Raw genomic sequence first — 56154 nt, 5'->3', positions numbered from 1 at the left:
CGCGGCCCGGCGTGTGGCCGTGCAGGTCGACGAACAGCTGCCCGTCCGGGAAGTCCCCGGCTGCCTGGTGCGCGACGCGGACCGCGAACGCCGTCTTGCCGACCCCGGCCATCCCGTCGGCCACGACCGGCCGCCCGGCACGCAACGCCTCGAGCGCGCCGGACACCTCGGCCGCGCGCCCGGTGAAGTCCGGGACGTCGTACGGCAGGAAGCAGCGGCCGGGGGTGGGCTCGTCGTGGAGGAGTTCCTCGTAGATCGCCCGCAGTGGCGCACCGGGCTCGATGCCGAGCTCGCCGGCGAGCCGCCGTTTCGCGCGCTGGTAGGCGTTGAGCGCGTCGGCCTGCCGCCCCGCCCGGTGCAGCGCGCGCATGAGCAGCCCGACGAGTCCTTCGCGCAGCGGGTGCTCGGCGACCAGCGCGGTCAGCTCCGCGACGGCGTCACCGTCCCCGCCGTCGACCTCGGCGGCCAGGCACTGCTCCAGCACGGCCAGCCGCCGCTCCTCCAGGCGCTCGGCGTCCGGGCGCAACGCGGCGCTGTCCACCCCGGCGAGCGCGGGCCCGCGCCAGCAGTCCAGGGCCTTCCGGTACTCGCCGCGCGCGGCGTGCTCCTCGAAGGCGTGGAGGTCGAACTCGCCCGGCCGCAGCGTGAACCCGGGCCCTTCGGCGGTGAGGACGTCCGTCCCGGCGCCGGCCGCGACGAGCGCGCGCCGCAGGGCGGTGGTGAGGTTGCGGACCTGCCGCACCGCGGTGGCCGGGGGTTCGCCGTCCCACACGACGTCGACCAGCCAGGACACCGGCACGACGCGACCGGCGCCGAGCAGCAGCGCCGCCAGGATGCGTTCCTGGCGCGGCCCGGACGGCCCGATCGGCCGTCCGTGGCCGAGCACTCGCACCGGACCCAGGACGCGGAACTCCATGACTCACCCCGCGGGCGAGGTTAACGGGCTTCCCCGCGGCGCCGGTGCGGAAGTGATGCAGCTGTGATGCGCCGCCCCGGCAGCCTGCGAACCGGTCCACGAGGAAGGGAAACCAGATGCGCAAGTGGGGTTACGCGGCCTTGGGCACCGCGCTGGCGGCGGCGGTGCTCGGCACCCCGGTCGCCTCGGCGGCCGGCGAGCAGGCGGCGGGCGGGCAGCAGGAGTGCCGGCGGGCGTTCGACCACGCCGTGTGGGAGGACATGGACAGCTACAACAAGCGCGACGCCGCCCGCTACCGCGCGATCATCCACCGCGACATGGTCACGGTGGGCCGCCGGGGCCAGGTCATCATCGGCTACGACGCGAACGTGAACCCGGTGCTGGAGCAGTTCAAGGTGCCCTACGAGTTCTCGATGCCGTGGACGGTGACGCACACCGTCGTCGAGGACTGCAAGATGGGCTACGCGATCCTCGACGCGCACTACCTCGAGCCGTCGCACGACATCGACCGCCACTTCACGATCAGCCTCACGCTGGTGCGCGACCACGGCCGGTGGCAGGTCGTGAAGGACACGGTCACCGACGTCGTCGCCTGAAGCGTGCCAGGCGCCGGGCTGGGGGTCCGGCGCCTGGCTCACCTCAGCCCACCCGCAGGCCGCGGCGCAGGGCGTCGACCTCGTCGGCGAACATGCGGCGGGAGATCTCCGCCGTCTCGACCAGCCCGGACCCGTGGAAGGTGCCCGGGTAGTGCCGCAGCTCGGCCTGCACGCCCGCGTGCGCCAGCCGCCGCGCGTACTCGATGCCTTCGTCCCGCAGCGGATCGAACTGGCACGTCGTCACGAACGCCGGGGGCAGCCCGGACAGGTCGGCGGCCCGGGCCGGGGCCGCGTAGGGCGAGACGTCGCCGCCGCCCGGTTCCGCGCCGAGGTAGGCGGTCCAGCTGTACACCGCGTTCGGCCGGTTCCAGATCGGCGTGTCGGTGTAGTCCCGCATGGACGGGGTGTCCAGCCGGTCGTCCAGCTCCGGGATGCCGAGGTACTGGAAGCACAGCGCCGGGCCGCCGCGGTCGCGGGCCAGCAGGGCCACCGCCGCCGAGAGGCCGCCGCCGGCGCTTTCGCCCGCGACGCCGAGGCGGGCCGGGTCGATGCCCAGCTCGTCCGCCTTGGCCGCGACCCAGGTCAGCGCGGCGTAGCAGTCCTCGACCGGCGCCGGGAACGGGTGCTCGGGGGCCAGCCGGTAGTCCACCGACGCGATGACGATCCCCAGCTCGTCGACCAGGCGCAGCAACGTCGTGTGGAACATGTCCAGGTCACCCATGACGAACCCGCCGCCGTGGATGTAGAGCAGGCCGGGCACCGCGCCGGTGCGGTTCGCCGGCGCGTAGACGCGGACCGGCACGTCCGGGGCGTCGGACGGGCCCGGCGCGGCCAGGTCGCGGACGTCGACGGGGTTCGCCGGTTCGTAGCCCGGCAGGACTTCGGCCAGCTGGGCCATCGAACCGCGCGCGGCCAGCAGGGATTCGTGGTCGGACAGGGTGACCGCCGGCAGCATGTCCAGCCAGGGCACCAGCTCGGGATCGATCGCGTAGGTCATCCTCCGATGATGGGCCGCCGGTTGTGACCGCGGCCACCGCCACGCGGCGGGCGTTGCCGGGCCGGACCTCGCCATCCGGCGGCGGCCGCGCCTATCGTGGCGGCATGAAAGGCCTGCTGCTGAGGCTGTCCGGACTCGACGCCGACGCCGAGAACGCCGTGCGTGTCATCGGGTTCTTCGACCGCCTGATCACCGCGCGCGCCGGCCTGGACGCCTTGGTGCGCAGCACGGCCGAGCTCGCCGGCTGCCCGGTCGGCGTGCACGCGCCGGGGCAGGGGCTGTCGCTGCGTGCGGAACCGGGCGCGGACGTCGTGACTCCCGGCCCGGCGCCCACGGGAGCGGCCACGCGCGTGCTCGAAGGCGGCGTGCTCGTGTGGGTGGCGAGGCCGGGCGAGCCCGTCCCGCTCGACGACATGCTGCTGGAGCGGTTCGCCATCGCCACCGCGATCCTGCTGGAGCACTCCGGCGTGCCCCGGCCCGAGCTCGGGGATCCCGCGCTGGTCGAGCTGGTGCTGTCGGAGGACGTCGGCACGGCCGAGCGGGCGCGGGCGCTGCACCTGCTCGGCATCGCCCCGGCGGCCCGGCTGCGCGTGCTGGCCGGCACCGGCGCCGGCGTGCCCGCCGGGCGGTCGGCGCAGCTGGGCCGCGTGCGGGCGGTCCTGACGGACGACGTGCCCGGCCTGTTGCCCGACGGCACCCGCGCCGGGATCGGCCCGGAGCTGCCCGCCCTCGAGGCGGCCCGGTCGTGGGCGGCGGCCCGGACCGCGCTGCGGTTCACCTCGGCCGCCGAGCCGGTGGTGTGGTGGGAACGGCTGGGCGGCCTCGCCGCGTTCGACGGCAAGCTCGGCCCGGCGGACCTCGCCGAGCTCGCGGACATAAGGGCGCTCGACCGCCTCGCGGCCGAGTCCCACGGCGAGGACATCCTCGCGGCACTCGGCGCGCTCTGCGCGACCGGCTCGGCCCGCAAGGCGGCGGCGGTGCTGCACCGCCACCACAGCACGATGCCGGCCCGGCTGGCGCGGGCCGAAGCCGTCCTCGGCTTCGACGTCGACTCCCCCGCCGGCCGCTTCCGGCTGCACCTGGCCCTCATGCTGCGGCGGTTGCGGGACAACGCCGAGCTCAGCTGACCGGCTTCAGCCCATGGCGCGTCCGCCGCGCGAGGTCCGCCGCGGCGGCGAGCCACTCCGGATGGTCGAAGACGAACCCGGCGGAGCGGCGGCCGCGAGGCAACGCCGAACTCAGCTGACCGCCGCAGCCCGCTACCGCAGCCGCCCGGGATGATCGAACCCAGCCTCGCAGCGCCCCTGCGAAGCAACGCCGAACTCAGCTCACCGGCCGCAACCCGCGCCGCGTCCGCCGCACCAGGTCCGCCGCGGCGGCGGGCCACTCGGGGTGGTCGAAGACGAACCCGGCTTCGAGCAACCGTCCCGGCACCACGCGACGGCTCTTCAGCAGCAGCTCCGTGTCGCTGCGGAGCACGAACGCCCCGATCTCCGCCATCCACTTCGTGGCCGGCAGTCCGAACGGGACACCCGCGGCCGCGCGCAAGGCACGCTGGAAGTCGCGGTACGGCAACGGTTCCGGCGCCGCCAGGTTCACCGGGCCGCTCAGCTCCTCCCGCTCGACGAGGAAGCCGATCGCGCGGACCAGGTCGTCCTCGTGGATCCACGACACGTACTGCCGCCCGCCCGCGACCGGGCCGCCCAGGCCCAGCCGCGCCAGCCGCAGCAGCGCTTCGAAGGCGCCGCCGGGTTCCGGGCTCATCACCATCGATGTCCGCAGCGCGACCTTGCGCGTGTGCGGCGTGTCGGCCAGCCGCTGCTCGCGCTCCCAGGCCTTGGCGATGTCGACGCTGTAGGCCCAGTAGGCGGGCACGTCCGGCTCGTCGCCGCCGAGGACGCCGGTGGTTTCGTCGTTCGGCGCGTCGTGGCGGTGCGCGTAGATCGTCGCCGTGCTCATCTGCAGCCACACCCGCGGCGGCCGCGCGGCGCGGGCGATCGCGCCGCCGACGACCCGCGCCGAGTCGACGCGTGAGCTCATCATCTCCCGCAGGTTCGCCCGCGTGTACCGGCAGTTCACCGACCGGCCGGCCAGGTTGAGCACGACGTCGCTGCCGTCGACCTCCGCCGTCCACGGCCCCGCACCGCGCCCGTCCCAGCGGACGTGCCGCACCCCCGGCTCCGGCCGGGCCTCCCCTCGCGTCAGCACGACGACTTCGTGGCCTTGCCCGGCCAGCGCGCGGCTCAGCACGCGCCCGAGGTGACCGGTGCCGCCCGGTATCACAACCTTCATGGGTCTCACGCTACCGCAAGAGTTGAACGCGTTCAAATATCACGGAAAGTCATAGCCGGGAGAGGGCCGTCGACCGGCGCCGAGAGCCGCTCCGGGGAGCACTCGAGATCAGCTGCGACCGCCGGGCAAGATCACGGGACGGTCTCCGCCATTCGGCCGAACGGGTGGCGAAACCCGCAGGTCACGGTTCGGGCATCGGAACTTTTTTCGCAGTGAAACGATGACGGTCCGGCCCGATCCCGCGCGCGTAACACGGCTCGCCTCCGGACACAAGGGACCTCCGGCCTTCGCAGTCGGGCCGGTCGCCCGAGGTGAAGATCGCCGCGGAATTCGCACACTCTTCGTGACGGTCCACACGGACCACTCCGGTGTGCCCCGAGCCCCTCCGCACCGGCCTTCCCGACGTAACAGCCTTCAGGAGAAACTCATGCGCAAGATCAGCAAGCGGTCCGCGGTCGTCCTCGGTGCCGCCGGGGTCGTGGTCGTCGCAGGTGTCGCCTACGCGGCCTGGACGAGCACCGGCGCCGGTTCGGGCTCGGTCACCTCGACGACGTCGCAGGACTCGGTGATCTCCTCCACCGACACCGGCACCGCGCTCTACCCCGGCGCTTCCACCACATTCACGGTCAAGATCACCAACCCGAACGACTACTCCGTCGCGGTGAACAGCATCAGCGCCGGTTCGTCGAACCTGGTCAACGGCTGCGCCGCCGGAACCGTGACCAGTGCGGCCGTCACGAATCCCGGCACCATCGCCGGAAAGGGCGAGGCCACCTTCACCCTGACCGCGACCATGGCGCCCACCGCCACCGACGCCTGCAAGGGCCAGATCTTCACGCTGCCGCTGACCGCCACCCTGTCGTCGAACGCCTGATCCCGCCCCGGCGGGGCGGCGTTCCAGGCGCCGCCCCGCCCTTCTCCGGAAGGACCCCGATGTCCAGGTGGCGGATCGGCCTCCCGGCGGGCGCGCTCGCGGTCGTCGTGCTCACGTGGTTTTCAGCGGGCCCGGTGCCCGTGGCGAACACCGCGAGCGGCAACGGCATCAAGCAGTTCGGCATCGCCGACGTCCCCGGCCGGGCGACCGCGCTGTTCCCCGGCGCGACCGGGAACCGGTGGATCCGGCTGGCCAACGCGGAAAACTTCCCCATCCTCGTCCAGACCGTGACGGCGGCGGTCGGCAAACCGGTCGACAGCCGGGGCCGGACCGTCGCGGCCTGCCCGGCGTCGTCGGTGCGGGTCGACGCGCTCGCGGCGCCGATCACGGTCCCCGGCAGCGGGACCGCCGACGTCGCGCTCACCACCCACATGCTGCCCGGCACCCCCGACGCGTGCCGGTCGCTCACCTTTCCCCTGACCTACACAGGAACGGCGGTCAAGCCATGAAGAACCCGACCCTGCGCCGCGTGCTCGTGGTCACCACGGTGGTCGGCGCGACGCTGGGCGGCGGGATCGCCGTCGCGGCGTGGACGAGCTCCGGCACGGGCACGGCCGGCGCGAAGGCCGGCACGGCCGCGGCCCCGACGACCGGCACGGTGGACGCCTCGGCGCTCACCACCGGCCTGCTCTACCCGGGCGTCGACGGCAACGCCCTAATCCGGATCACCAACCCCAACCCGTACCCGGTCAAGGTCACCGGCGTCACCGGCAACGGGACGGCGACCGCCACCGGGACCTGCCCGGGCAACACCGTGACGTGGAACGCGAAGCAGCCCAACACCGTGATCGCCGCCGGCGACACCGCGACGATCACGCTGACCGGCGCGGTTTCGATGGCACCGACGGCCGCCGACGCGTGCCAAGGTGCGGTTTTCACCATCCCGGTCACGGTGACGGTGAGCTCGTGAGCGCGGCTCGGGTGACGTTCGCGGCGGTGCTGGTGGCCACGGCCTGGACCACGGCGATCACCGGCATCACCCTGGTCGGCGCGGCCAAGGCGGAGGCGGCGTGGCTGAAGTCCGGGCCCGGCACCGCCGCCGCACGAGCCCTCACGCTGACCGCACCGAGTTCTTTCACCGTTACGACGATCAGGTGCACCGGCAACGGAAACCGGCAGGTCTCCATGGCCTGGAGTGCGGTCACCGGTGCTGCGAACTACGAGATCTACGCGACCACGACGACCGGCACCAACGGCCAGGTGCTCACGACCACCGCCGCGACCACGATCGCCAGCCTTGACCTTCCGTACCGGCCCGCGGTGATCACCGTACGCGGCCTCAACACCAACTGGCGCGGGGTGGCCTCCGACCCGGCGACCGGTTGCCCCTAGCGAGGTCGAACCCGACCCAAACCCGACAACCAAAGGAAATCCCATGCTGGAAAAACTGCGTGCCGCCCGTGGGCACGAGGACGGCTTCACCCTCATCGAACTGCTCATCGTCGTGGTGATCCTCGGCGTGCTCGCCGCGGTCGCCGTGTTCGGTGTGCAGGCGTTCAACGGCGAAGGCAAGGCCGCCGCCTGCGAGACCGACTGGAAGAGCGTCGAGACCGCCAACGAGGCCCTCTACGCCAAGACCGGCGCCTACGCCGCCGACACCGCCGAACTCAAGACCAAGAACTTCCTCAAGGACGAGCCCTCGACCACCAACGGCTACACCATCTCCATCGACAAGGCGACTGGTGCTGTCAAGGCGACCGGCGCCTGCACCCACTGACCCGTCCACCGCGGGGTGGGGCGACCCACCCCGCGGCACCACCGTCCGAAGAGGACCCCTCGCCCCGGAGGAGACCCATGCCCACCCTGACCGGCAGCCGCGTCGACGGCCTGCTCGAAGCGCTCTGGCAGGCGCGTGGCACCGACCTGCTGCTCACCGCCGGCCTGCCGCCCCAGCTGCGCGTGCACGGCGACCTCTCCGCGGTCCCCGGCCACCCGGCCCTCACCGGCGAGGACACCGGCGCTCTGCTCGCCGAACTGCTGAACGACGACCAGGCACGCGCCTGGCGGGCCGCTCACGAATTCGACTTCTCCTTCAGCTGGCGCGACCAGGCCCGCGTCCGCGGCAACGCCTTCACCCAGCGCGGCGAGACCGTCGTCGCGCTGCGGATGTTCCCGCGGCGGATCCCCGGCATGGACGAACTCGGCCTGCCGCCGGTCCTCACCGACTTCGCCCGGCGGCACCAGGGTCTCGTGCTCGTCACCGGGCCGACCGGCTCCGGCAAGTCCACCACGCTCGCCGCCGTCATCGACCGGATCAACACCGAGCGCGCCTGCCACATCCTCACCGTCGAGGACCCGATCGAGTACGTCCACGACCACCGGCGGTCCGCCGTCAACCAGCGCGAGGTCGGCACCGACACCGAGTCCTTCCCCGCCGCCCTGCGCAGCGCGTTGCGGGAGGACCCCGACGTCCTGATGGTCGGCGAGATGCGCGACCTCGATTCGATCCGGTTCGCCCTCACCATCGCCGAGACCGGGCACCTGGTCTTCGCCACCCTGCACACCAACGACACCGCGCAGTCCCTCGCCCGGATGATCGACGTCTTCCCGGCCGGGCAGCAGGAACAGGTGCGGGTGCAGCTCGCCGCGGCCCTGACCGGGATCGTCTACCAGCGGCTCCTGCCGCGCACCGGCGGCGGGCTCATCGCCGCCTTCGAGGTCCTGGTGGCGAACACCGCGGTCCGCAACCTCATCAAGGAAGGCAAGCCGCACCAGCTGCGCAACGCGCTGGTGACCGGCAGCCGCGACGGCATGGTGACCCTGGAACAGTCCCTGTCCGCGCTCGTCGCCGCCGGGCTGGTCTCCCCCGCCGACGCGGCCGCCCGCAGCCTCCACCCGCAGGACATCGACCCGCGTCCCCGGCCGCGGAGCGTGCCGGCATGAGACTCCGCACCCAGCCCCGCACCGTCGACCTCCGCACGGTGACCCCGGACCGCGCGGCGGCCGAACTGCTCGGCGAGGCCCAGGCCCGCGAGCTCTGCGCGATCCCCCTGGCCGTCCGCGAGGACACCGTGCTGGTCGCGGTCGCCGACCCGGCCACCGCCCCCGCGCTGCAGGCGGCGCTCGGCCGTCCGGTGACCGTCGCCGTCGCCGCCCCCGCCAACATCCTGGCCACCATCGGCCGCACCTACCGGGCGCTCACCGGCGTCGACCAGCAGGTCAAGGCGTTCGAAGCGCGCGACGCCGTCCGGCGGGAGACCGCCCGCGCCGGGGCGCCGGCCACCGCGAACGACGACGCGCCGGTCGTGCACGTCGTCGCCCTGATGATCACCCAGGCCCTGCGCGACCGGGCCTCCGACATCCACGTCGAGCCGCAGGCCGAGCGGGTCCGCGTCCGCTACCGCATCGACGGCGTGCTCCACGACGTCCTGGACCTGCCCGGCTCGATGGGGCCCGCGGTGACCAGCCGGATCAAGATCCTCGCCGGGATGAACATCGTCGAGCGCCGCCGTCCGCAGGACGGCCAGATCAGCATGGACGTCGAAGACCGGCCGGTGGACATCCGGGTGGCGACGACGCCGGTCGTCGGCGGCGAGAAGGTCGTGCTGCGGCTGCTGGACAAGAGCCGCCCGCTGTTCCGGCTGCCGCAGCTGGGCATGCCGGAGGAGATGGCCGCGCGCTACACCGGCGTGCTGCAGTCGCCCTACGGCATGGTGATCTGCGCCGGGCCGACCGGCAGCGGCAAGACCACGACGCTCTACGGCTCGCTGGGCGAGCTCGACAGCAGCGAACGCAACATCATGACCATCGAGGACCCGGTCGAGTACACCATGTCCTCGATCAACCAGATCCAGATCAACGAGCAGGCCGGCGTCACCTTCGCCGACGGCCTGAAGTCGATCCTGCGCCAGGACCCCGACGTCATCCTCGTCGGCGAGGTCCGCGACGTCGACACCGCGCGCATCGCCGTCCAGTCCGCGCTCACCGGGCACTTCGTGCTCTCGTCGCTGCACGCCACCGACGCGGCGTCGGCGCTGCACCGGCTGCTGGACATGGGGATCGAGAACTTCCTCGTGGCATCCTCGGTGACCGCGGTGCTCGCCCAGCGGCTCGTCCGGCGGATCTGCCTGCGCTGCCGCGAGTACTACGAGCCGTCCGCGGAGGAAGTGTCCTTCCTGGACTCTCTCGGCGCGGACGAGCCCGCCGGCGGGTTCGTCCGCGGCGCCGGGTGCAACTTCTGCGCCCAGACCGGGTTCCTCGACCGCACCGGCGTCTACGAGCTGATGCCGGCCAGCGACGGGATCCGCACGCTGGTGCTGGAGAGCGCGCCACATCGAGAGGTCCACGAGCTGGCCCGCAAGGAGGGCATGCGGACGCTGCAGGACGAGGCCCTGCGGCTGGTCGCCGAGGGCGTCACCACCCCGGCCGAAGTGCTGCGGTCGATCTACCTCACCGGAGGGGCCCGATGAACCGGTACGCCTACGTCGCCACCGGCCCGGACGGCCGCCGCACCAGCGGGGTCCAGAAGGCCGCCGACGCCGACTCCGCCGTCCTCGCGCTCTACGAGCGCGAACTGCGGGACATCGAGATCAGCGAGAAGAAGAGCATCCTGCGCATGGAGCTCACCGCGCCCCGGGTCAAGCGCGAGGTCGTCATGCACCTGTCCCGCCAGCTCGGCGCGTTCGTCCGGGCCGGGGTGCCGCTCATCGACGCGGTCCGGATCCTCGGCGACGAGACGACGAACTCCTCGGTGACGCGGATGCTGCGCTCGGTCGAGCAGGGACTGCGCGCCGGCGACCGGCTGTCCGACTGCGTCGACCGGCACCCGAAGATCTTCCCCGAGTTCTACCGCGAGATCCTGCGCTCGGCCGAGCTGACCGGGCAGCTCGACGTCGTCCTCGACCGGCTCGCCGGGTACCTGGAGCGCGACCTCGAAGCCCGGCGCCGGGTCAAGGCCGCGCTGATCTACCCGGCGATGATCGCGCTGATGTCGGTCGTCACCGTCGTCGTGCTCGCCACCTTCGTGCTGCCGCGGTTCAGGACGTTCTTCGCCAGCCTGAACGCGAAGCTGCCGCTGCCGACGCGGATCCTGCTGGGCGTCACCGACTTCCTCGGCGCGTGGTGGTGGGCGCTGCTGGCGGGGCTCTTCGCGGGCATCGCGCTGTACGCCCTCGCCGTCCGGACGCCCGGCGGCCGGTACGCCCGCGACAGCGTGCTGCTCGCCGTCCCGGCGATCGGCCCGGCCGTGCGGCACGCGCTCGTCGAGCGGTTCTGCCGGATCCTGTCGTCGATGGTGGGGGCCGGGGTCCCGCTGCCCGAGGCGCTGCGGGTCGCGACGGACTCCCTGCGCAACCGCGTGTTCATGCGCGCGCTGGCCCGGGTCGGGCACGCCGTGCTCGAAGGCGAGGGCCTGGCCCGCCCGCTCACCGGCTCCGGGCTGTTCCCGGTGACGGCCGCGCAGATGATCCGCGTCGGCGAGGACACCGGCACCCTCGACACCCAGCTCGAGGTCACCGCCCAGTACTACGAAGGCGAGCTGGACTACCGGCTGAAGAAGCTCACCGCGCTGTTCGAGCCGGTCGTCATCGTGGTGATGGGGCTGGTCGTCGGGTTCGTCGCGGTCGCGCTGGTGTCGGCGATGTACGGCATCTTCGACCAGGTGCACGTCTGATGCGCGGCGACCGGGGCGAGAGCCTCCTCGAGCTGCTCGTCGCGGTCGCGATCCTGGGGGTCGCGGTCGCCGCGATCGTCGGCGGGGTCGGGGTTTCGGTGCTGATGTCCGACGTCCACCGCAAGCAGGCGACGGCGGGCGCGGGGGTGCGCGACTTCGGCGAGGCGATCGAGAACCAGGTGATGGCGGGCGGCTACTTCGCGTGCGCCACTCCGGCGAAGTACGCCAGCCCGGCCGGGTTCACCGCGCCGGCGGGGTTCACGCCCTCGGTGACCGCGGTGAAGTACTGGACCGGCTCCGCGTGGTCCGGGACCTGCGGCACCGACAGCGGGCTGCAGCAGCTGACCCTGCAGGTCGCCAGCGGTGACGGGCGGGCGAACGAGAAGCTGGTCGTCGTGGTGCGCAAGCGCTGCGGGCTCGGGGAGGCGCCGTGCTGAGCCGCCGGTCCGATGCCGGGTTCACCGTCGTCGAGCTCCTGGTCGTCATCGTCATCCTGGGCGTGATCGCCGCGCCGATCGCCAATGTGGTGATCGGCGCGATCCGGAACACCGACACGACGTCGGCGCGGCTCGCCGTGTCGCACGACGCCCAGCAGAGCGCGGCCTTCTTCGCCCAGGACGTCGCCGCCGTCGGGTTGCGGGACTACTCGGGGCAGATCGCGAACGGCGCCGTACCGTATTCGCCGTCGATCCAGCTCGGGGCGGCCTACGACGCCGGCGGCCAGGTCTGCGGCACGGCCGCGACGCCGATTTCGCTGGTGCGGCTGCTGTCCGACGACTGGGACACCACCACGCCGGCCACGACGCGGCGCACCGCGATCGTCGCCTACTACCTGGCCGGCACCGAACTGCACCGCCTGCGCTGCCTGGGCTCCGCGACACCGGTGTCCGACGCCGTCGTCGCGCACAACGTCCAGGCCGGCACTCCGGCGGTGACCTGCTCCAGCACGTGCACGGCCGCGGCGGTCCCGCTGTGGGTGAAGCTCACCTTCACCGCCGTCGCACGCAACGCCGACCCCTACCCCATCACCCTGTTCGGGCAACGGAGGCAGACATGAAGCGCGACGACTCCGGGGCCGCGCTGCCGCTGGTGCTCATCCTGGTCACGGTGATCGCGGTGGTGACCGGCGCGCTGCTGTCCTTCGCCGACACCAGCGTCCGGACCACCGTGAACCTCCGCGACCAGGCCGCGTCGGCCTACACCGCCGACGGCGCGTTGCAGGCGGCGATCAACCAGATCCGCACCAGCACCTTCACCGGGGCCGCCGGGCAGCACTGCTTCGGCGCGTCCGACACGCTGAACCTGCCGGACTCCGGGGCCGGCGCGGCGGCCGTGTCGTGCACCGCCGACCCGGCGAAGGTGCTGATCCAGTGCCCTTCGCTGAGCGTGTGCAACCGGCCGGGCAGTGCCATCCTCACCCTGGGCACCGGCGGCGAGGACGGGCTCAACATCCAGCAGCCGACCGGCTCGTCGTTCAAGGTGCACGGCGTCGTCTATTCGAACTCCAACATCAACGTCGTCAACGGCTCGCTCGACACCAACACCGCGGTGTACGCGCGCGGCGCCTGCTCGGGCACGATCCGGAGCACGCCCGCGGCGTCGTGCGGCTACGGCGGGTCGAGCCTCGGCGCCGACCCGGGCTACGCGCCGGCGCTGACGTCGGTGCCGCCGCGCCAGAACCTGCCCGCCTGCACCAAGCCCGGTTCGCTGGTCACCTTCCAGCCCGGGTACTACGACGACGCGGCCGGGCTCTCGGCGATGATGTCGAGCAGCAGCAAGTGCAAGGACAGCACGTTCTGGTTCACGCCCGGCGCGTACTACTTCGACTTCCACAACAGCGACGCGGCCCGGCCGCCGTCGCTGCCCGGCGGCGACGACGTGTGGACGGTCGACAACGGGTTCCTCGTCGCGGGCACGCCGGTGGACGGCAGCGGGCGGATCATCGCCAAGCCGGCGGTCCCGGCGAACATCCCCGGGGCCTGCGACAACCCGATCGACGACGCGAAGGCGGTCGGCGTCCAGTTCGTCTTCGGCGGCGACAGCCGGCTGGCGGTCAAGGCCGGGCAGGTGGAGATCTGCGGTACCTACAGCGCCGACCACCCGCCGGTGGCGGTGTACGGCCTGACCTCGGGCGCGGAGACGCCGGTGACGGCCACGCTCACCCCGGGCGGCACGCCATCCGGCACGTTCACCAGCGCCCCGGCAGGCAGCCTTTCCACTGTGGACGGAAACCTCGCCACCTGGACCAACAACGGCAACGGCAACCAGAGCGCCACCCTGACCGCCGCCGGCTACGCGCCGCCGGCGGCGATTCCGGCGGGCTCGCTGCTCAAGTCGGCGAAGATCCGCGTGGTGCACGGCAACGACAACGGGACGAACCAGGACAACCTGTCCGTGCAGCTGACGCCGTCGGGCGGGACGGCGGGCAGCCCGCTGCCGGTCCCGGCGTACTCGGACAAGGTGCTGCACACCGACCTGGTCGACGTCACCGACGCCCTGGCCCAGCGCGTCTACGACGGCACGTTCACCGGTGCGCAGCTGAGCTACACGGCCGCGGTGAAGCACAAGGGCACCGAGCAGGTCGACGCGCTGCAGCTGGAACTCGTCTACACCCCGCCCGCGCTGCGCGCCGAAAGCGGCTGCACGCAGCTGCCGTACACGACCAGCGCGGCGTGCGCGCTCGTGACGTCGGTGAACAACTCCGGCAACCGGTTCTACGTGCAGGGGACGACGTACGCGCCCAAGGCCGTCCTGGACATCACCCTGAACAACGCCACCGAGCCGATCTTCCGCTTCGGCGTGATCGCCCGGTCGTTGTGGGTGAAGGAAACCGGGAGCGTGACGTTCGCCGGCGCGGTGATCGAGGTCCCGGACGACTCCCCCGGGTTCGTCTTCGGGGTCTACCTGTCCGCCTACGTCTGCCCCGGCGCGGGGACGTGCGCGCCGGGCGGCACCCCGGCGGCCCGGGCGCGGGTGGCCTATGTGGACGGTGATCCGGCGAACCCGGTGGCGGGCGCTCGCCAGGTGTCCGTGCTGAGCTGGTCCGGGAGCCGGTGACCGCTCAGGCCAGGCCTGCCAGCCGCTGGTAGGCCTGGCTCAGCGGACCGGCCGCGAAAAGCGCCACCAGGGCCCCGGCGATCATGAACGGCCCGAACGGCAACGCCGTCTTGCGGCCGCCCTTGCCCGTCGCGAGCACCACGGCACCCGCCAGCGCGCCGAGCAGGAACCCGCCGAACGCGCCGATAAGCAACGCCGACCAGGAGACGTACGCGAGAACCCCGCCCAGGATGCCCGCGAGCTTGACGTCGCCGAAGCCCATGCCGGCCGGGTACGCGAGCGCGAGGACGAGGTAGAAGCCGAACAGCGCGGCGCCGCCGATCCCGGCTCGGGCCAGCGACCACCAGTCGTCGCGCCACCAGGCCGACGCCGTCAGCAGGACCGCGAGCACCGGGTAGGACGGCAGCACGATGGCGTCCGGCAGGCGGCGGCAGTCGAGGTCGATCAGGGCGAGCGCGATCCCGATCGCGCCGAAGTACAGGAACGCGGGCAGGTCCGGCGGACCGAACCGCAGCGCCAGCAGCGCGAACAGCACCCCGGTGCCCAGCTCGACCAGCGGGTAGCGGACGCTGATCCGCTTGCCGCAGCCCGCGCACCGGCCGCGCAGGACCAGCCAGCCCAGGACGGGGACGTTGTGCCGCGCCCGGATCTGCTGCCCGCAGTCCGGGCACCGCGACGGCGGCCGGACGACCGACTCCCCCCGCGGCACCCGGTGGACGACGACGTTGAGGAACGACCCGACGAGCAGGCCGAGCACGGCCGCCACCACGACCAGCACCGCCATCGGGCTCCTCCGGAATCGGGTCGGGAACGCCGCAGATCTTGCCCGACGACGCCCCGCCCCGCGACCGGGCCGTGTGGGGAGGGGCATCAACCGTGATCGAGCGGGCACCACGTGTGATTGAGCGGGCATCGCGGTGATGCCCCTCCAGTCACGGGTGATGCCTCTCCAGTCACGCTTGATGCCCCTCTGGACACGCGTGATGCCCCTCGCGGCACGGGAAACAGGCCCGGACGTCGCCGGACGGGCCTAGAGTGCTGGGGATGACCGAGGGAACTCCGCCGCCGATCGTCACCGGGGTGGACGGGTCGGCCGAGTCGCTCGACGCCGTCCGGTGGGCCGCGCGGACCGCGCGCCTGCGGGAGGCGCCGCTGGAGATCGTCCACGCCCTCGACGTCTCCGCGCTGCTCGCGGGCGGGGTCGTGCCGCCGCCGGACGAGATGGTGGACGCCCTGCGCGCGCGGGGGCGCCGGGCGCTGAGGACCGCGCGGGAGCTCGCCGCCGCGCAAGGCGTTGCCGGCGCCGTCACCCGGCTGGATCCGGACCGGGCGACCCAGGCGCTGGTCGAAGCGTCGCGGACCGCGTCGCTGCTCGTCGTCGGGGCGGCGGGGCACGGCAGGCTGACCAGCCTGCTCGCCGGCTCGGTCGCCGCCGCCGTCGGCACCCACGCCCACTGCGACACCGTCGTCGTCCGCGGGGACAGCTGGGACGAACCGGCCGCGGCCGGCCGCCCGGTCGTCACCGGTATCGACGGCAGCGAGGCCGGCGCCCGGGTCCTGGCCGCGGCCCTCACCGAAGCCCGCGCGCGCCGGGCGCCGCTGGTCGTCCTGCACGCCTGGGCGGACACCCCGCCGCCGCACCCGGACCCGCGGTGCGTCACCGAGGCCGGGCAGCGGCTGCTCGGCGAGCGGGTCCTGGCCCACGACACCGGTGACGTCGAAGTCGAGCGGGTCGTGGTCCACGCCCACCCGCGGCGGGAGCTCGTCGAGCGCAGCGGCAGCGCCCAGCTCGTCGTCCTCGGCGACCGCGGCCGCGGCGGCTTCCCCGGCCTGCTGCTCGGCTCCACCGGCCAGGCCCTGCTGCACCACGCCGCCTGCCCGGTCCTGCTGGTGCGCACGACCGCCTGAAGGGAAGCGGAACGGAAGCGGCACCGGGCAGGATGACGGGCGGAAAGCGAGAGGGAGGACATCCATGAAGACTGCGGTACGAGCCGGGCTGGCCGCGCTGCTGGCCGGCGCGACGGTCCTGGTGGCTCCGGCACAGGCGGCCACGGTCGTCCAGCGGACGGCCGTCTGCCAGGACGGCGACTTCCGGGGCAGTTTCACCCTCCGGTACGAGGCTTCCGGCACCTCCTACCACCTGATCGGCGGGATCACGACGTCCGGGCCGTACATCGGCGACTCGGCGGGCACCATCGCGCTGCGGATCTCCTACCGCAGCGGGACGACGGTGCACACGGTCTACACCCGTTCGGTGTCGACGACGACCGGGAGCACCACCTTCGCGATGCCCTCGGGCACCGACGTGCCGATCCGGTCCTTCGGCACCGCGGCGACGACCTTCGACAACGGCGTGAATTCCTGCGTCGCGACGGTGCAGCTCCCGTAACGCGGCCCGCGATGTCTTGAACGACTCGTTCCTGTCGTCGGACGACAGGAACGAGTCGTTCAAGACGTCCGCGCGACGGCTCAGCCCGGCGGGTCGAGGGCCGCGCGCAGGATGGCCCGCGCCGAGCCGGCCAGTACCTCGGCCGCCCGGTCGCGGTCGAGGCCGCCGATGTCGGTGAGCCACACCAGGGACTCGATGCCGGTCGCCGACCGGATCGCGACGGCGAGACCGTGGACGTCGAGCTCCGGACGCGTGTCCGCGAGCGGGGCCAGCGCCTCCTCGATCCAGCGGATCGCCCGGCCGCGCCGCAGCACCGGCCGCGCCGCGCCGGGCTCCAGCGACAGCCGCAGCTGGGCGCGCAGCTGCGGCTCCCAGCGCAGCGTGAACGCGATGAACGCCCGCATGACCAGGTCCAGGCGGGCGGCGGGATCGGCGGGCGCGTCCGGGGGCAGCAGGCCCGCGTCGTCCTGGATCTCCGGGTACGCGGCGAGCAGCAGCGCGCGCTGGTTGGGGAAGTAGCGGTAGGCGGTGGTGCGGGAGATCCCGGCCGCCTCGGCGGCGTCTTCGACCGTCGGCGACCCGCCTCGCGCGAGCAGTTCGTGGGCGGCCGCCACCAGTGCGGCCCGCGTCCGCCCCTTCTGGCGACGCCGGCCCGTGGACTCATACGGGACTTCCATGCCATCATGGTACTCAAGTCCCACGAAGGAGGCGGCCATGACCGGTGACCCGGCCGACACGAACCCGGAGCTGTACCGGGTCGTCTTCGAAAACGAGCGGGTGCGGGTCCTGGAGTACCGGGACACGCCCGGCGACCGCACCGCGCCGCACCGGCACCCCGACACGGTGATGGTCACGCTCAGCGCGTTCAGCCGCCGCATCCGGTCCGGGGGCCGCGAGGTCGGCGTCGAAATGCCCGCCGGCGCCGTGCGCTGGGTCGCGGCCCAGGAGCATTCGGGCGAGAACGTCGGCGGCACGCCGACGCACGCGATGTTCGTCGAGCTGAAGGAGCCCCGGCCCGGCGGGGCCGCCGGCGGGACCGCCCTGGGTCCCGCCGGGCCGTGACCCTCAGCAGCTCGAGTGCTGGATGGTCTTGAAAATGTTGACAGCACTGAAGAGCGCCGCGTCGTAGGTGAAGTGCTTGCTCCACGGGTAACGCGGCGGCGGGTTGCCGTCGTCCATCCGCGGGCTGTCGAACGTGCCCGCGTGGAACAGCTGCGTCCCGGCCGTGGTCTTGAAGTCGAAGCTGGAGTGCCAGACGTCGCCCGAGTGCGTCTGGTAGGTCAGCGTCGTCGCGCTCCAGTCGCCCGTGCCGTCCGACCGGATCACGATGGTTCCGTTGTCCTGCTGGCAGTCGCCGACGTGCAACTGGCCCCAGGTCGCGCTCTTCACCTCGAGCGTGGTGGCCTGGGCCGCCGGGGCACCCGCCAGCAGCGCCGTGCCCGCCGCCGCGGCGGCGAGAACCGGTGCGAGACCCCGAATCATGCGTTTCATGGACTTCCTCCCGAAGAACCGGTGGCCGCGGACCCCTCGGTCCGCGCCAGCCGACCTTCGCAGCGGCCGTCGACAGTCCGTCGACAGTTCATCGACGGAGAATTACCCTGCTGTGGGACGTATCCCGCGCGGCGCGGGCCGCTCTTGTACGCCGGAGCGCGCGGGATACCCGCGCGCGGAGGGGCGGGCATGGGCGGGGTGGACCTCGGGGTGCTGGGACCGTTCGAAGTGCGGCTCGACGGCGAGCCGCGGGACGTCGGGGGGCCGCGCCTGCGGACCCTGCTGGCGGTGCTGGTGGCGGAGGCGGGTCACGTCGTCAGCGTGCCCGCGCTCGGCCGGGCGCTCTGGGGCGAGCGGCCGCCGGCGCACGCCGACCGGACCGTGCGGACATACCTCTCGCGGCTGCGCGGCACGGTGGACCACGGGCTGATCCTGACCCGGTCGCCGGGGTACGTCCTGCACGTGACGCCGCAGGCGCTCGACGCCACGCGGTTCGAGCAGCTCGCCGCCGAGGGGCGCCGGGCCCTCGCCGCCGGGGAGCCCGCGGCGGCGCGCGAGCACCTCGCCACGGCGTTGGGCCTGTGGCGCGGGCGCGCCTACGAGGAGTTCGGCGACGTCGAAATCCTGCGGGCCGAGGGGATGCGGCTCGACCGGCTGCGTCACAGCGCCGTCCAGGACCGGATCGACGCCGACCTCGCGACCGGCGAAGATGCCGGGCTGGTCGCGGAGCTGGAGGCGCTGACGGCGGCGTTCCCCGGGCACGAGCGGCTGTGGGCGCAGCTGATGACGGCGTTGTACCGGGCCGGGCGCCAGGGCGACGCGCTCGAAGCCTTCCGCCGGGCCCGGCACGGGCTGATCACCGCGTCCGGGGTCGAACCGTCACCGCTGCTGACCCAGGTGCACCGGCAGGTCCTCGCCCACGACGCGGGGCTGCTCGCGACCCACGCCAGGACGGTCGTCACCATCCCCGACGACGCGCTCGCCGCCGGCGAGCACGCGCTGCTGGAAGACGGCGACCTCCGGACGAGCCGGGAGCACTTCGAAACCGCCTACCTCCGGGCCGAACGGGCCGGGGACACCGACGCGCTCGCCCGCGCGGTCCTCGGCCTGGGCGGGGTGTGGGTGCACGAGCACCGGACAGCCGCCGCGTCGGCGTCGCTTCTGACGCGCCTGCGGTGCGCGCAGCAGGCGGTGGATCCCGCGTCCGTGCTCGGTCTCCGGCTCCAGTCCCGGCTCGCGGCCGAACTGGACTACGAAGAGGGCACGCACGACCGGATCCTGGCGATGACCGGGCGGACGCGGGCGGCGGGCGACCCGGTCGCGCACGCCGAAGCGCTGAGCCTGGCCCACCACTGCCTGCTCGGCCCGGACCACACGCAGGCGCGGCGCGCGCTCGCGACGGAGCTGGTCGGGGTGAGCGGCCGTTCGGGACGGCGGACCGACCTCGTCATGGGCGTGCTGTGGGACACCGTCGATCTCTTCCTGGCCGGGGATCCGCACGCCGAACGGCGGCTCGGCGAGCTCCAGGACCTGCTGTCCGAGCGGAAGCACCTGGCGGCCGGGTTCGTGGCCGACGCGCTCGGGGTCATGCTGGCCATCCGCGCGGGCCGGTTCGCCGAAGCCGAAACCGGGGCGCAGGCGTGCGCCGAACTCGGGCAGGCGGCCGGCGACTTCGACGCGCTCGGCTGGTACGGCGCGCAGCTCGTGGCGATCCGGTGGTTCCAGGGACGGCTGGGAGAACTGGTTCCGGTGCTGGACGGGCTGATGCACTCCCCCACGCTGAGCCCGATCGACAACTCGTACTACGCGGCACTGGCCGTGGCGGCCGCGTCGTCCGGGGACCGCCGCACGGCCGCGGGCGCGCTGGCGAGACTGTGCGGCGACGACCTGGGGACGCTGCCCCGGTCGAGCACGTGGCTGATTTCGCTGTGCGGCGCCGCGGAAACGGCGTACCTGCTGGACGACCGGGCCACGGCGGCGCGGATCCACGAGCTGCTGGGCCCGTTCGCGCAGCTGCCCGCGATGGCGAGCCTGGGCATCGCCTGCTTCGGTTCGGTCCACTACCCGCTGGGCACGACGGCCCTGACGGCCGGCGACCCGGACCGGGCCGTGGCGCACCTGCGGGCCGCCGTCCGGCACAACCTCGCCCTCGGCCACTGGCCGGCGGTGGTGTTCTCCCGCCGCCGCCACGCCGAGGCGCTGCACCGCCGTGGCGGCCCCGGCGACAGCGCGGCCGCGGACCGCGAACTGGCCGCGGCCGACGAGGAGGCCCGTAGCTACACCGCGCCATCGATCACCGGGCGATGAGGTGCGGCTCCCCGCCGCCGCGGCGCCCCGGTGACAACGCGGCCACCGACGAAACCCGCAGCGACACCGCGCCGTCGGTCACCGGGCGATGAGGTGCTCCTGCCCGGTTTCGCGGTCTTCCAGCCGGAACAGCGGGCCCACCGCGGCGAGGTCCAGCGCGCGCCGCACGACGCGGGACGGCTTCAGCACCAGCTCGATGCCGGCGTCCGCGCACCGGGCGCGCAGCCGGCCCAGGGACGCCACGCCCGTCACCCCGCAGAAGCCGACGCCCAGCAGGTCGACGACGAGCCGCTCCGGCGCGGCCGCCACCGCCCGGTCGAGCTCCTCGTCGAGGCGGGGGCGCGTGGCCATGTCGATCTCGCCCGCGACGGTGACCCGAAGCGTTCCCGGCCGGGCCTGGACGGTCGACGCCGTGAGCAGCAGGGCGGACAGGTCGAGGGCGCTCATCGAAGTGCTCCTTCCACGCGGGGACAGCTGCAGGTGATCAACTCCTACCCCGCCGTGCCGGGCTCGAAACGCCGCGCTCTTCCCTTCCGCCGTCCCGGGCTGAAAAGCTCGAGGGTCGAGGAGAGGAGCGACGATGCCCGGACTTCTGCTGTGCGACGGCCGGCCCTGGACCGTCGGCGGCCCGGCCGACCTGCTCATCCGCGACGGCGTCATCGCGAAGCTCGGCCCCGGTCTCGATCCCGGCGACGCCGAGGTGATCGATCTCGGCGGCCGGCTCGTCCTGCCGGGCCTGGTCGAAGCCCATTGCCACCTCGACAAGACGCTCTACGGCCTGCCGTGGCGGCCGCACTCGGCCGGGCCCGCGCTGGCCGACCGGATCGCCGACGAACGCCGGCACCGCGCCGAGCTGGGCCTGCCCGACCCGGCCGCCGTGACGGCGTTGCTCGAAATCATGGCCGCCGCGGGGACCACTCACGTCCGGACCCACACCGACGTCTACGCGGGGATCGGGCTCACCGGTGTCGAGGTGGTGCGTGACGTCGCCGCGCGGCTGGCCGGGCGGATCACCGTCGAGCAGGTCGCCTTCCCGCAGAGCGGCATCCTCGCCAACCCCGGCACGGCCGCCCTGCTGGAAGAGGCCATCGGGCTCGGGGTGAGCGCGGTCGGCGGGATCGACCCGGCCGGGATGGACCGTGATCCGGTCCGCCACCTCGACGTCGTCTTCGGCCTCGCCGAGCGCCACGGCGTCCGGATCGACCTGCACCTGCACGACCCGGGCTCGCTCGGCGTGTTCGAGCTGGAGCTGATCATCGAGCGGACCCGGGCGGCCGGCCTGGCCGGGCGGGTGACGGTCAGCCACGCCTACGCACTCGCCCAGGCGGACGCCGCGACGCAGGATCGGCTCGCGGCGGGCCTGGCGGACGCGGGCATCACGATCACGACCGCCGCGATCTTCGACTTCCCCGTCCCGCCGGTGAAGAAGCTGCGCGCCGCCGGGGCGAACGTCGCCTGTGGCCACGACGACATCCGCGACCTGTGGAGCCCCTACGGCAGCGGCGACCTCCTGGAGCGGGCCATGCACCTGGCCTACCGCAGCACCTTCCGCCGCGACGAGGACATCGAGGTCGCGCTGGAAGCGGTCACCTTCGGCGGGGCACGGGCCCTCGGCCTCGACGGCTACGGCCTGACCGAGGGCGCGCCCGCCGATCTCGTGGTGGTCGACGCGGAAACCGCGGCCCACGCGGTCGTGACGCGGCCTCCGCGCGACCTCGTCCTCAAGGCCGGTCACGTCGTGGCCCGGAGTGGCTCGCTCCGGACCCGCAGCGTATAGGCCGTTATACAACGCTAGTAGACGTACGGCCAGCCGGCGCTGTCGTAGCCGATGAGGTTGATGCCGAGCTTGCCCGTCAGCGGCGTCGCGTCCGAGTAGTAGTAGTGGTAGATCAGCACGTCGGCGTCGGTGTCGTGCAGCACGGCCACGTGGCCGGGGCCGTGGACCGCGCCGTGGCTCGCCAGGATCTGCGTGCCGCCGCCGGCGGTCATCCGGACGCCGTTGCGATCGGTGTACGGGCCGGTGATCGACGTCGAGCGGCCGACCATCACGCGGTAGGTGCTCTTCGTGCCTTGGCAGCACAGGTCCCACGAGACGAACAGGTAGTAGTAGCCGCCGTGCTGGATGATGTACGGCGCTTCTTCCGCCGTGGTGCTGCCGGTGCGCTGCGCGATGCTCCGCAGCGCGGTGTCGGTCGTGCTGCGCTTGCCGGTCGCCGGGTCGAGCCGGATCATCTTGATGCCGGTCCACCACGAGCCGAAGCTGAGCCACCAGCGGCCCGAGGAGTCGACGAACAGGTTCGGGTCGATCGCGTTGTAGTCGTTGCTCGTGCTGGTCCGCACGACGATGCCCTGGTTCGTCCAGCTGCCCGGCAGGCCGGTCGTGCTCGTGGCGAGGAAGATCGCCGAGTTGCGGGAACCGAGCGACGAAGCCGCGTAGTACAGGTAGTACTTGCCGTTGTGGAACGAGATGTCCGGCGCCCACAGGTACTCCGGCTTGGCCGGGTCGGTGAAGGGCGCGGTCCACGGCGCGCCGTTCGGCCAGACCGAGCCGATCTTCGTGAAGTGGATCCGGTCGGTCGAGCGGCGGATCTGCAGGTACTGGTCGGTGGAGTAGAGCAGGTAGCTGCCGTCCGCCGCGCGGATCATCGACGGGTCGTGCACCGCCTCGATGTCCCCGGTGACGTAACCGGGATCGGGGTAGGTCGCCGCCTGCGCGGCGGGGGCGCTCAGCAGAGCGGCGGCGACGGCGACGAGGGCCGGGAGGCGGCGCAGGCGCATGCGGTGTCCTAGAGGTCGACGTTGACTGTTAACGCTAACAATTGACGTTGAATGGTGGGCGTTCAGCGGGCCGCCGTCAAGGGCCGGACGGAGGGTTCCCGGCCGGCCCCGACGTCCGTCAGTGCACGGGGTTCCACCCGTCGCCGCCGGCGAGATAGCGCTGCGCGGTGTAGTTCGCGGCCTGCGCGGCGGGCAGTTGCGGCCGGTCGGTGCCGGTCCCCGCACCCGGGCCCGTGTTGCGGTACTCGAAGAACCGGGCGTCCTTCCACGAGAAGCCCGACATGTCGGTCCACGGCGCTTGCTTGATCGCCGCGGGCAGCGAGGTCTCGCGGATCACGACCTGCGCGATGGCGTCGACGTCTCCGCCGGGGTGCCACGGCCGGCCCAGGTAGAAGCTCGCGCCGGCCGCCGAGCTGAGCACCCGGCTGCCGACGATCAGGAAGCCGTACGGGTTCGACCGCCGCGTGCTGGCCGCGGTCAGGAAACCGTTGTTGCTGCTGGAACCGCGGTCGAGCGCGGTGATCGCCGCCCGGTCGAACACCGCGGTGGCGCGGCCGAAGATGAAGTCGACGTCCCCGCTGATCGAGCAGTTGCGGTAGTACTGGCGCCCGACCGTGCCCACCGCCGCGGTGTCGGCGTAGAGCGTGTCCTGGTGCCCGAGGAAGGTGACGTTGTCGAAGACCATCCTGTCGCCGGTGGTCTTGACCGCGACCGCCTGGGTGTCCTTGATCTCCGGGTGGGCGTTGCGGTCGAAGGAGTTGCGGAAGGTCAGCGCCGACGCGGTGAACCCGCTGGCCGCGATCGTCGCGGTCGCGCTGCCCGACGTGCCGTACGTCGAGCCGTCGGGTTTCTTGGTCCCGCTGGCGTTGTCGTAGTCGATGACGACGTCGGCGGCCTTCCCGGTGGTGCCGCGCATGGTGATCCCGGTCTTGCCCGACGGCACCGAGACGACCTCGTGGTACGTCCCGGGTTTGATCGAGATCGTGCCGCCCGCCGAAACCGCGTTGATCCCGGCCTGCACGGTCGTGTAGTTGCCGGAGCCGTCCTTCGCCACGACGACGTTCGCCGCCGCCGCGCCTGCCGGCGGAGCGGCCAGCGACGCGCCCGCGAGCACCGACGCGACGAGCAGGGTCTTGAACATGACGCCTCCACGGGGGAACGCGCCGGGGGTACCGGACGGCGGCCGCCACCCCCGGCGCGGGTCGGTTACTTGTAGGTGATGTTGGCCGCGGTGTAGAGGCAGTTCGTCGAATCCGGGCCGCTGCCGGTCTTCGTCGGCTCGCCGCTGGTCACGCCCTTGTACTTCTGGCAGGGCTCGATCTTGCGGCTGGAGTCGCCGACGATGGTGATCCTCGTCAGCTTCGCGGTGTCGCCGTAGTTGGTGTTGATGCCGACCAGCGCCTTGCCGGGCACGGTGGCGGTGACGTTGTCGACGACGACGTTGCGCTTGTACTGCGTCTTGCAGTTGCCGCAGGAGCGGTACAGCTTGCCGAAGTCGTTGACCTGGAAGTTGCGGATGTACATGGTGCCCGGCCCGTTGTGCTGGAACACCTTGTCCGACGCCTTGCGCGCGCCGCCGCCGTCGATGGTCATCGTCTGCGAGTCGGAGGTGCCCTTGAAGGTCGCGGCGTCCTCGCCGACGTCCTCCCACCAGACGTTCAGCAGCGTGCAGGTGCCGAGGCAGTGCACGCCGTCGGCGGCCGGGTTGCCCAGGACGACGTTCTTGAGCGTGGTGCCTCCTGCCAGCTCGAAGATCGGGCTCTGGTTCTCGTCCTGGCCGCCGGTGCCGAGGTCGCCGGTGCCGTAGAACCGCTTGAGGCCGCCGTCGTAGGTGCCGCTGGTGACCTTGATCGTCTTCGGCACCGGCACGCTGGTACCCGGGTTCGGCCAGGAGGCGGCCGACGCGGTCGCGCCGGTGCCGACCGCCGCCGAAACCACGAGCGCGGCGACGGCGGCCATCCGGAGGACACGGGATATCGCTGGGGAAATCATTCGTCACTCCCTGGTCTTGAGCTTCAATCGGCGCTGAGGGAAACGTCCGACCGGGTTGTGAAAGCGCTTTCTCGTCACCGAGTTTCGGGTTGGGGCCTCCGGTGTGTCAATGTCGTTCGCCGCAGCGGAACGCATGTCGCCCGGATGGTCGCCGACGGCGGCGGTTTTCAGAAAACGCCGAAACTGTCGAAGGTTTCAGCGACCGGGGCCGGCGGCGGCGAGCACCAGCGCCGGGACCGCCCACGCGGGATCGAGGCGTTCGACGAACCCGGGTGTCCAGCCGACGTCCGCGCCGAGATCCGGGTCGTTGGCCGCGTTGTATTCGGCCAGCAGGTCGACCGGACGCGGCCACTGGCCGCCCTGGGCCACCAGCGTCCCGGTCGCGTGCAGCACCGTGCCCTTCCAGTAGTGGACCAGCTGCCCCAGCGGCAGCCCGGCCGGGAGCCGGAAGAAGTTGTTCTCCGCGTAGATCTTCGACTGCACGCCCACGCCCAGCGAATACGTGTAGTCGGCGGGATCCGTTACGACGTACAGGTTGTCGTAGACGTGCACCTGGCCGTACCGCACCCGCGGCGCGCGCTGCCCGATGTCGGAGAACAGGTTGTGGTGCAAGGTGACGCGCAGCTTGCCGACGTCGTAGGTGGGCTTGTCGGTGTTGCCGATCAGCATGGTCTTGTCGTGCTCGCGCAGCCGGTTGTAGGACACCGTGACCAGGTCCGAGCCGTTGACGATGTCGAGCAGCCCGTCGTGGACCTCGTACTTGCGGCCGTAGTACGTCGGCTGCTGGTCGTTCCCGCCGTCGCTGAACTCGTCGTGGTCCACCCAGACGTGGGTGGCGCCGACGAGGTCGAGGTTGTCGTACTCGGAGTTCCAGTTGCCGTCGGCGGTATCCAGGGGGTCCCACTGGGGGAAGCAGTCGTGGGCGTCGGAAAAGCGGAGGTTCCGCAGGATCACGTTGTCGCCGGTGACACGCAGGGTCAGCCCGTGCAGCGTGGCGGGGCCGAGCCCGACGATCGTCGTGTTCGGGCCGACGTCGAGCACGACCTGCCGGGCCTGGTTCGCCTGTGACCGCGCGCGGGCTTCCTCCAGCGGGCCCGAGGGCGGCACTCTCCCCCAGGTCGCGGGATCGTACGCGGCCAGGTACGCCGGAAGGCTGTAGGCCGGGTCGGCGAAACTTTCACAGCCGACCGGCCGGTCCGCGGCGTCGACGTTGCCTTCGACCGTGCCGCGGACGTAGACGATCTTCGGCGCGCCGGGGTTCGCCGCCAGGGCGGCGGCCAGTTCCGACCGTTTGGTCACCGTGCGCACGTCGCCGGGGGCGGCGGCCGAGCCGCCGGTGGTCCCGGTGGTCGCCGCGGCCCAGCCGTCGTGCGCGCCGAGCACGACCCGCCCGGGGTCGTGGCCGTGGGCCTCGGCGGGTGCTGCGGTGAGCGTCAGTCCGAGCAGGGTGAGGCACCCCGCCAAAGCCTTCCAGCGCATGTCGGCTCCTCTAGTCGGTTTCCTGTCTCTCGAGCACTCGCGCCGCGTACCGGCCGAGCCGGGCGGCGTCCGGGGCGCCGTCGATGACGACGACGTGGTGGGTGAGCGTCAGCTCCTCGTCCGGTTCGAGCAGCCACGGCCGGTGGTAGGTCGCGGCGAAGCTGACGACCGGGAACGGCTCGGCCCGGACGTACCAGGCCGTCGGGAAGGCCGCGTTCGCCGGGCTGTCGGCGAACAGCAGCGTCGAGGTCCGCAGGCTTTCGTCGTGCCGTCCGGTGAAGGCGAGCCACGGCGCGCGGTGCCCCATCGCGTCGGCCGCGGTCCGGTCGTCCGGGGTGCGGACCGTGCCGCCGACGAACGAGCGCGGCCCGCGCCAGAACAGCCCGCCGTAGCCCGCGGTGTCACGGCCTTCGGTGACAGGGCTCCCCCAGCGCAGCCGGCGGCCGCTGGTGTTGCGCAGGCGGCTGGACCAGGTCAGCGTCCAGCGGCCGTCGGCGGCCGAGACGTCGCCGAAGCGCAGCGTGCGGTGCTCGGTGAGCCAGCGCTGCCCGGCCGCGGTGCGCCAGGCCAGCTCGTGCCGCAGCTCGCAGTGGCCCGCCGTGCGGACGACGCCCTCCCAGCGGACGTGGCCGATCGTGCCGTTGTTGTCGAGCGGGGTGTAGCCGCGGCCGCGCACGTAGGTGCGGCCGCCCCAGAAGTTCTCGGGTGCGGCGGAGTTCTCGCCGGACAGGTGGGCCATGGTGAACTGCAGGCCGTTGTGCCAGGTGTGGTCGTAGGGCCGGACCGCCGTCACGGTCTCCCCCGCGGTGGTGCGCAGCGGGTGCAGGTACGGCTTCGGCGAATCCCCGGCCGGCGTGGGCGGCTCGACGACGTACTCGGCCAGGACGACGTCGCCGAAGCGGACCCGCACGCGGCCGTCGTCGGCCTCGGCCAGCTCCAGCGTGCCGTCCCCGACCGCGGCCCGGCTCACGCCGGTTCCCCGATCTCCCCCAGCAGTTCTCCGACGGACACCGACCGGCCGGTTTCCAGGGACCGGTTGGCGGCCAGCCCGGTGAGCAGGGCCTGCAGGCCGGCCTCGTGGTCGGCCGCGCAGCCGACGGGGTCCGGTTCGGCGTCGCCGAGCAGCTCCGCGAGCATCCGTTCGTCGCCGCCGCCGTGCCCTTCCCCGAGGGTCTGGTCGAGCACGACTTCGGCGGGCTCCCAGAGCCGCTGCAGGGTCAGCCGGGCCCGGCCAGGCTCGGGCACCGGCTCGGCGCCGGACGCGTACTCGTTCTCCCGGACGTCCAGCTCCAGCCGTCCTTCGCTGCCGGAGAACGCGACGCGGTAGCCCTCCCGCGGCGAATACGCGTGCAGGTGGTAGTTCAGCACCGCCCCGCCGCGGTGGCGCACGAGCACCGACAGGTCGTCTTCGATGGTGACGCCGGGCGCGAACACGTCCTGGTTCCGGACGTAACCGTCTTCCCGTTCGGCGTCGCGGTAGAGCGCGCGCAGCCTGGGTGAGGCTTCGAGGTCCAGCGCGAACCGGTCGCCGGCCGTGCGGTGGCCGTTCTTGTCGCCGTAGAAGAACAGCCGGCCCAGCGCGAAGACAGTCTCGGGTCCGCTGCCGAGCCACCAGTTGACCAGGTCGAAGTGGTGCCCGGACTTGTGCACGAGCAGGCCGCCGGAGTTCGCCTTGTCCCGGTGCCAGCGGCGGAAGTAGTCGGCGCCGTGCGCGGTGTCGAGCAGCCAGCTGAACTCGACCGAGCCGATCTCCCCGATCGCGCCGGCGGCGAGGAGCTCGCGCACCCGGCGGTGCACCGGGTTGTACCGGTAGTTGAAGGCGACCCGCACCGATCCCCCGGTCGCGCGCCGGGCGGCGAGGATGCGCCGCGCGCCGTCGACGTCGGTCGTCATCGGCTTTTCGGTGACGACGTCGCAGCCCGCCTCCAGCGCGGCGACGACGTAGTCGGCGTGCGTGTGGTCCGGCGTGCACACCACGACGACGTCGATGCGCTCCTTCGCCAGCATGGCGGCGAAGTCCTCCGGCCGGTAGCCGGGGATCCGCGTGCCGAGCCAGTCGTTGTGGACCCGCATGCGGGTCTCGTTGTGGTCGCAGAAGGCCGCGAGCTCGGCCCGCGGCGACGCGGCCAGGGCCCGGGCGAACAGCTGGGCGCGGGAGCCCAGGCCGACGATCGCGTGGCGACGCACCGCCATCACCTCTCTCTTTTCAGGCGCGCGTACCGGCGCCGGTCCAGGGCAGGGCGAGTTCGGAGAAGAGCGCGAGCCGGTCGGCCGCGGTGCCGACGTCGCGGTCGACGCCCGGCACGACGAAGTGCCGGTCGGGCCCGGTGTCCACGGCCCGGACCCATTCGGCGGGCAGGGGCAGTGGTTCGGGCGCGTCGCGGACCGCTTCCACCAGCGCGGTGAAGGCCCGGGTCGCGGCCAGCGGGGCCAGCAGCGGCTCGCCGTCGCGCACGTGCGCGACGAGGTTGGCCAGCAAATCCCGCGGTGGTTCGATCGTGAGTTGCCTGTCTTGGATGGTGACCACGTCGGTCTTGTAGTGCCAGCGGATCCGGCCTTCGGTGCCGTGGACCAGCACGTATGGCTCGTGGTCGGCCTCGGCGGCCAGTGTCGCGGCGACGACGACGTCCGGGGCACCGGCGAAGCTCAGCCGCGCGCAGGCGGTGTCGTCCGACTCGATGTCCCGGGCCCGGTAGAGCTCGACGGCGGTCCGCTCGGGCAGGACTTCGGCGGTGCCGTTGACCAGCAGGGCGGTCGCCACGGCGTGGGCGAACGGGTTGGTCAGCGCCCCGTCGACGACCGGCTGCCCGCCGACGCGGCGACGGCCCGCCCAGCCGGTCCGCGCGAAGTACCGGTCCCGCCGGATCCACGCACCGGCGGCGGCGACGCCGGTGACCGTGCCGATCTCGCCGTTGCCGATCGCCGCCCGCACCACGGGGACGGCGGCCGAGCCGAAGCTCTGGAAGCCGGTCTGGCAGGCGCGGCCGCGGGCCAGGCCGGTGAGTTCGGCGAAGGCCGCGAGGTCGAGGACCGGCGGTTTCTCGACGAGCAGGTGACAGCCGGCGGTCAGGGCGAGTTTCGCCAGGGGCAGGTGGGTGTGCGGCGGGGTCGCCACCACGGCGATGTCCGGGGTCGTGCGGGCCAGCAGTTCGGCCGCGTCCCGGGTGATCACGGCTCTTTCCGGCAGCAGGGCGCGGGCTTCTTCGGAGGGTTCGCGGATGTCGCACGCCCCGGCGAGGAGGATCTCGCCGCGGTCGTGCAGCGCGCGGGCGCGGCGCAGGTGCTGGGCGGCGTAGCCGGCCATGCCGAAGACGACCACCTCCGGCGTCATCGGCGGCCGCCGGTCGCGACCGCGGCCAGGGCGAGGGGGCCGGCCACCACGAGTGCCAGGATCGGCAGCATCCAGACGAGCAGGACGGCGATTCCGGCGGCGACGGCCAGGAGCAGGGCGTTTTTGGGGTCGGCGGCGGTCTCCCGTGCCGCGGTCACGAACGCCTGGCGCCAGACCGGGTTGCCGGTGGCGACAAGCTCGCAAGTCCGCACCGCCACCACCACACCCGCCACGGCCAGCACCCACAACGCCGGCCGCAGCACGCTGGAACCCGGCATCGAAGCCACCACCTCCAGGTCCACCGCGAAGAGCACCACCGCCGCGAGGCACCCCAGCCCGAAGAGCACCCCACCCCGCGCGACCTCGCGGAAGTCCGCCCAGAACGTCGTCCACAGTGGACCGCCGACGTCCCGCCGGGTGCGGTCGAGGACCCGGCAGCCCGCCACGAACGCCGGCGCCGCCGTCACCACCGGCACCGACGCCAGCGCGACCAGCAATCCCGCCAGCAGGCAGTCCGAGAAGTCACCGAGCCCGGTTCGCCACTGGGTCCGCATCGCTTCACCCCTTCAGGCCGCTGGTGCTGACGCCTTCGACCAGCAGGCGCTGGAAGGCGAGGAAGAACAGCACGATCGGGACCAGCGCGAGCGCCGACATCGCGAACATCGCGCCGAAGTTCGACTCGCTGCTGGTGTCCACGAACAGCCGCAGGCCGAGCGGCACCGTGAACTTCTCCGTGTCGTTCAGGTACACCATCTGCGTGAAGAAGTCGTTCCACGTCCAGATGAACGTGAAGATCGACGTCGTCACCAGCGCCGGTTTCGACAGCGGCAGCACCACGTGCCAGAACGTGCGGTACACCGAACAGCCGTCGATGATCGCCGCTTCGTCGAGCTCGCGCGGGATTCCTCGCATGAACTGGACGATGAGGAACACGAAGAACGCCTCCGTCGCGAGCAGCTTCGGCAGGATCAGGGGGACGAACGTGTTGACCAGCCCGGCCTGCTGGAAGATCACGTACTGCGGGATGAGCGTGACGTGGTAGGGCAGCATCAACGTCGTGATCATGAACGCGAACAGCGCGCCGCGGAACCGGAACTTCAGCCGGGCGAAGGCGAACGCGGCCAGCGAGCACGACAGCACGTTCGCCGCCACCGACAGGCCGGCCACCAGGAACGAGTTGAGGAAGAACCGACCGAACCCGACGTCCGCCGCTCCCTCCCAGCCCTTCGTGTAGCCGTCGAAAACGAACCGCGTCGGCAGCAGCGACAGCCGCGAGAGGATCTCGTCCGGCGGCTTGACCGACGCGAACGCCAGCCACACCAATGGATACAGCACCACGGCGACGATGACGAGACACAGCACGTGCCAGCCGAACGAGCGGGCCGTGCGGGGCAATACGGTCATTTGGTATCCCCTGTGCTTTCTACGTCGTCGTAGAACACCCACAGCTTCGCCGTCCGGAACACGATCGCCGTGACGATCGCGATCACCGCCAGCAGCACCCACGCCATCGCGGACGCGTAGCCCATCTTGAAGTCCTGGAAGCCGACCTCGAACAGGTAGAGCGTGTAGAACAGGTCCGCGTCGGCCGGGCCGCCGCGGCCGCCACCGATGACGAACGCCGGGGTGAACGCCTGGAACGCGTGGATCGCCTCCATCACCAGGTTGAAGAAGATCACCGGAGACAGCATCGGCAGCGTGATGTGGCGGAACCGGCGGAACGCGCCCGCGCCGTCGATCGCGGCCGCCTCGTGCAGCTCCGCCGGGATCTGCTTGAGCCCGGCCAGGAAGATCACCATCGGCGCGCCGAACTGCCACACCCCGAGCAGCACGATCGAGGCGAGGCTGAACTGCGGGTCGTCGACCCAGCTCGGCGTGTGCCAGCCGAAGAACGCCAGCACCTCGTTCACCGGGCCGCCGCCCATGAACAGCGCCCGCCACACCAGCGCCGCCGCGACGCTCGCGCCGAGCAGCGACGGCGCGTAGAACGCCGCCCGGTAGAAGCCGTTGGCGCCACGGCGGGTGTTGAGCAGCATCGCCACCAGCAGCGACACCGCGAGCTTCAGCGGCACCGAGACCAGGACGTAGATCAGCGTGACCTTCACCGACTGCAGGTAGCGGTCGTCCGCGGTGAACATGTGCGCGAAGTTGCCGAAGCCGACCCACTTCGGCGAGGTGAACATGTCGTAGTCGGTGAACGACAGGTACAGCGAGACGACCATCGGCCCGACGGTCAGCGCCACCGCGCCGAGCAGCCACGGGGTGAGGAACGCGAAGGCCTCCGGCTGGCTCTTGCGGCGGCGCCCGGCGGGCCGGTCGGGCCGCCGGACGCGCGCGGCGACCGGCGGGTCCGGGGTGCGCAGGGTCGTCATCGGCTACGAAAGTCCCTTCTGGGCTTCGGACATGAACCGGTTCACCGCGTCGTCGATGCTCATCCGGCCGAACGCGACCTCTTCGTACGTGCGCTGGAGGAGCTTCTGGATCGCGCCGGCGCCCTTCGGCGGCACCGGCGGCGCGGCCCCGAGCTTCGGCTCGAGAGCGGCTTCGTAGTCGTAAAGGATCTTGTCGTTGCCCTTCGCGCTTGCCGCCAGCTGCGCGCGGACCTTGAGGTTGGGCGCGAGCCCGCGGTCGGTGCCGACGATCTTGCCGACCTCCGGGTCGTTGATCAGGAAGTCGACGAGCTTCGCGGCCGCCTCCTGCTGCTGGCTGCGCGCCGAGACCGAGAGGAACATCGCCGGCCGCCGGTACTGCCCGGTCTCGCCGTTGGCCCCCGAGGGGTACGGCGCCACGTTCAGCGGCTTGCCGTTCGCCTTCTGGTACGCTGGCAGCAGGTTGTCGTAGGCGAACTCCGAGCTGGTCAGCTTCTTGCCGAGCGGGGACTGCTCGGGCGAGGTGTTGTAGGACGCCGTGACGTCCGCGGGCGAGGCACCCTTGTCGTCGCGGAACTTGCTCGCCAGCTGCCAGTAGCCGCGCAGGTCGTCGGCGGTGAACCCGAGCTTGCCCTCGGCGGTGTAGAACTGCTTGCCCTGCTGGCGCAGCCAGATCTCCAGGGTCGTGTCGAGGATGCCGAAGTCGGTCGCCCCGCGCGTGGAGAACCCGTTGGCGGCGCTGACCTTCCGGGTCGCCTCGGCGAACTGGTCCCAGGTCAGGCCCTTCGCCGGGTCCGCCCCGGCCGCGGTGAACGCGGCGGGGTCGTAGATCATCGCCGGCGTGTTCTGCGCCCACGGCACGGCGTACCGCTTGCCCTGGTACACGCCGGTGGCCGCGAGCTCGGGGTTGACGTCGGCCAGCGAGATCGTCTTGCCCGCGCCGGAGTTCAGGTCGGCCAGGACGTTGCGGCCGCCGTACTCGGCCAGGTAGCGGCTGTCGACGTTGAGCACGTCCGGCGGCTTCCCGCCGGCCGTCTGCGTCGCCAGCTTCTCCCAGTAGGCCGCATACGCCGAGAACGACGTCTGCACCTTGATCTTCGGGTTCTTCTGCTGGAAGAGCTCGACGGCCTTCTTCGTCAGGCTCGCCCGCCCTTCACTGCCCCACCAGACGAAATTGATGGTCACGTCGCCGCCGCCGGCGGAGTCCGAGCCGCAGGCGGCCACCCCCGTCAGCAGCAACGGGACCACCACGGCCAGCGCGGCGACACCCCGCCTGGTCCTACGCACAGTTGTCCGCCCCATCGAACTCTCCGTCCTCAGCCGGTCAGCACTTTTCTGAAAACGCTGTCAGCGCGCTCACGGTAGGCAGTGCGTCACACCGGTGTCAACGGGCAAACGGGCGCAATAACCCTTGTGCAGCAACGGTTCCGACATTCGGCGGGCACGTTGAGAAAGCGCTTACAGCAACCGGGACGAGATCCGGGCCGTCAGCGCGGGGAGCACCGGTGCGAGCTATCCGGTGCGTTCGGCGGTGCCGTGCCGCGGCGACGCGCTCGCCCACGGGACGCCGAGTTCGGAGAACAACGCCAGCCGATCGGCGGCGACGGCGACCTCTTCGCCGATCCCCCGCACCACCGGGTGCCGGCTCGCCCCTTCGCCGACCGAGCGGATCCAGCCCGCCGGGATCCGCGACGGCGACGGCGCGTCGCGCACCGCCTCGACCACCGACGCGAACGCCCGGGTGTCGTCCAGGGGGGCGAGCAGCGGCACCCCGGCCGGGTCGAGGTGGTGGGCGATCAGGTTGCGCAGCAGGTCGGCCGGTTCGCCGAGGTGGACCCGCTCGTCGTCGATCTCGAGGCGGTGGCTCTTGTACCAGAACTTCGCCCGTCCCTCGGCGCCGTGCACCACGACGTAGGGCTCGTGGTCCTGCTCGGCGCACAAGGACGCGGCGACGACGATCTCCGGCCCGTCGCCGAACCGGATGCGCAGGCACGCCGTGTCGTCGGCCTCGATGTCGCGCGTGCCGTAGAGCTCGAGCGCGATCTCGGCCGGGTCGCGTCCGGCGACCCCGCCGACGAGCAGGGCGGTGGCCACGGCGTGGGAGAACGGGTTGGTCAGGGCGCCGTCGACGACCGCCTCGCCGTCGAGCCACCGGCGGCCCGCCCAGGGGTTGCGGCGGTAGTAGGCGTCGGTGCGGATCCAGGCGCCGGCGGCACCGACGCCGGCGATCTCGCCGAGTCTTCCCTCGGCGATGGCCGCGCGCAGGACGGGCAGTGCCGGGGAGCCGAAGCTCTGGAACCCGGTCTGGCAGGCCGATCCGGTCTCCGCGGCGAGCCGGGACAGCGTGGTGAAGCCGTCGAGGTCGAGGACCGGCGGAGTCTCCAGCAGCAGGTCGCTGCCGGCGCGCAGCACCGCGCCGCCGACCTGGACGTGGGCGTGCGGCGGCGTCGCGACCACCGTGATGTCGGGGCGGCACCGGCGAAGCAGGTCGTCGACGCCGACGTGCGCCGTGCCGCCTTCCGGCAGCAGGGCGATCGCGGCGGCGGAGGGCGGCCGGATGTCGGCCATGCCCACGAAGGAAACCAGGCCCTCGTCGTGCAGGATGCGGGCGCGGTGCAGGTAGCTGAAGGCGTACCCGGACGTGCCGACGACGGCCAGCCTCGGCGGCTCCGCGACGGTGCGGCTCCTGCTCCCCGACATGGATCTCCGATCGGCGGCCGCCGGGGCCGCGCGCAACTGACGAATGGGTCAGGAGTTCGGGAGAAACTTCCGGCCGTCACGGTAGGGCGTGCGCGACAAAGGTGTCAATATCCGGGACAGCGCAATCGAATTCGTCGAAGATGCTTTGCTCCGAATGGCGGACGTCGATTCGAGAGAGCGCTTACTGGAAACGACTTTTCAGAGGGTTTTCAGGATTTTCCGTTGTTGACAACGCTGCCGGGCGTTCTCATGATGTTGCAGGACCCTGCGGAGGAGTAGCCGTGAGCGTGACCATTCACGACGTCGCCCGCCGGGCCAACGTGTCGATCTCGACGGTGTCGCGGGCGTTCACGTCCCCGGATCTGGTCCGGCAGCAGACCCGCACCCGGGTGCTGGCCGCGGCGACCGAGCTGGGTTACCACGCCGCCGGCGCGGCCCAGCCGGTGCCTTCGGTCCGCACCGGGCACATCGGCATCGTGGTTTCGGACCTGGGCAACCCGTTCTTCACCGGGGTGCTCAACGGCGTCCAGGCCCGCGCGCGCCAGGACGACATCGCGGTGCTGTTCGCCAACAGCGACGAAGACCCGGCCACCGAGCAGAACCTCGTCCGCCGGATGGCCAAGCAGGTCGACGGCGTCGTGCTGTGCAGCCCGAGCATGACCGACGAGCAGCTGCGCGCGCTCGCCGGGCAGACCACCCTGGTGCTGCTCAACCGCGAGGTGCCCGGGATCCCGTCGATCGTGATGGACGCCGCGGACGGGATGCGGCAGGCGGTCCAGCACCTGGCCGCGCTCGGCCACCGCCGCTGCGCCTACCTCGGCGGGCCGCGGACGTCGTGGGCGAACCTGGCCCGCCGGCAGGGCCTGACGGAGGCCGCCGAACGGCACGGCACGGACGTCGTCGAGTTCGGCCCGTTCCCGCCGGTGTTCGAGGGCGGGCTGCAGGGCGCGGACCTCGCGCTGGCGGCGGACGTGACGGCGATCGTCGCCTACAACGACCTGGTCGCCTTCGGCGCGCTGGCGCGGCTGAACGCCCGTGGCGTGCCGGTGCCGGACGAGATCAGCCTGGTGGGTTTCGACGACCTCGTCTTCGCCGCGATCTCCGCGCCGCCGCTGACGACGATCGCGATGCCGACGGAGGCGGCGGGCCGGGCGGCGGTCACCATCCTGCTCGGCCTGCTCGACGGCGAAGCCGACGCGCACACGACGCAGGTGCTGGACACCTACCTGATCGTCCGCGCGACGACGGCCCCGCCGGCGGGCTAGCCGCTGAAGATGTGACGGTTCAGGAACGGGTTGCGGAACTTGCCTCCGCCGTCGAGTTCCGCTGCCAGCGCGCGGAAGTCGGCCATCCGCGGGTACCGGGCGGCCAGCCCGCCGCCGTGGAAGAGCTTGCCCCAGTGCGGGCGCGCGCCGAACGGGGCCAGGCGCTCCTCGATCACCGGCAGCACCGCTTCGACGTCGGCCTGCCGCGGTTGCCAGGTGAAGTGCAGCGCCACCCGGTCGCCGCCGTGGCACGGGCTCAGCCAGGCCTCGTCGCCCGCGATCGCGCGGATCTCGGACACCAGCAGCAGCGGCGCGACGAGGTCGCCGATCTGGCGGACCGCCTGGATCGCGGCCACCGCGTGCCGGTACGGCACGAAGTACTCCGACTGCAGCTCGTCCCCGACGCTCGGGGTGAACGCCAGCGCGAAGTGCGGGAGCCGCTCGTGCCACGGGCCTGGCACGCCTTGCTGCGGGGTGCAGTTGTCCGCCGGGATGCCGGCCGCGTGCGCGGGGTGGCGGGGCCCGTCGGCGGGCACCGCCCCGAAGAGCCCGGGCCGGTCGGTGCAGGCGTCGGTACGGCTCTTGACCCACACCTGGTCGATCGCGTCGTTCGCCCAGTTCGTGAACAGGCTGACGCTGTAGCCGGCGTCTTCGATTTCGTCGAAGTGGCGGTACGCGGCGTCCCACGGCAGGTCGTCGAACACGTCCTGGCGCACGTCGAACGCGGGCACCAGGTCCAGCGTCAGCCGGGTGACGACGCCGAACGCGCCGAGGCCGACGGCCAGCCCGGGGAATTCGCGGTCCTCACGGGTGAACGTCCGCAGCCCGCCGTCGGCGGTGACCAGCTCGATCGCCGAGACGGCCGAGGCGAGCCCCGGTTGCCGCCGCCCGGAGCCGTGGGTGCCGGTGGCGATGCTGCCGGCCACGGTGATGTGCGGCAGTGAGGCGAGGTTCGGCAGGGCGTACCCGGCGGCGTGCAGCCGGCCGGCGAAGTCGCCATACCGGGCGGACCCGCCGACGGTCACCGTCCCGTCGTGGATCTCGACCGGGGTGTCGAGCCGGCTCAGGTCCAGCAGGACACCACCGGGCGAATCCGCGATGTCGTTGAAGCAGTGCCTGCTGCCGAGCGCCTTGACGCCGGTCGCCGCGGCGACGGCCTCCCGCACCTCGTCGACGGTGCGCGGGGTCAGGACCGTCTCCGCGCCGTAGGCGTGGTTCCCCGCCCAGTTCGACTCGCCCACCCGCATCGTCCTTCCCCGTGCCGGATCTTCCCCCGCCGACCCTACGCGGCCGAAGTCCCGGCCCGGCGGCAAGGTCGGCGGGCAGTTCGTCCACAAAGGACAACGCACCGAAGGCCACCACGGCGGACGTGGTGGCCTTCGGGTCGTGGGCGATCAGTCCGTGCCGAACTCCATCGCGGCGTTGTCGAGCAGCTCGACGTCGTCGGTCTTGCCGCGCGAGGCGATCACCTCGGCGCCGCCTTCGGGCATCGCGCCGATCAGGCCGGTCGACGCGGCCTGGGCGGCGCCGATCAGCTTCGGGTTCGAGCCGCCGACCATGCCGAGGCTCGCGTACTGCTCCAGCTTCGCGCGCGAGTCGGCGATGTCGAGGTTGCGCATGGTCAGCTGGCCGATCCGGTCGACCGGGCCGAACGCCGAGTCCTCGGTCCGCTCCATCGACAGCTTGTCCGGGTGGTAGCTGAACGCCGGGCCGGTAGTGTCGAGGATCGAGTAGTCCTCGCCGCGCCGCAGCCGCAGCGTCACCTCGCCGGTGATCGCGGTGCCGACCCAGCGCTGCAGCGACTCGCGCAGCATCATGGCTTGGGGGTCCAGCCAGCGGCCCTCGTACATCAGGCGGCCGAGGCGGCGGCCTTCGTTGTGGTAGCTGGCGAGGGTGTCCTCGTTGTGGATGGCGTTGACGAGCCGCTCGTAGGCGGCGTGCAGCAGCGCCATGCCCGGGGCCTCGTAGATGCCGCGGCTCTTGGCCTCGATGATCCGGTTCTCGATCTGGTCGGACATGCCCAGGCCGTGCCGGCCGCCGATGGCGTTGGCCTCCAGCACCAGGTCGACGGCGGTGGCGAACTCCTTGCCGTTGATCGTCATCGGCCGGCCGTGCTCGAAGCCGATCGTGACGTCCTCGGCCGGGATCTCGACCTCGGGGTCCCAGAACGCCACGCCCATGATCGGCTTGACGATCTCGATGCCGGTGTCCAGGTGCTCCAGCGACTTGGCCTCGTGCGTGGCGCCCCAGATGTTGGCGTCGGTCGAGTAGGCCTTCTCGGTGCTGTCGCGGTAGGGCAGCTCGTGCGCGAGCAGCCACTCGGACATCTCCTTGCGGCCGCCGAGCTCGGTGACGAAGTCCGCGTCGAGCCACGGCTTGTAGACGCGCAGGGAGGGGTTGGCCAGCAGGCCGTAGCGGTAGAACCGCTCGATGTCGTTGCCCTTGTAGGTGGAGCCGTCGCCCCAGATCTGGACGTCGTCCTCGAGCATGGCGCGCACCAGCAGCGTGCCGGTGACGGCGCGGCCGAGCGGGGTGGTGTTGAAGTAGCTGCGGCCGCCGGTGCGGATGTGGAACGCGCCGCACGTCAGCGCCGCGAGCCCCTCCTCGACCAGGGCTTCCTTGCAGTCGACGAGCCGGGCGATCTCGGCACCGTACTGGCCGGCCCGGCCGGGCACCGACTCGATGTCGGGCTCGTCGTACTGGCCGATGTCGGCGGTGTAGGTGCAGGGGACCGCGCCTTTGTCGCGCATCCACGCGACCGCTACGGAAGTGTCGAGGCCACCGGAGAAGGCGATACCGACACGCTCGCCGACGGGCAGGGAAGTGAGCACCTTGGACATGCGAATGATTATGCACGGCCATGCATCGTCGTGCAATCCGGGGTGCCGGGGGTCACGAAAACCCGGTTGACCTGGGTGGTTCGGTGGGATCATGCGGATGCACGCGGATCAGCACGCCATCGACGCCGGCCTGGTCCGGCGGCTCGTCGACGGGCAGTTCCCGCGCTGGGCCGGGTCGCCCCTCACTCCCCTGGCCTCCGGGGGCACGGTCAACGCCGTGTACCGCCTCGGGGACGACCTGACCGTCCGGCTCCCCCTGACCGCGGGCGGCGCCGGAGACATCGCGAAGGAACGAGAGGCCCTGGCCACGCTCGCCGGGCTGCCGGCGGCGGTCCCGGCCGTCGTCGCGGTCGGCGAGCCGGCTGAGGGCTACCCGTGGCCGTGGGCGGTGCACGGCTGGCTCGACGGCGCACCGGCGCGCGAAGGCCGCGACGCGCCGGCCCGCGACCTGGCGGACTTCGTGCGTGCGCTGCAGGCGCACCCGGCGGAAGGTCCCCCGACCCGCCGTGGGAAGCCGCTGCCGGACGTGGACCCGGCCACCCGCCGGGCGATCGAGGAGCTGAGCGGCACCGACGAGCCGTTCGACGCGGAGGCGGCCCTCGCCGTCTGGACCAGGGCGCTCGACGCTCCACAGTGGACCGGACCGCCGCGCCGGCTGCACGGCGACCTGATGCCGAGCAATCTGCTGCTGCGCGACGGTCGCCTGAGCGGTGTCCTCGACTGGGCCACGGCCGGGATCGGCGACCCGGCGATCGACCTGATCCCCGCGTGGAACCTGCTGACCGCGGACACGCGGCGCACCTTCCGCGAGGCCGTCGGCGCCGACGACGCGACCTGGGCGCGCGGCCGCGGCCGGGCGCTGTCGATGGCCGTGATCCAGCTGCCGTACTACCGGCACACGAACCCGGTCATCTCGGCCAACGCCCGATACGTGCTCACGGAGCTGGGGTGCCGTCCAAAGCCGTGAAGGCCTCCTTACCGGCCATAAGAGCCGGTAAGGAGGCCTTCACGGACAGAGCAGCTCAGCTCGGCAGGAGCGCCGGCGCCGCGAGGCGGGTGGCGTTCGCCGCCGCGTCGTCCGGTGCTTCCTGCGCCGAGCGCTCCGCCTCGACGCGGGCCAGGTAGTTCGCCACCTCACGGTCCGTGCGGTGGGAATCCCAGCCCAGCAGCGGGGCCATCAGACCGGCCACGACGGGGGCCGCCGCCACGCCGCGGTCACGCTCCTCGATCGAGATGCGCGTCCGCCGGGTGAGGACGTCCTCCAGGTGCAGCGCACCTTCGTGGGAAACCGCGTAGACGGCCTCCACGCGGAGGTACTCCGAGGTCTCCGTGATGGGGTCCCCGAGCGAAGGGTCCTCCTCGATGAGCGAGAGGAGGTTCCAGATCCGCGTGCCGTACCGCTGCAGCAGGTGCTCGACGCGCGTCAGCGGCAACCCCGCCTTCGCGGCCACGCCGAACCGGTCCTCCCACAGCTCGTGGTAGCCCTCGGCGCCGACGATCGGCAGCCGGTCGGTCCACGACGGCGGGGCCGGGCGGCCGACCTCCTCCACCGCGACGTCGACGGCGTCGGCGGCCATCACCCGGTACGTCGTGTACTTGCCGCCGGCCACGATGACCAGGCCCGGCACCGGGCGTGCCACCGCGTGCTCCCGCGACAGCTTCGTCGTCGCGGCCGCCTTCGCCGCCAGCAGCGGACGCAGACCCGCGTAGACGCCCTCGATGTCGTCGTGCGTCACGGGGGTACGCAGGACGGCGTTGAGGTGGTCGAGCACGTAGTCGACGTCCGCGCGGCTCGCCGCCGGGTGCTCGCGGTCGAGGTCCCACTCGGTGTCGGTGGTACCGACGATCCAGTGCCGTCCCCACGGGATGACGAAGAGCACGCTCTTCTCGGTCCGCAGGATCAGCCCGGTGTCGAGGTCGATCTTCTCCCGCGGCACCACGAGGTGGATGCCCTTGGACGCGCGGACGGTGAACGGCGCGGGGATCCCGGCCGCTTCCGCCATGTCGTCGCTCCAGACCCCCGTGGCCGCCACGACCGTGCGGGCGCGGATCTCGAACTCGACCCCGCTCTCGCGGTCCACGACCTTCGCCCCGACGACGCGCTCGCCGTCGCGAAGCAGCGACGTCACGCGAGTCCGCGTCAGGACCGAAGCGCCCTGCTCGGCGGCCGTCCGGGCGATCGTCATCGTGTGGCGGGCGTCGTCGACCTGGGCGTCGTAGTACTGGATCGCCCCGATCAGCGCGTCGTCCGCCAGCGCCGGGGCCACCTTGAAGGCGCCCCGCTTGGAGAGGTGCCGGTGCCTCGGCAGCGCGCGGGCGCCGCCGAGGGTGTCGTACAGCGTGACGCCGGTGCCGATGTAGCCGCGCTCCCACACCCGGTGCTGCAGCGGGACCAGGAACTTGACCGGCCGCACCAGGTGCGGGGCCAGCTTCTGCAGCAGCAGCCCGCGCTCCTTGAGCGCTTCGCGCACCAGCTTGAAGTCCAGCTGCTCCAGGTAGCGCAGGCCGCCGTGGATCAGCTTCGACGACCGGCTGGACGTGCCGGCGGCGAAGTCGCGGGCCTCGACCAGCGCGGTCGACAGGCCCCGGGACGCGGCGTCGAGCGCGACGCCGGCCCCGGTCACCCCGCCGCCGACGACGAGCACGTCGACTTCTTCGTTCACCAGCTTCCGCAGGGTTTCCGCCCGGTACTGCGGGGAAAGCGGGGTCACGGTGTTCCTCCTCATGGTCACTGCACGTCGACCCAGTCGAGCGTGCGGCCCACGGCCTTCTGCCAGCCCGCGTAGCCCTCGGCGCGCTGTTCGTCGCTCCACGACGGCGTCCAGCGCTTGTCCTCGTTCCAGTTCTGCTCGAGCTCGTCGGTCGACTTCCAGAACCCGACGGCCAGGCCGGCCGCGTACGCGGCGCCCAGCGCGGTGGTCTCGGCCACGACCGGCTTCGACACCGGCACGCCGAGGATGTCCGCCTGCAGCTGCATGCACAGCTCGTTGGCGGTGACGCCGCCGTCCACCCGCAACACGTCCAGCGTGACGCCGGAGTCGTTCTGCATGGCCTCGACGACATCGCGGGTCTGGTAGCAGATCGCCTCGAGGGTGGCCCGCGCGATGTGGGCGTTCGTCGTGGCGCGGGTGAGCCCGACGATCGCGCCGCGGGCGTCGGAGCGCCAGTACGGCGCGAACAGGCCGGAGAACGCCGGGACGAAGTAGACGCCGCCGTTGTCCTCGACCTGGCGGGCCAGGCTCTCGCTCTGGGCCGCGCCGCTGATGATGCCGAGCTGGTCGCGCAGCCACTGCACGGCCGAGCCGGTGACGGCGATCGAGCCTTCCAGCGCGTAGACCGGCTTGTCGTCGCCGAACTGGTAGCACAGCGTCGTCAGCAGGCCGTGCCGGGAACGCACCAGCTCCTGGCCGGTGTTGAGCAGCAGGAAGTTGCCGGTGCCGTAGGTGTTCTTGGCCTCGCCGGGCCGGAAGCAGACCTGCCCGACCGTCGCCGCCTGCTGGTCGCCGAGGACGCCGGTGATGGCGACCTCGCCGCCGAGCGGGCCGTCGGCGCGAGTGGTGCCGAAGCCGGGGTTCGACGACGGCCGGATCGCCGGGAGCATCTGCCGCGGGACGTTGAAGAACGACAGCAGCTCGTCGTCCCAGTCGAGGGTCTCGAGGTCCATCAGCATGGTGCGGGAGGCGTTGGTCGGGTCGGTGACGTGCACGCCGCCGTCCGGGCCGCCGGTGAGGTTCCAGATGAGCCACGTGTCGGTGGTGCCGAAGAGGGCGTCGCCCTTCTCGGCGTCCTCACGCACGCCGGGGATGTTCTCGAGGATCCACTGCAGCTTGCCGCCGGAGAAGTAGGTGGCGGGCGGCAGGCCGGCCTTCCGGCGGATGATGTCGCCCTTGCCTTCGCGCTCCAGCGCGGAGGCGATCCGGTCGGTGCGGGTGTCCTGCCAGACGATCGCGTTGCCGTACGGGCGGCCGGTGCGGCGGTTCCAGACGACGGTGGTCTCGCGCTGGTTGGTGATGCCCAGCGCGGCCAGGTCGTTCACCGTCAGGTTGGCCTTGTTGAGCGCGGTCGCGATGACCGAGCGGGTGCGTTCCCAGATCTCGGTGGCATCGTGCTCGACCCAGCCCGGCTTGGGGAGGATCTGCTCGTGCTCCAGCTGGTGGCGGGCGATCTCGTTGCCGCCGTGGTCGAAGATCATGAAGCGGGTGCTGGTCGTGCCCTGGTCTACGGCACCGACGAAGTCCGGCATGGTGGTTTTCCCTTTCAGGCGGCGGGCTCGAGGTCCTTGGCGGGCATGGCGTCCAGCGGGTCGCCCGCCGGGAGGTGACGCTCGATGAGGTACTTGTAGATCGCGCCGCCGATGACCGCGCCGATGACGGGTGCCACGATCGGGATCCACCAGTACGGGAAGCCGTATTGGTCGGTGAACGCCGTGTCGTAGCCGGTCAGCCAGGACGCGAGGCGCGGGCCGAAGTCGCGGGCGGGGTTGATCGCGTAGCCGGCGTCGGTGCCCCAGGCCATGCCGATGGCGACGACGAGGAAGCCGACGACGACCGGGGCCAGGTTCGCGCCCGGCGAGGTGTTGCGCAGGTCGGTGATCGCGAAGATCACCAGGACGAGGATCGCGGTGCCGATGATCTGGTCGCGGAAGGCACCCCAGTCACCGACGGGAAGCGTGCCGTTACCCGGAAGGGTGGAGAACACGCCCTGGGTCTTGATCGTCAGGCCGGGGTCCTTGGCGTTGAGGACCTCGGTGTAGTTCCAGCGCACCAGCAGGGCGGCGAGGAACGCGCCGGCGGTCTGGGCCAGGGCGTAGGGGGCGACCTTGCGCCACTCGAAGCCCTTGAACACCGCGAGGGCGATGGTCACGGCCGGGTTCAGGTGCGCGCCGCTGATCCGCGAAGCGACGTAAACACCGAGCGTGACGCCGAGGCCCCAGGCCCAGGCGATGCTGTCGTGGTCCCCGATGCCCGCGGCGACGACCTGCGCCACCACCCCGCATCCGAACAGGATGAGGATCATCGTCCCCACGAACTCGGCGGCCATTTCGCCGGCGAGCCCACGGGCCTTGAGGCTTCGCACCATTGCTTTCCTCCACAAAGGACCTTGTCCCCCTACTGGTGGAGGGAAAGTTAGGTTCGCCACGCGGGAGGGTCAACGGACGGCGGTCGGCATTGTCGAACGGCCGGTGTCGATGTTCGACATTGTCGAATCGCGGCCGGTCGGGTTAGGGTCTCGCCGTGCCGGGTCCGATCCAGTCCATCGAGCGCGCCGCCGCGATCCTGCGGTTGCTGGCGCGCGGCTCGGGGCGCCTGGGCGTCGGCGAGATCGCCGAGTCGCTCGAACTGGCGAAGGGCACCGCGCACGGGATCCTGCGCACCCTGCAGGGCGTCGGGTTCGTCGAGCAGGACCGCGACACGGGCAAGTACCAGCTCGGCGCGGCGCTGCTGCACCTGGGCACGAGCTACCTCGACGTCAACGAGCTGCGGTCGCGGGCCATCAACTGGGCCGACGCGCTGGCCGCCCGCAGCGGCGAGGCGGTCCGGATCGGCGCGCCCCTGGAGGGCCGGGTGCTGGTCGTGCACCACGTGTTCCGGCCGGACGACAGCCTGCAGACGCTCGACGTCGGCACGCTGCTGCCGCTGCACGCGACCGCGCTGGGGAAGGTCCTGCTGGCCTACGACACGACGTTGAAGGCGACCCCGGAGCCGTACACGCGCCGCACGCTGGTCACCCAGACGGCGATCAAGCGGGCGTGTGCGAAGGTACGGGAGGCGGGCTGGGCGGTGGAGAACGGCGAGATGATCTCCGGCGAGGCGGGGATCGCGGCCCCGATCCGCGGGCACGGCGGCATCGTGGTGGGCGCGATCGGCGTGTCGGGCGCGGCCGAGCGGATCTGCGAGCCCGACGGCGCCCCGAGCCCGCGGTTGCTGACCCATATCCGCGACGCGGCGCGCGCGGTGTCACGGGACCTGGGTGCGTCCCGATGGTGAAGGATGCGGCCATCCCCCGGCGACGCCGGACGTCGCGAATGACTCATTCGGGACCTCGGAGGTCCCGAATGAGTCATTCGCGGCACCCGGGGACGGGCAGAAAGGCGGTGAGCACGTGGTCCAGCGGTACGTGATGTCCATCGACCAGGGCACCACCTCTACCCGGTGCATCCTGTTCGACGCCCGCGGCCGGCTCGTCTCCGTCGTGCAGCGGGAGCACCAGCAGCACTTCCCGCGCCCCGGCTGGGTCGAACACGACGCCGTCGAGATCTGGCGGAACCTGTCCCGGATCGTGCCGCAGGCCCTCGCCGACGCCGGCGCGACCGCCGACCAGGTCGTCGGCCTCGGGATCGCCAACCAGCGCGAGACCACCGTGCTGTGGGACCGGCGCACCGGCAACCCGGTCGGACGGGCGATCGTCTGGCAGGACACGCGCACCGACGCCATGCTCGAGCAGCTCGCCCGCGAGCCGGGCGCCGACCGCGTCCGGCAGCTGTGCGGCCTGCCCCTGGCCACCTACTTCTCCGCGCCCCGCATCCGCTGGCTGCTCGAACGCACTCCCGGCCTGCGCGAACGCGCCGAGCGCGGCGACGTCCTCTTCGGCACCATCGAGAGCTGGCTGATCTGGAACCTCACCGGCGGCGCCGAGGGCGGCGTGCACGTCACCGACGTCACCAACGCCTCCCGCACCATGCTGATGAACCTGCGCACGCTGAACTGGGACGACGAGCTCCTCGACTTCTTCGACGTCCCGCGCGCGATGCTGCCGGAGATCCGGTCGTCGACCGAGGTCTACGGCACCACCAGCAGGGTGGTGCCGGGCATCCGGATCGCCGCCGCGCTCGGCGACCAGCAGGCGGCCCTGTTCGGCCAGACCTGCTTCGCGCCCGGCGAGGCGAAGTGCACCTACGGCACCGGCAGCTTCCTGCTGCTCAACACCGGCCCGACACCGGTGCTGTCCACCCACGGCATGCTCACCACGGTCGGGTTCAAGATCGGCGACGAGCCGGCGGTGTACGCCCTGGAAGGCTCGATCGCCGTCACCGGGTCACTGGTCCAGTGGTTCCGCGACGGCCTGGAGCTGATCGGCAGCGCACCCGAGATCGAGACCCTCGCCCGGACGGTCGAGGACAACGGCGGCTGCTACATCGTCCCCGCGTTCTCCGGCCTGTTCGCGCCGCACTGGCACAGCGAAGCGCGCGGCGTCATCGCCGGGCTCACGTCGTACATCACGAAGGGCCACCTGGCACGGGCGGTGCTGGAGGCGACCGGCTGGCAGACGCGCGAGGTCGTCGACGCGATGAACGCCGACTCCGGGCTGGCGCTCTCGACGTTGAAGGTCGACGGCGGGATGACCGCCGACAACCTGCTGATGCAGTTCATCGCCGACGTCCTCGACGTGCCGGTGGTGCGCCCGATGGTGGCGGAGACGGTGTCGCTCGGCGCGGCGTATGCGGCCGGGTTGTCGGTCGGGTACTGGCCGGACCTGGAAGGGCTGCGACGCAACTGGCACCGGGCCGGTCAGTGGTTGCCGGCGATGGACCCGGTCCGCCGCGACAGCGAGTACGCGCACTGGCGCCAGGCGGTGGAGCTGACGTTCGGCTGGATGCGCCCGGCTCCGGCGGCGGCCGCGCCCGGCTCGGACCTGGTCGAGGTGCTGCTGGCCGACCACCGCCGGTTCGAGCAGCTGCTGCGCGACCTGCGCAACGCCGAGGCGGACCGCCCGGCCCTGGTCGCGGAGCTGGCGGCCCTGCTGGTGGCCCACGCGACGGCGACCGAGCGGATCGTCCAGCCGGCGGCGCCGGGCAAGCCGTTCGGCGACGACCTCCTGGCGGTCCTGGACGGCGACGATTTCGAGAAGGCGTTGCTGCGCTTGGAAAACGCCGTGGACGCGCACGTCCGCGGCGAGGAACGCGGGCTGCTGAACGAACTGCGCCGGGAAATGTCCACTTCGGACCGGACCGGGCTGGGCCGCGCGTTCGTCGCGGAACGCCGCCGCCAGCTGGACCTGGACTGCGGCCGGGCGGACCACATCCGCGGGCTCGGCGATCGCCTGCGGCTCTAGTCCCGCCCAGCGGGAAATCCGGTTCCGCGTCCTGCCATCCGGGTGAAGCGAGGTCCGGGCCCCGCCCCGGCACGGGAGACTGCGGGAGCCGATTCGCCTCTGGAGGGAGCACCATGTCCGCAGCCGCCGACGAAGCCCTGCTGTCCCTGTCCACCCCGGCCGGGCTCGCCGATCCGTACCCGGTCTACGCGAAGCTCCGCGAGCAGGCGCCGGTCTTCCGCAGCGAAGTCTTCGACGGCTGGGTGCTCAGCCGGTTCGCCGACTGCCAGCGGGTGCTCGCCGACGGCGAGACGTTCCTGGTGCTGGACGCGCAGTGGCGCGACCGGCACCGGCCGGGCTGGCGCGACAACCCGGCCATGGTGCTGCTGGCCGCGCTCCTGCCGTGGAAGAACCCGCCGGAACACACGCGCGAGCGGCGGTTGCTCATGCGGGACTTCACCGTCCGCCGCGTCCAGGCGCTGGAACCCGTGGTGCGCCAGGCCACCGACCAGGTGCTGGACCGCTTCGCCGACGCCACGGCGGACGGCGGCGCCGCGGAGTTCGTCGGCACGGTGCTCTACCCGCTCGGGATGGCGGTGATCGGCGGGCTGGTCGGCGTCCCCGAAGCCGACCACGACCGGCTCCGCCGCGTCACCGACCTGATCGGCAAGCAGGTCAACCCGGCGATGTCGCCGGACCTGCGCGCCGAGGTCGACGCGGCGGCCGTCGAGTTCCGCGCCTACTTCACGGACCTGATCGCCCTCCGGCGCGCGGAACCCCGGGACGACCTGACGTCCGCGCTGCTGGCCCGGCCCGCCGACGACGCCGAGCCGATGTCCGCCGACGACGTGCTCAACTCGCTCATCGTGTTGTTCGGCGGCGGTTACGAGACCACCGCGGGCGCGCTGGGCATCGGGATCCACGCGCTGTTGACCCACCCGGAGCAGTTCGCCCTGCTCACGGGCGATCCCGGGCTGGCGGCCGGAGCGGCCGAGGAGATCCTGCGGTGGGACGGGGCGGCCCAGATGAGCCAGCGCGCGGCCGCCCGGCCGGCCGTGGTCGGCGGCGCGGAAATCCCGGCCGGCGACGCGGTCGTGGTCCTCAACGGAGCGGCGAACCGGGATCCCGAACGCTTCCCGGACCCGGACCGGTTCGACATCACCCGGGACGCCGGCCGGGGCCTGTTCTTCGGCCACGGTCTGCACCTGTGCCTCGGCGCGGCCCTGGCCCGGCTCGAGATGACCGTCCTGCTCGAACAGATCGGAAAGCGGTTCCCGGCGTTGCGGATCGCGGGCGAGGTGCAGCGCCGCCAGAACCCGTCCCTGCGCGGGATGGCGGCGCTGCCCCTCACCCGGTGACCGCCGGCTCGAGGCAGGCGGCGGTTCGCTGGTCGGCCGCGGGTTGTCGTGCGTGGTAAAGAGGGTTGGAACCCTCTTTACCACGCACGCCCCTCGGACGCGGGATACCGGTCCGCAGCCTGCCGGAAAACCCGTTGCCAGGCCGAAGGTTCTTCTGTCAGCGTGGTCTCAGTCGTCCGGACCCGCCTCGGCCGGGCCGCGTCCCTCCGCCCGGTTGCCCGGCGGCGTCGAGGACTCCCATGTCGCCCACTGTCTCCGGTTATCGCTTCGTGCTGCGCACCCCGGGCGCCGCCGCCTTCTTCTTCACCGCCGCCGCGGGCCGCGCCGGCATCGCCATGACCGGTCTCGGCCTGATCTGGCTGCTCCACGCCCGCACCGGCTCCTACACCACCGCCGGCCTCGCCGCCGCCGGGTTCGCCCTCGCCGAAGCCGTGGCCGGCCCGCAGCTCGCGCGGCTGGTCGACCGGTTCGGCCAGACCCGCGTCCTGCCGTTTTCCGTGGCCACCCACGGCATCGCCATCGCCGGTGTCCTCGTCACGCCCACCCCGGCGGCGATCGCCTCAGCGGTCTGCGCCGGCGCGGCCGTCCCCCAGCTCGGGGCCCTCTCCGCGGCCCGCTGGGCGCACCTGCTGCGCGAACGCCGGGCCGATGAACTCCCCACGGCCTTTTCGCTGGAGTCACTGGCCAACGCCACCGCGTTCCTCCTCGGGCCTGTCCTGGTCACCGCGCTCGGGGCGGCCGGCCACGCGACCCTGGCCAGCGCCGTCGCAGCGGCCCTGATCGTGGGCGGTGGTGCGGCCCTGGCCATCCAACGCCGCACCGCGCCCCCACCCGCCCGCGAGCGCGCGCACCCCGTCCTCTTGCGACCGCGTTTCCTTCGCCTCGGCCTGCTCAACCTCGCCGTAGGGCTGTACTTCGGCACCATGGGCGTCTCGGTGAGCGCGTTCGCCACCGAGCACGGCGTGCCCGGCGCGGCCGCGCCGATCGTCGCCGCCGCCGGCATCGGCAGCCTGGTCTCGGGCTGGCTCTACGGGCTGCGCCGGCACCGCGCCCCGGCCCGGCTCCAGCTCGTCGTCGCGACCGCATACCTGACGACGACGGCGCTGCTGCTTCCCCTGGCCCCGACAGCGACCTGGCTCGGGATCGCCGTGGTGGTCAACGAGGCGGCCGTCCCACCCACGCTCGTGCTGCTGAACGTCCTCACGGAGAAGGCCGTCCCCCTGGCCGTCCTCACTCAGGCGTTCACCTGGAACAACTCCTTGAGCACTGCCGGTTCTGCACTGGCTGCGTTCGTGGCCGGCCGCACCACCGACGGGCTCGGCGCTTCCACCGCCTTCGCCCTGGCCCCTGCGGCCGGGTTCGTCCTCCTCGTGCTGTCCGTCCTCCACTGGCGGTGCACCACACACGAGATGGCCTGACGGCTCTGGGCGCGAAGCCGGTCTCGCGCTGGCTGGAGTGTCACACCTTGCGCGCCCGGTGGTCACCTGCTCTGCGTCGTGCCGGTGCACAGCGACCCGGAGACGTTCGCAAGGCTCGCACGGACCTGGCCGTGAGGTGACCCGCTAGACACCCCGCAGGCAGCGGCTGCTCTCCCGCACCACCAGCTCGGCCTCGACCGACCCGCGCATCGGTGCCGGAACGCCGTCGATGCGGGCCTCGAGCACCGCCAGCGTCTGGCGGCCCGCCGCGACGAAGTCCTGGCGGACCGTCGTCAGCGGGGGTGCGAAGTAGGCCGCCTCGGGGACGTCGTCGAAGCCGACGACGTGCGCGTCGCGCGGGACCTGCATTCCCGCTTCGGCGAAGGCCGCGAACAGGCCCAGTGCCATGTGGTCGTTGGCCGAGAACACCGCGCCGACGCCCGGTTCGACGGCCAGGGACTGGCCGGCCCGGTAGCCGGAGCGGGCGGACCAGTCGCCGCGGACCACCGGCGGGATCTCCGCACCGTGGCGTTCGAGGGTTTCGCGCCAGCCGCGCTCGCGGGCGCGGGCGATGGGGCCGTCTTCGGGACCGCCCAGGTGCCAGACCGTCGGGTGGCCGAGCGCCAGGAGGTGCTCGGTGGCGCGGCGCGCGCCGTCGTACTGGCCGGTGGGCGCGGCCGGGATGAGCGGGATGCCGGGGACCGGCGCCATCTCGGCGACCAGCCGCGCGTCGAGCACGATGATGCCCGCCACGCCCTGCAGCCTCAGGCCGGCCACGGCCGCCATCACCGCCGCGCCGCCGTGGCCGGTCACGCTGAAGACGCTGACCTCGTACCCCTGCTCGCGGGCGGCCGCGCGGAGGCCGTGCAGCACGGGCCCCGTCACGGTGGCCGCGGTGGCGATCACCCCGAGGGTGCCGCGCCGGTGGAGAACCGGCGCGCGGAGCGGGCCGTCGGGACCTGCGTCGTCCACGGACATGGAGTGATGTTAGCGATCACACGGGTGGACGTGAACTTTGTTCACCTTCCATAAATAACGAACAGGTAACGGCGAGATCGCGGCTTGAACCGCTTCCCGGCGGCAGCCGTTCCCCCCAATGCCGGAACCAGTGACACCGGACGCGGTCCCCCGATCCCCGCGCCCGGCGCCGCTCCCCGGGTTCCGCGCGTTTCCCCACCGGGCACGCAGCTGTCTTCGGCGTGCCCGGAAAACCGAACGAGGTGAACATGGCCCGGAATACCACCCGCTCCCCCGCCACGGGCAGACATCGCATTTCCCGCCGCACGAAGATCGCGACCGGTGGTCTCGCCCTCGCGATCGCCGTCGGCGGCATCGTCGTCGCGACCACGGCCGGGCGCAGCGACGAAGCGAGCGCCGACCCCGCCAGCAAGTCCTTCTTCATCGACATCACGAAGGTGCCCGCGGGCTCCAACGTGAACAAGGCGTTGCAGCAGAAGGGCGCGCGCGGCACGTTCACCGTGGACTGCGGCCGCAACGAGAACCAGCACTTCAACCCCGACAACTTCATCGCCCAGCCCGGCATCAAGAACGGCGCCCAGCACCTGCACGACTACGTCGGCAACCTGTCGACGAACGCCGACTCGAACAACAAGAGCCTCCTGAAGGCCGGCACGACCTGCAAGAACGGCGACAAGTCCGCCTACTTCTGGCCCGTCGTCCGGATCGACACCGGCGACGCCGAAAAGAACCCGCCGGGCAAGGACCCGAAGGGCGACCGCGCGCAGAGCGCGAAGGACAAGGCCAGCTCCCAGGTCGACTGCCCGGACGTCGCGAGCAAGCTCCCCGACGTCCCGGACCAGGCGATGGACGAGGTGAACCGCAACCTCGACCTGCTCGACAAGCAGATCGACGAGGCGAACAAGCGGATCGCGAACGGCGACCTCAAGACGCCGCAGGACATCCAGAACGCCGTCATCGGCCCGCTCAAGGACAAGCGGGTGGCCACCATCGACCGGATCGCCATCGCCATCGGCCGGCGCGCCCAGAAGCCGACCAACCTGGGCGGGCTCGCGCCGTGCGTGCTCAAGCAGAACGGCCAGGGCGGCCTCGACAACGGCGGCGGCAACAGCAACGGCCAGCCCGCCGAGCTGCCCGGCGTGAACGACAAGAACGAGGTCGGCGACAACGACGGCGAGATCCAGCGCGTCCAGGCGGCGATCATCACTTTCACCAGCGGTGGCGCCAACAAGGTCGTCGCGATGCCGCAGTTCCTCCGCATCCTCTACGGCGACGCCAAGCAGAGCACCAACGGCCCGGCCAACGCCCGGGCGAGCTGGACCTGCACCGGGTTCGAAGACCGGCTCACGGACAAGTACCCGATCTGCCCGCAGAACAGCAAGGTCGAGCGCATCCACGCCTTCCCGAACTGCTGGGACGGCAAGAACATCGACAGCGCCAACCACCGCACGCACATCGTGTTCTCCGACCAGCAGGGCCGCTGCCCGCAGGGCTTCAAGAACGTGCCGCAGCTGGTGATCAAGCTGATCTACAACATCCCGCGGGACATCCAGCTCAAGGGCCAGTACAAAGTGGACGCCTTCGCGCAGGAGAAGCACAATCCCCGCTCGGACCACGACGACTTCGCCAACGTCATGGGCCAGCGCCTGATGAACCAGGCCGTCAACTGCATCAACACCGGCAAGCGCTGCAACCAGTAGCCCGGCCGAACGGCCGTGAAGGCCTCCTTACCGGCCATAAAAGCCGGTAAGGAGGCCTTCACGGACATCAGGACCGCCGGACCCAGGTGACTGTGTCCGTGAGCAGCCGGCCACCTTGGACGGAGGTCGCCTGGATGAGGTTCGGGCCCGGATGGAGGGCGACCGCGGGCCAGACGGCGATGTGGTCGTCGGGCACCCGGGTGCCGAGCGGGACTCCGTTGACCGAAAGGCTCACCGGCACGGTGCCCGCGTAGACCTTGACGTCGGTCGTGGCGGTGGTCCGGACCGTGTCGCGGGCCGAGGTGATGTGCAGGACCGGGCGGGACGACCAGTTGGCCTGGTACCAGTAGAAGGCGTCCTTTTCGGTCAGCCGGTCGTCGGTGACCAGCCCCTTGTCGTTGATCCCCGGGCGGTCGCCCTCGTTGCGCCCGTCCGAAGCGAAGTCGAACATGACCCACACGAACGAGCCCCAGAGGTACGGATGCGCCTCGATCGCGCGCCACGCCGCTTCGGCGACCTCCGCCTGGTACTCCTCGGGGTGCCAGTGCCCGCCGGGGACCGGCGGGGCCGGGTGCTGTTCGTGCTGGCGGACGCTCGCGCCCGCCCCGTATTCGGAGACGGCGATCCGCCGGCCCGGGTCGGCCCGGTGGAGGTCGTCGGCCCACGTGCCCAGATTCGCCGCACCCGGCACGTACCAGCCGTAGTAGCGGTTGTAGCCGGTCAGGTCCGCGTGCCCGGCGAGAGGGTCGGTGTCGGACAGGCAGCAGTGGGCGTACGTCGTCAGGCGGTCCGGATCGTCCGCGCGGAACACGGCCTGAGTTGCGGCGAGCACGGCGTTGGCGGCCGGGCTGGAGGCGTACTGCTCGTTGCCCAGGCCCCACATCGCCACCGACGGGTGGTTCTCGTTCTGCCGGACCAGCTCGTGCGCCTGCGTCTCGGCGTTCGCGGTGAAGGCCGCCGAATCGGTCACCCAGCCGACCAGGGGCACCTCGGTCCAGACCACCAGGCCCAGCCGGTCGGCGAGGTCGTATTCGCGCGGCGAGTGCTGGTAGTGGGCCATCCGGACGGCGTTCGCGCCCAGCTCGGCGATCAGCGCGTAGTCGGCGTCGATGTCGGCGGCCGACACCGCGGCGCCGCGGCCGGGACGGCTGGGCAGCTGGGTGTTCACCCCGTGCAGCGGGTACGGGACGCCGTTGAGCAGGAAGCCGCGCGCGGGATCGGCGGCAAAGGTGCGCAGCCCGAGCGGGACGGTCACCGCGTCTCCGCCCACTTCCGCCGTGACCGAGTACAGGTAGGGATCGCGCACGCCGTCCCACCGGTGCGGGTCGCGCACGCGCAGCGCGGACGTCACCGGCAGGGTCGAGCCGGCTCCGACGGTGACCGCGCCCGCGGAGACCGCCACGACGCGGCGCGCGGCGTCCCGGACCACCGTCCGGACCGGGATCCGCCGCGGCACGGCCGTGTCGTTGGTGACCCTGGTGGTCGCCTCGAGGTCGGCGGCCGCCGCGGTCAGCGCCCGCTGCCGCACCGAAACGCCCGGACCGCCGTAGTCGAGCGCGTCCACGTGCACCGGGTCGGTGACGACCAGCTTCACCTCGCGGTAGAGCCCGCCGAACAGGGTGAAGTCGCCGTCGAGCGGGGCCACGCCGGGGTTCTTCCGGTTGTCGACCGCCACCGCGACCGACACCGTCCACCCGGCGGGCGCGAGCGCGGTGACGTCGAAGCGGAACCCGGAGTAGCCGCCCTCGTGCCGCCCGGCGCGGTGCCCGTCGACGTAGACGTCGGTGACCAGATTGGCGCCGTCGAACTGCAGGAAGACCCGCCGGTCCCCCGCCGGGACGGCCAGCCGGGTCCGGTACCACCCGACGGCACGCCGGTAGTCGCCGCCGCCGTCCGCGCCGTCGGCCGCGTTCCACGTGTGCGGCACCGAAACCGGCGCCCAGGACGTGTCGTCGAAATCGGGGGCCGCGGCGCCGGCGACGTCGCCGAGGTGGAACCGCCAGCCGGCCAGCGGCGTCTCGACGCGGGGGTGGCCCGAGGCCGCCGCCACCGGGACGCAGAAGCCGCACAGCAGCACGGTGACCACCGCGAGGACGAACCGGCGCACGCGACCCTCCACTCAGGAACTGGTGACGGAGTAGCTGTTGGTCGTGAAGTTCAGGCCGCCGGACGACGAGGTGATCTCGAAGCCGAACTGGACCTCGCCGAGCGTGACGTCGCCGAACCAGCCGCGCGCCTTGATCCAGTTCAGCACGGCCAGCACGTCGACCGTCCCCGCGTTCGTGTTCGACGTGCGGACGAACGAGAACACCGCGTTCGAGCCGTTCGATCCCTTGTAGACGTCCCAGGTGTGCCCGCCGACGGTCGCGGTGGTCTGCTTGGTGCCCAGCGGCCCGACCGCGCCCTGCTTGTTCATCCAGAGCATGGTTTCGTAGGCGTTGTTGTTCGCCCAGATGTCATACGCGGTCTCGTAGGCGCCGCTGCCGGGGCGGGTGACGTTGAAGCTGCTCGAAACCTTCGAAAGCGAGCTGAGCTGCCTGCCGACGTTCTTCGCCGAGTGGGGGTAGGACTTCACCCCGCCGGTGTTGGGCTGGTCCGACCAGACCCCGAAATTGCTGTGCGAGTTCGCCCAGATGCTCTGCGGGCCCGCCCCGCTGCCCCAGACGTCGTTGCGGATCGTGTAGCCGCCTTCCGACCAGGTCGCCCATTTGTCCGAAGACGACCAGGTCGCCGCCGAGGCGACCCCCGCCGAAGTGGCCACCGAAGCGGCCACGGCCAGGGAAACCACCAGGGAACGCACGACTTTGTGCATGGTCACATCCTGTCGTCGGTGAAGGATTCACCAAGACTATGACCGGGCCGTCAGCGCGTGGTCAAGCATTGCCGGGCGCATTCGAGAACTTCGAAAATCGCTTTCCGTCGAATTCATTGAACACGCGGAAAGGGGCTTTCCCCGCGTACGAGGAAAGCCCCTTTCCGGCGACACGGGTGCGCTCAGGAAGCCGCGCGGCGTTTCGTCCAGATGTCGTAGGCCACCGCCGCGAGCAGGACGACGCCCTTGACCAGCATGACCCGCTCGCTCGGCGCGCCGATCAGGGACATGCCGTTGTTGATCACGGCCATGATCAGGCCACCGGTGATCGCGCCGACCACCTTGCCGACGCCGCCCTGGACGGCCGCGCCGCCGATGAACGCCGCCGCGATCGCGTCCAGTTCGAAGTTGATGCCCGCCGTCGGGCCCGCCTGGTTGAGCCGGCCGGCGAAGATGATGCCCGCCAGCGCGGCCAGCACGCCCATGTTGACGAAGATCCAGAACGTCACCTGC

53 protein-coding genes (2 of these 53 cut by a window edge) are annotated in these 56154 nt (G+C 72.1%); 25 read left to right on the top strand and 28 right to left on the bottom strand.

The genetic code is table 11. The annotated features are described in order from the left end of the window. Positions 1-916, bottom strand: the 5' portion of a protein-coding gene (locus AB0G28_RS08205) for a BTAD domain-containing putative transcriptional regulator (protein WP_361084594.1). Its footprint begins 1823 nt before the window's first position; 916 of the gene's 2739 nt are visible here — the first part of the coding sequence; its start codon is at positions 914-916; its stop codon lies off the left edge, out of view. Between the two features lie 116 nt (positions 917-1032). On the opposite strand from AB0G28_RS08205, the gene AB0G28_RS08200 reads away from it, so the two are divergent. Next, entirely contained in the window at positions 1033-1512 is a 480-nt protein-coding gene (locus AB0G28_RS08200) for a hypothetical protein (RefSeq protein ID WP_361084591.1), read from the top strand. A gap of 43 nt (positions 1513-1555) precedes the next feature. Here the strand turns inward: AB0G28_RS08200 and AB0G28_RS08195 are convergent, their stop codons facing one another. Next, positions 1556-2509 carry an alpha/beta hydrolase gene (locus tag AB0G28_RS08195; RefSeq protein ID WP_361084588.1) on the bottom strand — a complete coding sequence of 318 codons (954 nt, stop codon included), beginning with the start codon at positions 2507-2509 and terminating at the stop codon, positions 1556-1558. Positions 2510-2613: 104 nt separating this feature from the next. On the opposite strand from AB0G28_RS08195, the gene AB0G28_RS08190 reads away from it, so the two are divergent. Continuing rightward, positions 2614-3636, top strand: a complete 1023-nt coding sequence (locus AB0G28_RS08190) for a helix-turn-helix domain-containing protein (protein WP_361084585.1) — start codon at positions 2614-2616, stop codon at positions 3634-3636. Between the two features lie 196 nt (positions 3637-3832). On the opposite strand, the gene AB0G28_RS08185 is transcribed toward AB0G28_RS08190, so the two are convergent. Beyond that, positions 3833-4801, bottom strand: coding sequence for a TIGR01777 family oxidoreductase (locus tag AB0G28_RS08185; protein ID WP_361084582.1), 969 nt, complete (start codon positions 4799-4801; stop codon positions 3833-3835). A gap of 427 nt (positions 4802-5228) precedes the next feature. Here AB0G28_RS08185 and AB0G28_RS08180 point away from each other — a divergent pair, with 427 nt between their 5' ends. The 11 genes from AB0G28_RS08180 (at position 5229) to AB0G28_RS08130 (ending at position 14403) form a co-directional block, all read left to right on the top strand. Then, a complete protein-coding gene (locus tag AB0G28_RS08180) occupies positions 5229-5675 on the top strand; it encodes a hypothetical protein (RefSeq protein WP_361084579.1) in 447 nt (148 codons plus the stop codon). Positions 5676-5734: 59 nt separating this feature from the next. Continuing rightward, complete coding sequence (locus AB0G28_RS08175) at positions 5735-6184, top strand: hypothetical protein (protein WP_361084576.1); 450 nt, start codon at positions 5735-5737, stop codon at positions 6182-6184. Next, a complete protein-coding gene (locus AB0G28_RS08170; RefSeq protein WP_361084573.1) occupies positions 6181-6645 on the top strand; it encodes a hypothetical protein in 465 nt (154 codons plus the stop codon). The genes AB0G28_RS08175 and AB0G28_RS08170 overlap by 4 nt, the downstream gene beginning before the upstream one ends. Further along, entirely contained in the window at positions 6642-7067 is a 426-nt protein-coding gene (locus AB0G28_RS08165) for a hypothetical protein (protein WP_361084570.1), read from the top strand. Before AB0G28_RS08170 ends, AB0G28_RS08165 begins: the two co-directional genes overlap by 4 nt. Before the next feature lie 43 nt (positions 7068-7110). After that, positions 7111-7452 (top strand): prepilin-type N-terminal cleavage/methylation domain-containing protein, encoded by a 342-nt coding sequence (locus tag AB0G28_RS08160; RefSeq protein ID WP_361084567.1) that lies wholly within the window; start codon positions 7111-7113, stop codon positions 7450-7452. Between the two features lie 77 nt (positions 7453-7529). Beyond that, complete coding sequence (locus tag AB0G28_RS08155; protein WP_361084564.1) at positions 7530-8618, top strand: type IV pilus twitching motility protein PilT; 1089 nt, start codon at positions 7530-7532, stop codon at positions 8616-8618. Then, positions 8615-10144 carry a GspE/PulE family protein gene (locus AB0G28_RS08150; RefSeq protein WP_361084561.1) on the top strand — a complete coding sequence of 510 codons (1530 nt, stop codon included), beginning with the start codon at positions 8615-8617 and terminating at the stop codon, positions 10142-10144. The genes AB0G28_RS08155 and AB0G28_RS08150 overlap by 4 nt, the downstream gene beginning before the upstream one ends. Next, the gene (locus tag AB0G28_RS08145; RefSeq protein WP_361084558.1) at positions 10141-11346 is read left to right on the top strand and encodes a type II secretion system F family protein; all 1206 of its coding nucleotides are present in this window, start codon (positions 10141-10143) and stop codon (positions 11344-11346) included. The genes AB0G28_RS08150 and AB0G28_RS08145 overlap by 4 nt, the downstream gene beginning before the upstream one ends. Then, complete coding sequence (locus AB0G28_RS08140; protein ID WP_361084555.1) at positions 11346-11783, top strand: prepilin-type N-terminal cleavage/methylation domain-containing protein; 438 nt, start codon at positions 11346-11348, stop codon at positions 11781-11783. The genes AB0G28_RS08145 and AB0G28_RS08140 overlap by 1 nt, the downstream gene beginning before the upstream one ends. Next, the gene (locus AB0G28_RS08135; protein ID WP_361084552.1) at positions 11777-12403 is read left to right on the top strand and encodes a prepilin-type N-terminal cleavage/methylation domain-containing protein; all 627 of its coding nucleotides are present in this window, start codon (positions 11777-11779) and stop codon (positions 12401-12403) included. The genes AB0G28_RS08140 and AB0G28_RS08135 overlap by 7 nt, the downstream gene beginning before the upstream one ends. After that, on the top strand, positions 12400-14403 hold the full coding sequence (locus AB0G28_RS08130; protein ID WP_361084549.1) for a hypothetical protein: 2004 nt from the start codon (positions 12400-12402) through the stop codon (positions 14401-14403). The genes AB0G28_RS08135 and AB0G28_RS08130 overlap by 4 nt, the downstream gene beginning before the upstream one ends. 4 nt (positions 14404-14407) lie before the next feature. Here the strand turns inward: AB0G28_RS08130 and AB0G28_RS08125 are convergent, their stop codons facing one another. Next, positions 14408-15187 carry a prepilin peptidase gene (locus AB0G28_RS08125; protein WP_361084546.1) on the bottom strand — a complete coding sequence of 260 codons (780 nt, stop codon included), beginning with the start codon at positions 15185-15187 and terminating at the stop codon, positions 14408-14410. 260 nt (positions 15188-15447) lie between these two features. Here AB0G28_RS08125 and AB0G28_RS08120 point away from each other — a divergent pair, with 260 nt between their 5' ends. Both AB0G28_RS08120 and AB0G28_RS08115 read left to right on the top strand, forming a co-directional pair. Beyond that, the gene (locus AB0G28_RS08120; RefSeq protein WP_361084543.1) at positions 15448-16311 is read left to right on the top strand and encodes a universal stress protein; all 864 of its coding nucleotides are present in this window, start codon (positions 15448-15450) and stop codon (positions 16309-16311) included. Between the two features lie 64 nt (positions 16312-16375). Beyond that, the gene (locus AB0G28_RS08115; protein WP_361084540.1) at positions 16376-16792 is read left to right on the top strand and encodes a hypothetical protein; all 417 of its coding nucleotides are present in this window, start codon (positions 16376-16378) and stop codon (positions 16790-16792) included. An 80-nt stretch (positions 16793-16872) separates the two neighbouring features. Here AB0G28_RS08115 and AB0G28_RS08110 read toward each other — a convergent pair whose 3' ends face one another. Further along, the gene (locus AB0G28_RS08110; RefSeq protein WP_361084537.1) at positions 16873-17469 is read right to left on the bottom strand and encodes a TetR/AcrR family transcriptional regulator; all 597 of its coding nucleotides are present in this window, start codon (positions 17467-17469) and stop codon (positions 16873-16875) included. 37 nt (positions 17470-17506) lie between these two features. Between AB0G28_RS08110 and AB0G28_RS08105 the strand changes: the two genes are divergently transcribed. Beyond that, entirely contained in the window at positions 17507-17854 is a 348-nt protein-coding gene (locus tag AB0G28_RS08105; RefSeq protein ID WP_361084534.1) for a cytoplasmic protein, read from the top strand. A gap of 3 nt (positions 17855-17857) precedes the next feature. Here the strand turns inward: AB0G28_RS08105 and AB0G28_RS08100 are convergent, their stop codons facing one another. Then, a complete protein-coding gene (locus tag AB0G28_RS08100) occupies positions 17858-18283 on the bottom strand; it encodes a DUF6294 family protein (protein ID WP_361084531.1) in 426 nt (141 codons plus the stop codon). Positions 18284-18472: 189 nt separating this feature from the next. Between AB0G28_RS08100 and AB0G28_RS08095 the strand changes: the two genes are divergently transcribed. Then, entirely contained in the window at positions 18473-20590 is a 2118-nt protein-coding gene (locus tag AB0G28_RS08095) for an AfsR/SARP family transcriptional regulator (protein ID WP_361084528.1), read from the top strand. 78 nt (positions 20591-20668) lie between these two features. Here AB0G28_RS08095 and AB0G28_RS08090 read toward each other — a convergent pair whose 3' ends face one another. Next, on the bottom strand, positions 20669-21037 hold the full coding sequence (locus AB0G28_RS08090; RefSeq protein WP_361084525.1) for an STAS domain-containing protein: 369 nt from the start codon (positions 21035-21037) through the stop codon (positions 20669-20671). 133 nt (positions 21038-21170) lie between these two features. Between AB0G28_RS08090 and AB0G28_RS08085 the strand changes: the two genes are divergently transcribed. Then, positions 21171-22367, top strand: a complete 1197-nt coding sequence (locus AB0G28_RS08085; protein WP_361084522.1) for an amidohydrolase — start codon at positions 21171-21173, stop codon at positions 22365-22367. A gap of 14 nt (positions 22368-22381) precedes the next feature. On the opposite strand, the gene AB0G28_RS08080 is transcribed toward AB0G28_RS08085, so the two are convergent. The 12 genes from AB0G28_RS08080 to AB0G28_RS08025 form a co-directional block, all read right to left on the bottom strand. Then, a complete protein-coding gene (locus AB0G28_RS08080; protein WP_361084520.1) occupies positions 22382-23368 on the bottom strand; it encodes an arabinan endo-1,5-alpha-L-arabinosidase in 987 nt (328 codons plus the stop codon). Positions 23369-23486: 118 nt separating this feature from the next. Beyond that, positions 23487-24509: a pectinesterase family protein gene (locus AB0G28_RS08075; RefSeq protein ID WP_361084517.1), complete on the bottom strand. Its 1023-nt coding sequence runs from the start codon at positions 24507-24509 to the stop codon at positions 23487-23489. A gap of 65 nt (positions 24510-24574) precedes the next feature. Next, on the bottom strand, positions 24575-25360 hold the full coding sequence (locus AB0G28_RS08070) for a pectate lyase (protein ID WP_361084514.1): 786 nt from the start codon (positions 25358-25360) through the stop codon (positions 24575-24577). Between the two features lie 195 nt (positions 25361-25555). Beyond that, positions 25556-26839, bottom strand: a complete 1284-nt coding sequence (locus AB0G28_RS08065; RefSeq protein ID WP_361084512.1) for a pectate lyase — start codon at positions 26837-26839, stop codon at positions 25556-25558. A 10-nt stretch (positions 26840-26849) separates the two neighbouring features. Beyond that, a complete protein-coding gene (locus AB0G28_RS08060) occupies positions 26850-27809 on the bottom strand; it encodes a PmoA family protein (RefSeq protein ID WP_361084510.1) in 960 nt (319 codons plus the stop codon). Beyond that, a complete protein-coding gene (locus AB0G28_RS08055; RefSeq protein ID WP_361084507.1) occupies positions 27806-29032 on the bottom strand; it encodes a Gfo/Idh/MocA family oxidoreductase in 1227 nt (408 codons plus the stop codon). Before AB0G28_RS08055 ends, AB0G28_RS08060 begins: the two co-directional genes overlap by 4 nt. A 13-nt stretch (positions 29033-29045) precedes the next feature. Continuing rightward, positions 29046-30170, bottom strand: a complete 1125-nt coding sequence (locus AB0G28_RS08050; protein WP_361084504.1) for a Gfo/Idh/MocA family oxidoreductase — start codon at positions 30168-30170, stop codon at positions 29046-29048. Continuing rightward, positions 30167-30724, bottom strand: a complete 558-nt coding sequence (locus AB0G28_RS08045; protein WP_361084501.1) for a DUF624 domain-containing protein — start codon at positions 30722-30724, stop codon at positions 30167-30169. Before AB0G28_RS08045 ends, AB0G28_RS08050 begins: the two co-directional genes overlap by 4 nt. Positions 30725-30728: 4 nt before the next feature. Then, positions 30729-31574: a carbohydrate ABC transporter permease gene (locus tag AB0G28_RS08040; protein ID WP_361084498.1), complete on the bottom strand. Its 846-nt coding sequence runs from the start codon at positions 31572-31574 to the stop codon at positions 30729-30731. Further along, positions 31571-32542, bottom strand: coding sequence for a sugar ABC transporter permease (locus tag AB0G28_RS08035; protein ID WP_361084495.1), 972 nt, complete (start codon positions 32540-32542; stop codon positions 31571-31573). The genes AB0G28_RS08040 and AB0G28_RS08035 overlap by 4 nt, the downstream gene beginning before the upstream one ends. Positions 32543-32545: 3 nt before the next feature. After that, positions 32546-33826, bottom strand: a complete 1281-nt coding sequence (locus tag AB0G28_RS08030; protein ID WP_361084492.1) for an extracellular solute-binding protein — start codon at positions 33824-33826, stop codon at positions 32546-32548. A 225-nt stretch (positions 33827-34051) separates the two neighbouring features. Continuing rightward, positions 34052-35239: a Gfo/Idh/MocA family oxidoreductase gene (locus tag AB0G28_RS08025; RefSeq protein WP_361084489.1), complete on the bottom strand. Its 1188-nt coding sequence runs from the start codon at positions 35237-35239 to the stop codon at positions 34052-34054. Between the two features lie 281 nt (positions 35240-35520). Here AB0G28_RS08025 and AB0G28_RS08020 point away from each other — a divergent pair, with 281 nt between their 5' ends. Further along, positions 35521-36504 carry a LacI family DNA-binding transcriptional regulator gene (locus AB0G28_RS08020; RefSeq protein ID WP_361084486.1) on the top strand — a complete coding sequence of 328 codons (984 nt, stop codon included), beginning with the start codon at positions 35521-35523 and terminating at the stop codon, positions 36502-36504. Here AB0G28_RS08020 and AB0G28_RS08015 read toward each other — a convergent pair. Beyond that, positions 36501-37751, bottom strand: a complete 1251-nt coding sequence (locus tag AB0G28_RS08015) for an FAD-binding protein (RefSeq protein ID WP_361084483.1) — start codon at positions 37749-37751, stop codon at positions 36501-36503. The genes AB0G28_RS08020 and AB0G28_RS08015 overlap by 4 nt on opposite strands. 147 nt (positions 37752-37898) lie before the next feature. Beyond that, the gene (gene argG, locus AB0G28_RS08010) at positions 37899-39344 is read right to left on the bottom strand and encodes an argininosuccinate synthase (protein ID WP_361084480.1); all 1446 of its coding nucleotides are present in this window, start codon (positions 39342-39344) and stop codon (positions 37899-37901) included. 88 nt (positions 39345-39432) lie between these two features. On the opposite strand from argG, the gene AB0G28_RS08005 reads away from it, so the two are divergent. Next, positions 39433-40311, top strand: a complete 879-nt coding sequence (locus tag AB0G28_RS08005) for an aminoglycoside phosphotransferase family protein (RefSeq protein ID WP_361085298.1) — start codon at positions 39433-39435, stop codon at positions 40309-40311. 55 nt (positions 40312-40366) lie between these two features. Here AB0G28_RS08005 and glpD read toward each other — a convergent pair whose 3' ends face one another. Genes glpD through AB0G28_RS07990 form a run of 3 tightly spaced genes read right to left on the bottom strand, consistent with a single transcriptional unit; the run spans position 40367 to position 44423 of the window. Next, complete coding sequence (gene glpD / locus AB0G28_RS08000) at positions 40367-42070, bottom strand: glycerol-3-phosphate dehydrogenase (protein WP_361084477.1); 1704 nt, start codon at positions 42068-42070, stop codon at positions 40367-40369. A gap of 2 nt (positions 42071-42072) precedes the next feature. Beyond that, positions 42073-43587, bottom strand: a complete 1515-nt coding sequence (gene glpK, locus AB0G28_RS07995; RefSeq protein ID WP_361084475.1) for a glycerol kinase GlpK — start codon at positions 43585-43587, stop codon at positions 42073-42075. Positions 43588-43601: 14 nt separating this feature from the next. Further along, a complete protein-coding gene (locus AB0G28_RS07990) occupies positions 43602-44423 on the bottom strand; it encodes an MIP/aquaporin family protein (RefSeq protein ID WP_361084472.1) in 822 nt (273 codons plus the stop codon). A 155-nt stretch (positions 44424-44578) separates the two neighbouring features. Between AB0G28_RS07990 and AB0G28_RS07985 the strand changes: the two genes are divergently transcribed. The 4 genes from AB0G28_RS07985 (at position 44579) to AB0G28_RS07970 (ending at position 50151) form a co-directional block, all read left to right on the top strand. Beyond that, on the top strand, positions 44579-45331 hold the full coding sequence (locus AB0G28_RS07985; RefSeq protein ID WP_361084469.1) for an IclR family transcriptional regulator: 753 nt from the start codon (positions 44579-44581) through the stop codon (positions 45329-45331). Between the two features lie 115 nt (positions 45332-45446). After that, on the top strand, positions 45447-47396 hold the full coding sequence (glpK, locus tag AB0G28_RS07980) for a glycerol kinase GlpK (RefSeq protein WP_361084466.1): 1950 nt from the start codon (positions 45447-45449) through the stop codon (positions 47394-47396). Between the two features lie 113 nt (positions 47397-47509). Continuing rightward, positions 47510-48733 (top strand): cytochrome P450, encoded by a 1224-nt coding sequence (locus AB0G28_RS07975; RefSeq protein ID WP_361084463.1) that lies wholly within the window; start codon positions 47510-47512, stop codon positions 48731-48733. A gap of 239 nt (positions 48734-48972) precedes the next feature. Then, positions 48973-50151: an MFS transporter gene (locus AB0G28_RS07970; protein ID WP_361084460.1), complete on the top strand. Its 1179-nt coding sequence runs from the start codon at positions 48973-48975 to the stop codon at positions 50149-50151. A gap of 144 nt (positions 50152-50295) precedes the next feature. Here AB0G28_RS07970 and AB0G28_RS07965 read toward each other — a convergent pair whose 3' ends face one another. Next, the gene (locus AB0G28_RS07965) at positions 50296-51129 is read right to left on the bottom strand and encodes a substrate-binding domain-containing protein (RefSeq protein ID WP_361084457.1); all 834 of its coding nucleotides are present in this window, start codon (positions 51127-51129) and stop codon (positions 50296-50298) included. A gap of 248 nt (positions 51130-51377) precedes the next feature. Here AB0G28_RS07965 and AB0G28_RS07960 point away from each other — a divergent pair, with 248 nt between their 5' ends. Next, complete coding sequence (locus AB0G28_RS07960) at positions 51378-52829, top strand: DUF1996 domain-containing protein (RefSeq protein ID WP_361084455.1); 1452 nt, start codon at positions 51378-51380, stop codon at positions 52827-52829. A 67-nt stretch (positions 52830-52896) separates the two neighbouring features. Here AB0G28_RS07960 and AB0G28_RS07955 read toward each other — a convergent pair whose 3' ends face one another. From AB0G28_RS07955 to mmsB, 3 genes are all read right to left on the bottom strand, one after another. After that, positions 52897-54936 (bottom strand): glycoside hydrolase family 2 TIM barrel-domain containing protein, encoded by a 2040-nt coding sequence (locus AB0G28_RS07955; RefSeq protein ID WP_361084452.1) that lies wholly within the window; start codon positions 54934-54936, stop codon positions 52897-52899. A gap of 12 nt (positions 54937-54948) precedes the next feature. Beyond that, positions 54949-55641 carry a hypothetical protein gene (locus AB0G28_RS07950; RefSeq protein ID WP_361084449.1) on the bottom strand — a complete coding sequence of 231 codons (693 nt, stop codon included), beginning with the start codon at positions 55639-55641 and terminating at the stop codon, positions 54949-54951. Between the two features lie 182 nt (positions 55642-55823). Beyond that, positions 55824-56154, bottom strand: partial view of a multiple monosaccharide ABC transporter permease gene (mmsB, locus tag AB0G28_RS07945; RefSeq protein ID WP_361084446.1) — the end only. The gene runs 890 nt beyond the window's last position; 331 of the gene's 1221 nt are visible here — the last part of the coding sequence; its start codon lies off the right edge, out of view — the gene reads right to left on this strand; it ends in the stop codon at positions 55824-55826.

Origin of the sequence: Amycolatopsis sp. NPDC021455 (genome assembly GCF_040640995.1) — a bacterium.
Classification (GTDB): domain Bacteria; phylum Actinomycetota; class Actinomycetes; order Mycobacteriales; family Pseudonocardiaceae; genus Amycolatopsis.
This window is presented reverse-complemented; position numbering and strand designations above follow the sequence as displayed.

Coding starts and splice junctions, on each gene's coding strand:
- AB0G28_RS08200 (WP_361084591.1), top strand. CDS start 1,033: ATGCGCAAGTGGGGTTACGCGGCCTTGGGCACCGCGCTGGCGGCGGCG.
- AB0G28_RS08195 (WP_361084588.1), bottom strand. CDS start 2,509: ATGACCTACGCGATCGATCCCGAGCTGGTGCCCTGGCTGGACATGCTG.
- AB0G28_RS08190 (WP_361084585.1), top strand. CDS start 2,614: ATGAAAGGCCTGCTGCTGAGGCTGTCCGGACTCGACGCCGACGCCGAG.
- AB0G28_RS08185 (WP_361084582.1), bottom strand. CDS start 4,801: ATGAAGGTTGTGATACCGGGCGGCACCGGTCACCTCGGGCGCGTGCTG.
- AB0G28_RS08180 (WP_361084579.1), top strand. CDS start 5,229: ATGCGCAAGATCAGCAAGCGGTCCGCGGTCGTCCTCGGTGCCGCCGGG.
- AB0G28_RS08175 (WP_361084576.1), top strand. CDS start 5,735: ATGTCCAGGTGGCGGATCGGCCTCCCGGCGGGCGCGCTCGCGGTCGTC.
- AB0G28_RS08170 (WP_361084573.1), top strand. CDS start 6,181: ATGAAGAACCCGACCCTGCGCCGCGTGCTCGTGGTCACCACGGTGGTC.
- AB0G28_RS08160 (WP_361084567.1), top strand. CDS start 7,111: ATGCTGGAAAAACTGCGTGCCGCCCGTGGGCACGAGGACGGCTTCACC.
- AB0G28_RS08155 (WP_361084564.1), top strand. CDS start 7,530: ATGCCCACCCTGACCGGCAGCCGCGTCGACGGCCTGCTCGAAGCGCTC.
- AB0G28_RS08150 (WP_361084561.1), top strand. CDS start 8,615: ATGAGACTCCGCACCCAGCCCCGCACCGTCGACCTCCGCACGGTGACC.
- AB0G28_RS08145 (WP_361084558.1), top strand. CDS start 10,141: ATGAACCGGTACGCCTACGTCGCCACCGGCCCGGACGGCCGCCGCACC.
- AB0G28_RS08140 (WP_361084555.1), top strand. CDS start 11,346: ATGCGCGGCGACCGGGGCGAGAGCCTCCTCGAGCTGCTCGTCGCGGTC.
- AB0G28_RS08130 (WP_361084549.1), top strand. CDS start 12,400: ATGAAGCGCGACGACTCCGGGGCCGCGCTGCCGCTGGTGCTCATCCTG.
- AB0G28_RS08125 (WP_361084546.1), bottom strand. CDS start 15,187: ATGGCGGTGCTGGTCGTGGTGGCGGCCGTGCTCGGCCTGCTCGTCGGG.
- AB0G28_RS08120 (WP_361084543.1), top strand. CDS start 15,448: ATGACCGAGGGAACTCCGCCGCCGATCGTCACCGGGGTGGACGGGTCG.
- AB0G28_RS08115 (WP_361084540.1), top strand. CDS start 16,376: ATGAAGACTGCGGTACGAGCCGGGCTGGCCGCGCTGCTGGCCGGCGCG.
- AB0G28_RS08110 (WP_361084537.1), bottom strand. CDS start 17,469: ATGGAAGTCCCGTATGAGTCCACGGGCCGGCGTCGCCAGAAGGGGCGG.
- AB0G28_RS08105 (WP_361084534.1), top strand. CDS start 17,507: ATGACCGGTGACCCGGCCGACACGAACCCGGAGCTGTACCGGGTCGTC.
- AB0G28_RS08100 (WP_361084531.1), bottom strand. CDS start 18,283: ATGAAACGCATGATTCGGGGTCTCGCACCGGTTCTCGCCGCCGCGGCG.
- AB0G28_RS08095 (WP_361084528.1), top strand. CDS start 18,473: ATGGGCGGGGTGGACCTCGGGGTGCTGGGACCGTTCGAAGTGCGGCTC.
- AB0G28_RS08090 (WP_361084525.1), bottom strand. CDS start 21,037: ATGAGCGCCCTCGACCTGTCCGCCCTGCTGCTCACGGCGTCGACCGTC.
- AB0G28_RS08085 (WP_361084522.1), top strand. CDS start 21,171: ATGCCCGGACTTCTGCTGTGCGACGGCCGGCCCTGGACCGTCGGCGGC.
- AB0G28_RS08080 (WP_361084520.1), bottom strand. CDS start 23,368: ATGCGCCTGCGCCGCCTCCCGGCCCTCGTCGCCGTCGCCGCCGCTCTG.
- AB0G28_RS08075 (WP_361084517.1), bottom strand. CDS start 24,509: ATGTTCAAGACCCTGCTCGTCGCGTCGGTGCTCGCGGGCGCGTCGCTG.
- AB0G28_RS08070 (WP_361084514.1), bottom strand. CDS start 25,360: ATGATTTCCCCAGCGATATCCCGTGTCCTCCGGATGGCCGCCGTCGCC.
- AB0G28_RS08065 (WP_361084512.1), bottom strand. CDS start 26,839: ATGCGCTGGAAGGCTTTGGCGGGGTGCCTCACCCTGCTCGGACTGACG.
- AB0G28_RS08055 (WP_361084507.1), bottom strand. CDS start 29,032: ATGGCGGTGCGTCGCCACGCGATCGTCGGCCTGGGCTCCCGCGCCCAG.
- AB0G28_RS08050 (WP_361084504.1), bottom strand. CDS start 30,170: ATGACGCCGGAGGTGGTCGTCTTCGGCATGGCCGGCTACGCCGCCCAG.
- AB0G28_RS08045 (WP_361084501.1), bottom strand. CDS start 30,724: ATGCGGACCCAGTGGCGAACCGGGCTCGGTGACTTCTCGGACTGCCTG.
- AB0G28_RS08040 (WP_361084498.1), bottom strand. CDS start 31,574: ATGACCGTATTGCCCCGCACGGCCCGCTCGTTCGGCTGGCACGTGCTG.
- AB0G28_RS08035 (WP_361084495.1), bottom strand. CDS start 32,542: ATGACGACCCTGCGCACCCCGGACCCGCCGGTCGCCGCGCGCGTCCGG.
- AB0G28_RS08025 (WP_361084489.1), bottom strand. CDS start 35,239: ATGTCGGGGAGCAGGAGCCGCACCGTCGCGGAGCCGCCGAGGCTGGCC.
- AB0G28_RS08015 (WP_361084483.1), bottom strand. CDS start 37,751: ATGCGGGTGGGCGAGTCGAACTGGGCGGGGAACCACGCCTACGGCGCG.
- argG (WP_361084480.1), bottom strand. CDS start 39,344: ATGTCCAAGGTGCTCACTTCCCTGCCCGTCGGCGAGCGTGTCGGTATC.
- glpD (WP_361084477.1), bottom strand. CDS start 42,070: ATGAGGAGGAACACCGTGACCCCGCTTTCCCCGCAGTACCGGGCGGAA.
- glpK (WP_361084475.1), bottom strand. CDS start 43,587: ATGCCGGACTTCGTCGGTGCCGTAGACCAGGGCACGACCAGCACCCGC.
- AB0G28_RS07990 (WP_361084472.1), bottom strand. CDS start 44,423: ATGGTGCGAAGCCTCAAGGCCCGTGGGCTCGCCGGCGAAATGGCCGCC.
- AB0G28_RS07975 (WP_361084463.1), top strand. CDS start 47,510: ATGTCCGCAGCCGCCGACGAAGCCCTGCTGTCCCTGTCCACCCCGGCC.
- AB0G28_RS07970 (WP_361084460.1), top strand. CDS start 48,973: ATGTCGCCCACTGTCTCCGGTTATCGCTTCGTGCTGCGCACCCCGGGC.
- AB0G28_RS07965 (WP_361084457.1), bottom strand. CDS start 51,129: ATGTCCGTGGACGACGCAGGTCCCGACGGCCCGCTCCGCGCGCCGGTT.
- AB0G28_RS07960 (WP_361084455.1), top strand. CDS start 51,378: ATGGCCCGGAATACCACCCGCTCCCCCGCCACGGGCAGACATCGCATT.
- AB0G28_RS07950 (WP_361084449.1), bottom strand. CDS start 55,641: ATGCACAAAGTCGTGCGTTCCCTGGTGGTTTCCCTGGCCGTGGCCGCT.